The 57,671-nt window shown below is 58.5% G+C and carries 50 protein-coding genes (1 of these 50 running past the window's edge); 15 read left to right on the top strand and 35 right to left on the bottom strand.

All coding sequences use genetic code 11. The features are described 5' to 3' along the window. A protein-coding gene (tsaD, locus tag ACN0Q0_RS08290) for a tRNA (adenosine(37)-N6)-threonylcarbamoyltransferase complex transferase subunit TsaD (protein ID WP_417242922.1) crosses the window boundary here: on the top strand, nt 1-567 show its 3' portion. 426 nt of this gene lie to the left of the window's left edge; 567 of the gene's 993 nt are visible here — the last part of the coding sequence; its start codon lies off the left edge, out of view; its stop codon occupies nt 565-567. A 5-nt stretch (nt 568-572) separates the two neighbouring features. Here tsaD and ACN0Q0_RS08285 read toward each other — a convergent pair whose 3' ends face one another. Next, nucleotides 573-1,598 (bottom strand): hypothetical protein, encoded by a 1,026-nt coding sequence (locus ACN0Q0_RS08285; protein ID WP_417242921.1) that lies wholly within the window; start codon nt 1,596-1,598, stop codon nt 573-575. Between the two features lie 248 nt (nt 1,599-1,846). Here ACN0Q0_RS08285 and ACN0Q0_RS08280 point away from each other — a divergent pair, with 248 nt between their 5' ends. Further along, the gene (locus tag ACN0Q0_RS08280; RefSeq protein ID WP_417242920.1) at nt 1,847-4,036 is read left to right on the top strand and encodes an NADP-dependent isocitrate dehydrogenase; all 2,190 of its coding nucleotides are present in this window, start codon (nt 1,847-1,849) and stop codon (nt 4,034-4,036) included. Between the two features lie 96 nt (nt 4,037-4,132). On the opposite strand, the gene ACN0Q0_RS08275 is transcribed toward ACN0Q0_RS08280, so the two are convergent. From ACN0Q0_RS08275 to modA, 4 genes are read right to left on the bottom strand one after another with little or no spacing between them, the layout of a single operon-like run. Continuing rightward, nucleotides 4,133-4,888: an SDR family NAD(P)-dependent oxidoreductase gene (locus ACN0Q0_RS08275; protein ID WP_417242919.1), complete on the bottom strand. Its 756-nt coding sequence runs from the start codon at nt 4,886-4,888 to the stop codon at nt 4,133-4,135. Nucleotides 4,889-4,897: 9 nt separating this feature from the next. After that, the gene (modC, locus tag ACN0Q0_RS08270) at nt 4,898-5,980 is read right to left on the bottom strand and encodes a molybdenum ABC transporter ATP-binding protein (protein WP_417242918.1); all 1,083 of its coding nucleotides are present in this window, start codon (nt 5,978-5,980) and stop codon (nt 4,898-4,900) included. Beyond that, nucleotides 5,977-6,669 carry a molybdate ABC transporter permease subunit gene (gene modB, locus ACN0Q0_RS08265; RefSeq protein WP_417242917.1) on the bottom strand — a complete coding sequence of 231 codons (693 nt, stop codon included), beginning with the start codon at nt 6,667-6,669 and terminating at the stop codon, nt 5,977-5,979. The genes modC and modB overlap by 4 nt, the downstream gene beginning before the upstream one ends. Further along, nucleotides 6,666-7,445, bottom strand: coding sequence for a molybdate ABC transporter substrate-binding protein (gene modA, locus ACN0Q0_RS08260; protein ID WP_417242916.1), 780 nt, complete (start codon nt 7,443-7,445; stop codon nt 6,666-6,668). The genes modB and modA overlap by 4 nt, the downstream gene beginning before the upstream one ends. 246 nt (nt 7,446-7,691) lie before the next feature. On the opposite strand from modA, the gene ACN0Q0_RS08255 reads away from it, so the two are divergent. Then, nucleotides 7,692-8,405 (top strand): sugar transferase, encoded by a 714-nt coding sequence (locus tag ACN0Q0_RS08255; RefSeq protein WP_417242915.1) that lies wholly within the window; start codon nt 7,692-7,694, stop codon nt 8,403-8,405. Nucleotides 8,406-8,489: 84 nt separating this feature from the next. On the opposite strand, the gene ACN0Q0_RS08250 is transcribed toward ACN0Q0_RS08255, so the two are convergent. Next, the gene (locus ACN0Q0_RS08250) at nt 8,490-9,317 is read right to left on the bottom strand and encodes a phosphogluconate dehydrogenase C-terminal domain-containing protein (protein ID WP_417242914.1); all 828 of its coding nucleotides are present in this window, start codon (nt 9,315-9,317) and stop codon (nt 8,490-8,492) included. A 208-nt stretch (nt 9,318-9,525) separates the two neighbouring features. Between ACN0Q0_RS08250 and ACN0Q0_RS08245 the strand changes: the two genes are divergently transcribed. From ACN0Q0_RS08245 to ACN0Q0_RS08235, 3 genes are all read left to right on the top strand, one after another. Next, nucleotides 9,526-10,887, top strand: a complete 1,362-nt coding sequence (locus tag ACN0Q0_RS08245; protein ID WP_417242913.1) for a four-carbon acid sugar kinase family protein — start codon at nt 9,526-9,528, stop codon at nt 10,885-10,887. Nucleotides 10,888-10,918: 31 nt separating this feature from the next. Continuing rightward, a complete protein-coding gene (gene oiaX / locus ACN0Q0_RS08240) occupies nt 10,919-12,169 on the top strand; it encodes a 3-oxo-isoapionate-4-phosphate decarboxylase OiaX (protein WP_417242912.1) in 1,251 nt (416 codons plus the stop codon). A 119-nt stretch (nt 12,170-12,288) separates the two neighbouring features. After that, on the top strand, nt 12,289-13,686 hold the full coding sequence (locus ACN0Q0_RS08235) for a GGDEF domain-containing protein (RefSeq protein ID WP_417242911.1): 1,398 nt from the start codon (nt 12,289-12,291) through the stop codon (nt 13,684-13,686). Nucleotides 13,687-13,738: 52 nt separating this feature from the next. On the opposite strand, the gene ACN0Q0_RS08230 is transcribed toward ACN0Q0_RS08235, so the two are convergent. The 3 genes from ACN0Q0_RS08230 to rocF all read right to left on the bottom strand — a co-directional run bounded on the left by ACN0Q0_RS08230 (nt 13,739) and on the right by rocF (nt 16,645). After that, nucleotides 13,739-14,347, bottom strand: a complete 609-nt coding sequence (locus ACN0Q0_RS08230) for an SH3 domain-containing protein (protein WP_417242910.1) — start codon at nt 14,345-14,347, stop codon at nt 13,739-13,741. 293 nt (nt 14,348-14,640) lie between these two features. After that, nucleotides 14,641-15,690, bottom strand: coding sequence for an ornithine cyclodeaminase (locus ACN0Q0_RS08225; protein ID WP_417242909.1), 1,050 nt, complete (start codon nt 15,688-15,690; stop codon nt 14,641-14,643). Nucleotides 15,691-15,718: 28 nt separating this feature from the next. Next, on the bottom strand, nt 15,719-16,645 hold the full coding sequence (gene rocF / locus ACN0Q0_RS08220) for an arginase (RefSeq protein WP_417242908.1): 927 nt from the start codon (nt 16,643-16,645) through the stop codon (nt 15,719-15,721). 117 nt (nt 16,646-16,762) lie between these two features. Between rocF and ACN0Q0_RS08215 the strand changes: the two genes are divergently transcribed. Beyond that, nucleotides 16,763-17,218, top strand: coding sequence for an Lrp/AsnC family transcriptional regulator (locus ACN0Q0_RS08215; protein WP_417242907.1), 456 nt, complete (start codon nt 16,763-16,765; stop codon nt 17,216-17,218). Between the two features lie 25 nt (nt 17,219-17,243). Here ACN0Q0_RS08215 and ACN0Q0_RS08210 read toward each other — a convergent pair whose 3' ends face one another. Then, nucleotides 17,244-18,290 (bottom strand): LacI family DNA-binding transcriptional regulator, encoded by a 1,047-nt coding sequence (locus ACN0Q0_RS08210; RefSeq protein ID WP_417242906.1) that lies wholly within the window; start codon nt 18,288-18,290, stop codon nt 17,244-17,246. Nucleotides 18,291-18,495: 205 nt separating this feature from the next. Between ACN0Q0_RS08210 and araD the strand changes: the two genes are divergently transcribed. Next, nucleotides 18,496-20,238, top strand: a complete 1,743-nt coding sequence (gene araD, locus ACN0Q0_RS08205) for an L-arabinonate dehydratase (protein ID WP_417242905.1) — start codon at nt 18,496-18,498, stop codon at nt 20,236-20,238. A 13-nt stretch (nt 20,239-20,251) separates the two neighbouring features. Next, nucleotides 20,252-21,151 (top strand): dihydrodipicolinate synthase family protein, encoded by a 900-nt coding sequence (locus ACN0Q0_RS08200; RefSeq protein ID WP_417242904.1) that lies wholly within the window; start codon nt 20,252-20,254, stop codon nt 21,149-21,151. A 46-nt stretch (nt 21,152-21,197) separates the two neighbouring features. Here the strand turns inward: ACN0Q0_RS08200 and ACN0Q0_RS08195 are convergent, their stop codons facing one another. Next, entirely contained in the window at nt 21,198-24,251 is a 3,054-nt protein-coding gene (locus ACN0Q0_RS08195; protein ID WP_417242903.1) for an efflux RND transporter permease subunit, read from the bottom strand. Further along, nucleotides 24,248-25,483, bottom strand: coding sequence for an efflux RND transporter periplasmic adaptor subunit (locus ACN0Q0_RS08190; RefSeq protein WP_417242902.1), 1,236 nt, complete (start codon nt 25,481-25,483; stop codon nt 24,248-24,250). Before ACN0Q0_RS08190 ends, ACN0Q0_RS08195 begins: the two co-directional genes overlap by 4 nt. A gap of 146 nt (nt 25,484-25,629) precedes the next feature. On the opposite strand from ACN0Q0_RS08190, the gene ACN0Q0_RS08185 reads away from it, so the two are divergent. Then, nucleotides 25,630-26,103 (top strand): GbsR/MarR family transcriptional regulator, encoded by a 474-nt coding sequence (locus tag ACN0Q0_RS08185; protein ID WP_417242901.1) that lies wholly within the window; start codon nt 25,630-25,632, stop codon nt 26,101-26,103. A 69-nt stretch (nt 26,104-26,172) separates the two neighbouring features. Here ACN0Q0_RS08185 and ACN0Q0_RS08180 read toward each other — a convergent pair whose 3' ends face one another. From ACN0Q0_RS08180 to glpD, 9 genes are all read right to left on the bottom strand, one after another. Then, nucleotides 26,173-26,349 carry a hypothetical protein gene (locus ACN0Q0_RS08180; RefSeq protein WP_417242900.1) on the bottom strand — a complete coding sequence of 59 codons (177 nt, stop codon included), beginning with the start codon at nt 26,347-26,349 and terminating at the stop codon, nt 26,173-26,175. Nucleotides 26,350-26,439: 90 nt separating this feature from the next. Further along, the gene (glpK, locus tag ACN0Q0_RS08175) at nt 26,440-27,927 is read right to left on the bottom strand and encodes a glycerol kinase GlpK (RefSeq protein WP_417242899.1); all 1,488 of its coding nucleotides are present in this window, start codon (nt 27,925-27,927) and stop codon (nt 26,440-26,442) included. A 174-nt stretch (nt 27,928-28,101) separates the two neighbouring features. Beyond that, a complete protein-coding gene (locus ACN0Q0_RS08170; RefSeq protein WP_417242898.1) occupies nt 28,102-29,823 on the bottom strand; it encodes an ABC transporter substrate-binding protein in 1,722 nt (573 codons plus the stop codon). A gap of 67 nt (nt 29,824-29,890) precedes the next feature. Continuing rightward, on the bottom strand, nt 29,891-30,163 hold the full coding sequence (locus ACN0Q0_RS08165) for a DUF2160 domain-containing protein (RefSeq protein ID WP_417242897.1): 273 nt from the start codon (nt 30,161-30,163) through the stop codon (nt 29,891-29,893). A 23-nt stretch (nt 30,164-30,186) separates the two neighbouring features. Then, nucleotides 30,187-31,026, bottom strand: a complete 840-nt coding sequence (locus ACN0Q0_RS08160) for a carbohydrate ABC transporter permease (RefSeq protein ID WP_417242896.1) — start codon at nt 31,024-31,026, stop codon at nt 30,187-30,189. Next, nucleotides 31,026-31,898: a carbohydrate ABC transporter permease gene (locus tag ACN0Q0_RS08155; protein ID WP_417242895.1), complete on the bottom strand. Its 873-nt coding sequence runs from the start codon at nt 31,896-31,898 to the stop codon at nt 31,026-31,028. Before ACN0Q0_RS08155 ends, ACN0Q0_RS08160 begins: the two co-directional genes overlap by 1 nt. Before the next feature lie 53 nt (nt 31,899-31,951). Further along, nucleotides 31,952-33,031 carry an ABC transporter ATP-binding protein gene (locus ACN0Q0_RS08150; protein WP_417242894.1) on the bottom strand — a complete coding sequence of 360 codons (1,080 nt, stop codon included), beginning with the start codon at nt 33,029-33,031 and terminating at the stop codon, nt 31,952-31,954. Between the two features lie 11 nt (nt 33,032-33,042). Further along, on the bottom strand, nt 33,043-34,131 hold the full coding sequence (locus ACN0Q0_RS08145) for an ABC transporter ATP-binding protein (protein WP_417242893.1): 1,089 nt from the start codon (nt 34,129-34,131) through the stop codon (nt 33,043-33,045). Between the two features lie 21 nt (nt 34,132-34,152). Continuing rightward, nucleotides 34,153-35,787 (bottom strand): glycerol-3-phosphate dehydrogenase, encoded by a 1,635-nt coding sequence (glpD, locus tag ACN0Q0_RS08140; RefSeq protein ID WP_417243271.1) that lies wholly within the window; start codon nt 35,785-35,787, stop codon nt 34,153-34,155. 255 nt (nt 35,788-36,042) lie between these two features. Between glpD and ACN0Q0_RS08135 the strand changes: the two genes are divergently transcribed. Genes ACN0Q0_RS08135 through ACN0Q0_RS08125 form a run of 3 tightly spaced genes read left to right on the top strand, consistent with a single transcriptional unit; the run spans nt 36,043 to nt 38,512 of the window. Then, entirely contained in the window at nt 36,043-36,822 is a 780-nt protein-coding gene (locus ACN0Q0_RS08135) for a DeoR/GlpR family DNA-binding transcription regulator (RefSeq protein ID WP_417242892.1), read from the top strand. Between the two features lie 8 nt (nt 36,823-36,830). Then, complete coding sequence (locus ACN0Q0_RS08130; RefSeq protein ID WP_417242891.1) at nt 36,831-37,706, top strand: carbohydrate ABC transporter permease; 876 nt, start codon at nt 36,831-36,833, stop codon at nt 37,704-37,706. Further along, on the top strand, nt 37,703-38,512 hold the full coding sequence (locus ACN0Q0_RS08125) for a carbohydrate ABC transporter permease (protein WP_417242890.1): 810 nt from the start codon (nt 37,703-37,705) through the stop codon (nt 38,510-38,512). The genes ACN0Q0_RS08130 and ACN0Q0_RS08125 overlap by 4 nt, the downstream gene beginning before the upstream one ends. A 113-nt stretch (nt 38,513-38,625) precedes the next feature. Here the strand turns inward: ACN0Q0_RS08125 and ACN0Q0_RS08120 are convergent, their stop codons facing one another. Next, nucleotides 38,626-39,516, bottom strand: a complete 891-nt coding sequence (locus ACN0Q0_RS08120; protein WP_417242889.1) for an AraC family transcriptional regulator — start codon at nt 39,514-39,516, stop codon at nt 38,626-38,628. A 158-nt stretch (nt 39,517-39,674) separates the two neighbouring features. Here ACN0Q0_RS08120 and ACN0Q0_RS08115 point away from each other — a divergent pair, with 158 nt between their 5' ends. Then, nucleotides 39,675-40,634 carry an SDR family oxidoreductase gene (locus tag ACN0Q0_RS08115; RefSeq protein ID WP_417242888.1) on the top strand — a complete coding sequence of 320 codons (960 nt, stop codon included), beginning with the start codon at nt 39,675-39,677 and terminating at the stop codon, nt 40,632-40,634. Nucleotides 40,635-40,703: 69 nt separating this feature from the next. Here ACN0Q0_RS08115 and ACN0Q0_RS08110 read toward each other — a convergent pair whose 3' ends face one another. The 13 genes from ACN0Q0_RS08110 to ACN0Q0_RS08050 form a co-directional block, all read right to left on the bottom strand. Further along, nucleotides 40,704-43,805, bottom strand: a complete 3,102-nt coding sequence (locus ACN0Q0_RS08110) for an efflux RND transporter permease subunit (protein ID WP_417242887.1) — start codon at nt 43,803-43,805, stop codon at nt 40,704-40,706. Beyond that, nucleotides 43,802-44,944, bottom strand: coding sequence for an efflux RND transporter periplasmic adaptor subunit (locus ACN0Q0_RS08105; protein WP_417242886.1), 1,143 nt, complete (start codon nt 44,942-44,944; stop codon nt 43,802-43,804). Before ACN0Q0_RS08105 ends, ACN0Q0_RS08110 begins: the two co-directional genes overlap by 4 nt. Nucleotides 44,945-45,537: 593 nt before the next feature. Next, on the bottom strand, nt 45,538-46,278 hold the full coding sequence (gene nanR / locus ACN0Q0_RS08100) for a transcriptional regulator NanR (RefSeq protein WP_417242885.1): 741 nt from the start codon (nt 46,276-46,278) through the stop codon (nt 45,538-45,540). A gap of 24 nt (nt 46,279-46,302) precedes the next feature. After that, the gene (locus tag ACN0Q0_RS08095) at nt 46,303-48,042 is read right to left on the bottom strand and encodes a hypothetical protein (protein WP_417242884.1); all 1,740 of its coding nucleotides are present in this window, start codon (nt 48,040-48,042) and stop codon (nt 46,303-46,305) included. Then, entirely contained in the window at nt 48,039-49,058 is a 1,020-nt protein-coding gene (locus ACN0Q0_RS08090) for a Gfo/Idh/MocA family protein (protein ID WP_417242883.1), read from the bottom strand. The genes ACN0Q0_RS08095 and ACN0Q0_RS08090 overlap by 4 nt, the downstream gene beginning before the upstream one ends. A 15-nt stretch (nt 49,059-49,073) precedes the next feature. Then, nucleotides 49,074-50,135 carry an ABC transporter permease gene (locus ACN0Q0_RS08085; protein WP_417242882.1) on the bottom strand — a complete coding sequence of 354 codons (1,062 nt, stop codon included), beginning with the start codon at nt 50,133-50,135 and terminating at the stop codon, nt 49,074-49,076. Next, nucleotides 50,132-51,649 (bottom strand): sugar ABC transporter ATP-binding protein, encoded by a 1,518-nt coding sequence (locus tag ACN0Q0_RS08080; RefSeq protein WP_417242881.1) that lies wholly within the window; start codon nt 51,647-51,649, stop codon nt 50,132-50,134. Before ACN0Q0_RS08080 ends, ACN0Q0_RS08085 begins: the two co-directional genes overlap by 4 nt. Before the next feature lie 32 nt (nt 51,650-51,681). Then, entirely contained in the window at nt 51,682-52,329 is a 648-nt protein-coding gene (locus ACN0Q0_RS08075; protein ID WP_417242880.1) for a DUF2291 family protein, read from the bottom strand. A gap of 61 nt (nt 52,330-52,390) precedes the next feature. Further along, entirely contained in the window at nt 52,391-53,338 is a 948-nt protein-coding gene (locus ACN0Q0_RS08070; RefSeq protein WP_417242879.1) for a D-ribose ABC transporter substrate-binding protein, read from the bottom strand. A gap of 377 nt (nt 53,339-53,715) precedes the next feature. Next, nucleotides 53,716-54,675, bottom strand: coding sequence for a pirin family protein (locus ACN0Q0_RS08065; protein ID WP_417242878.1), 960 nt, complete (start codon nt 54,673-54,675; stop codon nt 53,716-53,718). A 59-nt stretch (nt 54,676-54,734) separates the two neighbouring features. After that, on the bottom strand, nt 54,735-55,475 hold the full coding sequence (locus ACN0Q0_RS08060; protein ID WP_417242877.1) for a pirin family protein: 741 nt from the start codon (nt 55,473-55,475) through the stop codon (nt 54,735-54,737). Between the two features lie 41 nt (nt 55,476-55,516). Next, entirely contained in the window at nt 55,517-56,083 is a 567-nt protein-coding gene (locus tag ACN0Q0_RS08055) for an NADPH-dependent FMN reductase (protein ID WP_417242876.1), read from the bottom strand. 50 nt (nt 56,084-56,133) lie between these two features. Then, entirely contained in the window at nt 56,134-56,610 is a 477-nt protein-coding gene (locus tag ACN0Q0_RS08050; protein WP_417242875.1) for a DoxX family protein, read from the bottom strand. A gap of 65 nt (nt 56,611-56,675) precedes the next feature. Between ACN0Q0_RS08050 and ACN0Q0_RS08045 the strand changes: the two genes are divergently transcribed. After that, complete coding sequence (locus tag ACN0Q0_RS08045) at nt 56,676-57,581, top strand: LysR family transcriptional regulator (RefSeq protein ID WP_417242874.1); 906 nt, start codon at nt 56,676-56,678, stop codon at nt 57,579-57,581. Nucleotides 57,582-57,671 lie beyond the last annotated feature (90 nt).

Genomic DNA, 57,671 nt, shown 5'->3' with positions numbered 1-57,671 from the left:
TTGATCGCCTATCTCGAAAACGAATGGTCCTACCGCCTGCTTGGCACCACCCGCGACGACAGTGTGGGCGAATGCTATGACAAGGTGGCCCGCACGCTTGGCCTCGGGATGCCCGGCGGGCCCGCGATTGACCGCGCCGCCGCCCGTGGCACCCCCGTGTTGCGCCTGCCCCGCCCGATGAAAAACGAGGCCTACGCGTTTTCATTCTCGGGTTTGAAATCATCAGTTGCCCGCCACGTCGAGACCCGCCCCGACGTGAGTGTCGAAGATATGTCGGCCTCATTCGTGGCCGCATGCATGGATGTTTTGGCCACCAAAGCGGAACGCGCCCTCATTGAATGCGCTCCGAAATCATTGGTCATTGTGGGCGGGGTCGCGGCCTCGGCGCAATTGCGCGACACCATGGGGGCGCTTGCGGGCCGCTACGGTGTGACATTGAGCCTACCGCCGGTGAAATGGGCCACGGACAATGCCGCAATGATCGCGATGGCGGCGTGGGACTATGTGGCGCGCGGCGTGCAACCCGACCTCATGCCCAAGCCGAACCTGAGCCTCGAGACGCCGTAACCCGCCTAGCCGTCGCGCTTGCCGATTTGCTTTTCAAGCGTATTCAGGCGATGGCGCAGGCGTTGGATTTCCTCACCCTGTTCGCGCGAAATCATGGTGAGATAGGTCAGCGCATCCTCAACGCGGTTGTCATAGTGCGCCGGCTTGCTCACGGGGCGGTCGTGGAACAGGCTGTCGCGGCCCAATGCCTTCGCCAGTTTGGCGTTGGTTTTCGCCTGCGTCGCCAAAACCGCCTGACGGAGGTCGAGCGGCATGGTGGCGCAATCGGGGGGCGACATTTCGGGGAGATTGTAGACCCGCATCACACGGCGCATGTCAAAATCGCGCACCTTCCCGTCATGCCCACGGTTGTAAAGCGCCACAAAACTGGCCTGTGAGGGGCCGAGCGAACCGTGGACCAACTTGTACTCATCGAACCTGTCGGGATGGCGCAACCCCCAATACTTACAGAAATATTGCACAATTCCATCAACGTCACGAATATCGTCGTAGGAATGCACGGTCGTAGGGGCCGCATTCGACCACAGATCATAGATCGCCGCATAATCGAGGTGATGCGCACTTTCATCCGCAAACTCCTGGGGCGTTTTGGTCGAGAACCCCGTGTGCAATTTATGTTTCAGACCCCATTGGCGGTAGGCGCTTTCAATCCATTCATCCTGACGGCGAAACACCAACACAATCTCGACCTCGTCAAACACCGCGCTCTCTTTGGCATAGGCGCCGATCACGGCACTGGTGTCGGGGGCATTGCGGGCCTGGGCCAGAACCTCGTTCGACAAAATGAAATGCGTGGCCTCGCTTGTCGCGGCAAAGGTTTCAAGCTCGGCAAGACCCATCGCCAAAGCGGCGGGGGTGTTGAGCTCTCCCGGCCCGACCAACCCGTCAAAGCCATCGATATGCTCCAGAAAACGGCCCAGATAATGGATGCCCGACCGTTTCAAAAAACCCGTCTCTTTCAACAGGAATTTCTGAAGCGCCGAGGTCCCCGTTTTTCCCATGCCCACATGGATGGTCAGTTTTTTACCCATAACGTCTATGCCTTTGAAGTCGCTAGGATCAGGTCTAGATCAACCACGCGCGTGACACAACTGTGACGCGACCTGCGGCCCCGTGCCCACCGGACAATTTCCCGTGCGGGCGCTGCGGCGAGATCGCGCAGGCCCGCATTGTATACATCGGGATACATTGACTTTGCGCACGTCCCGCGCTAGGCGATTATCCAAACGTATGTTGCCCTCTGGCGCAGACGCATCAACCCGCACATGTGGAGACCCAAATGGCCCAAGAGACCCCCGACATCATCTACACCATTGTTGACGAAGCCCCCGAACTGGCGCGTGGTTCGCTTTTGCCGATCATCACCGCCTTTTCGACCGCCGCAGGCGTCAACGTCGAAACCCGCGATATCTCTTTGGCCGCGCGTATCCTGTCGCTCTTTCCCGACGAATTGACCGCCGATCAAAAGGTATCCGACGATCTGGCCGCTCTTGGCGAGTTGGTGAAAACACCCGACGCCAACGTCATCAAATTGCCGAACGTGTCGGCCTCCGTGCCACAGCTTGAGGATGCCATTGCGGAATTGCAAAGCCAAGGCTACGCGATCCCCGACTACCCTGCCGATCCACAGACCGACGCCGAAAAAGCCGTGCGTGCGAAATACGACACCGTCAAAGGGTCCGCCGTGAACCCCGTGCTGCGCGAAGGCAACTCGGATCGCCGCTCCGCCAAAGCCGTCAAGGAATATGCCAAAGCCAACCCGCACCGCATGGGCGCATGGACCGCTGACAGCAAAACAACCGTGGCCTCCATGTCGGGCAATGATTTCTTTGCCAACGAAAAATCTGCAACCATCACCGGCGCACAGGTCGGCGGCGCAAAAATCGTCTTTACCGCCACTGATGGCACACAGACGGTGCTCAAAGACGGGCTGTCCTATGGCGAAGGCGAAATCGTCGACGCGACCTATCTCTCGGCCAAAGCCCTGCGCGCGTTTGTGAAAGCCGAAGTGGCAAGCATGGAGCCGGGTGTATTGTTCTCGGTCCACCTCAAAGCCACGATGATGAAGGTCTCCGACCCGATCCTGTTCGGCCACTTCGTCTCTGTCTACATCGAGGACTTCCTCGCCAAACACGGCGACAAACTCGATTTCAACCCGAACTCCGGCCTTGGCGCTCTCGAAGCCCTGATCGCCGGAAACGCCGAAATGGAAGCCGATTTGAAAGCCGCACTGGCCGCCAAACCGCCGCTATACATGGTCGATAGCGACAAAGGGATCACCAACCTGCACGTCTCCTCGGATGTGATCATCGACGCGTCCATGCCCGCCGTGATCAAGGCGGGTGGCATCGGTTGGGGACCGGACGGCAAGGCCGCCGACACCAAATGCTGCATCCCCGACAATTGCTACGCGGGCGTCTACGACGAAACCGTCGCGTATTTCAAAGAGACCGGAACACTGGACGTGACATCCTGTGGCGCGGTGTCCAACGTTGGCCTGATGGCGCAAAAAGCCGAAGAGTACGGCTCGCACCCCACCACATTCCAAGCGGCCGCAGATGGCAAGATCGAGATCGTTCTCGACAATGGCGCGGTGCTGCATTCGCACACCGTTGAGGCGGGCGACATCTGGCGCGCCTGCACCGCCAAAAAGGCACCGATCCTCGACTGGATCAAAACGGGCATCGAGCGTTTCGACGCTGTTGGCACGGGCGCATTCTGGCTCGACGCCAACCGTGCGCATGACGCCGAGTTGATCAAATACGTTGTTCCCGCACTGAAAGCGGCAGGCAAAGACATCCCGATCATGGCCCCACGCGAAGCAACCCGTTACACATGGGTTGAAATGCGCGCCGGCAAGGATGTTGTGACCATCACGGGCAACGTGCTGCGCGATTACCTCACCGATCTGTTCCCGATCCTCGAACTAGGCACCTCCGCCAAAATGCTGTCCATCGTCAAACTGATGAACGGTGGCGGCTTGTTCGAGACAGGGGCCGGTGGCTCCGCGCCCAAGCACGTCCAACAGGTCGAAGAGGAAAACCACCTGCGTTGGGACAGCCTTGGCGAGTTCTGTGCGCTTGGCGAAAGCTACAACTTCCTCGCCACAACCAAAGGCCGCCCCAAGGCCGCCGTGTTGGGGGCCGCCGTCGAAGTGGCCACACAGAACCTCTTGCTCGAGGGCAAATCGCCCGAGCGCAAAGTCGGCCAGAACGATAACCGCTCCTCGCACTACTGGTTTGCACGCTACTGGGCCGAGGCCCTCGCGGCACAGACCGCAGACGCCGAACTGGCCGCGCATTTTGCCCCCATCGCGACCGCGTTGGCCGCGAAAGAAGATGTGATCCTGTCCGAGCTGAAAGCCGATGAAGGCAAGCCTGCGGATCTGGGTGGCTATTACCACGCCGATCCGGCCAAAGTGGCCTCGGTCATGCGTCCTTCGGCAACGTTGAACGCCATTATCGGCTAAGGCACAGGGTCCGCCCAAACGAGGGCCAAGCCATAACAGACATGAGAAAGGGGCGCCCGAGGGTGCCCCTTTTTTTCGCTTTGAACTGTGAGGCCGTCAGCCGTAGTCGGGCCACGGCGCACAGGCGAACACCCCACCATCGACATAAAGCGTCTGACCCGTCACAAACCCCGCCGCCTCCGAGGCCAAAAACACCACCGGACCCGCGATATCCGCGGCCTGCCCCACACGGCGCAGCGGCGTGAGTGCGGCCCATTTATCGGCGTAGCCCTCGGCCTCCTCCGCCGTGCGCTCATTGGCGATGGCCCCCGGCGCCACGCAATTGACGCGGATGCCAAGCGGGCCAAGCTCGGAGGCGGCGGTTTTGGTGAACTGTTCGATCCCGCCCTTCGAGGCGGCGTAATCCACAAGGTTCGGGAAGGCCACTTTGTTACAACCCGACCCGATATTGATGATCGCCCCACCTTTGCCTGCGGCCTTCATCGCGCGGGCGGCCTCTTGGGTGTTGAGGAACGCACCGCGCAGGTTGGTGCGGATCACGCGGTCGAAATCCTCAACCTTGAGATCGAGGAGCGAGGCCCATGTTTGAATGCCGGCATTATTGACGAGCACATCAGGGGCGCCCCCGAAATGATCGGCGACAGCGGCGTGGAACGCTGGCACCTGCACCGCATCACCCGCATCGCATTTCACCGCAAAAGCAGCCCCGTCATAGAGCGCTTCGACCGCCTGTGCGGGCGCTTGCGAGCTATGGTAGGAAAAGCCCACGCGATAGCCCGCCGCAACCAGTGCGCCGACAAGATGCGCGCCGATGCCTGTGCTTCCACCCGTTAAAATCGCGATTTTTGTCATGTGTTCGTCCTATTTTCCTGCGTCTTCCGGCGCGATGGAGACGGTTTTGACAATGGCATGGCACGCCACCCCCGCAGCCAGTCCCAAGGCATCCGCCGAGCGCCGCGTCACCCGCGCAAGGATCGTACCCGCGGGGGTTTTCAGCGCGACAATCGCCCCCGGCCCATCACCGCGTTTGACGTCGATGATGTCACCCGACATGATGTTGAGGGCGGACAATCCGGTGGGCAGGTCGCGCGACAGGATGACGTCCTGCGCCGCGATCCGCACCCGCATCACCGCACCAATGCTGCGCGGCACATGGGGCAAAAACAGCGCCATCCCGCCCGCATCCAGTTCGCTTAATCCGTCGGCATGGCGGGCAACGACCCGCGCCTCGATCACCGCCCCCGCACCGCGCACCCCCGTGGGCAGCACGCTTGGGTCCGACAACACGTCCAAGGCATCGCCCTGCCGCGCGACCCTGCCGCCCTCAAGGGCAACAACCGTGGTCGCCAGTCGCGCCACTTCGGTCGGCGCGTGGCTGACATACAGGATCGGCACGTCGACCTCATCGCGCAGCCGTTCGAAATACGGGATGATCTCCGCCTTGCGGGCCTCATCAAGGGCGGCCAGAGGCTCGTCCGCCAACAACAACCGCGGCCCCGAGAGCAAAGCGCGTCCAATCGCCACCCGTTGACGTTCGCCGCCCGACAGACCCGCGGGGCGGCGCTCCAACAGATCACCGATCCCCAACAGATCGACCACCCGCGCGACCTCTTTGGCGCTGCTGCTTTTCCGCCCGAACCTGCGTCCGTAATCAAGGTTGCCGCGCACGGTGAAATGCGGAAACAGGCGCGCATCCTGAAAGATATAGCCAACGCGGCGTTTGTGTGCGGGGACACTCACCCCCGCTTTCGTATCAAGCAGCACATCGCCATCCAGAACAATCCGCCCCGCGTCAGGCATTTGCAGCCCCGCGACCGCATCAACAATGGTGGATTTCCCCGCGCCAGAGCGGCCGAACAGAACCGTAATCCCCTTGGGCGCTGTGAAATCCACATCGAGGGCAAAGCCGTCAAAGGCATGTTTAAGGCAGACAGAAAGGCTCATTGTCCGCCCACCCGTTTCGCGGCGCGTTTGGCCAGAACCTCGGAAAGGATTAGCGCACTCATGGCGATCACGACCGACACCACAACAAGGCGCAGCGCCGCCCCCTCACCGTTCGGCACCTGCAAAAACGCATAGATCGCCGAGGGCAGCGTTTGGGTCTGGCCCGGGATGTTGGAGACAAAGGTGATCGTCGCACCGAATTCGCCCATCGCCTTGGCAAAAGCCAAAATCGCGCCCGTGATGATCCCCGGAACAGCGAGCGGCAAGGTGATCGTCACAAACACCCAAAGGCGCGAGGCCCCCAAAGTGGCGGCGGCCTGTTCCAGTTTCGGGTCGGCGGCATCCATCGACAGACGGATGGCCCGCACCATCAACGGGAACGCCATCACCGCCGCCGCAAGGGCCGCCCCCGTCCATTGGAATGCAAAGGTGATGCCGAACTGCGCCAAGAACCCGCCAATCGGTCCGCGCGCGCCAAAGGTCAAAAGGAGCAGATAGCCCGTCACCACAGGCGGCAGGATCAACGGCAAATGGATCAGGCCATTGACGACCTGTTTGCCCGCAAACGTCCACCGCGACAGCGCATAGGCGGCGAAAACGCCGAACGGCAGGCTGAGTGCCGTAGCCCAGAACGCGACCTTGAGCGACAGGGCAACGGCTTGCCATTCGTCTGGACCAAGCCAGCTCACGGGGTCGCCTCCAACATCGTGAACCCGTGGGCTGCGAAGATTTCGTGCGTCGTGGCCGCCATGAGAAACGCCCGCAAGGCCTGCGTCGACGCCCCCCCCTGTCCGGTGATTTCGGCCATCGGGTAGATGATCGGCGGGTGGCTGTCCTCGGGGAATGTCGCCACCACATGCACAGGGGCAGCGGCGCGGGCATCGGTGGCGTAGACCACGCCAAACGGCGCTTCGCCTGTCGCGACAAGCGCAAGAGCGGCACGGACATTGTCACTTTGCGCCACCTGCCCGCTCACGCTGTCCCATAGGCCCAAGGCCTGTAGCGCGGTCTTGCCATAGATCCCCGCCGGAACCGCATCGACCAATGCCATCGCGAGATACCCCTCACCCAATCGTGCGGGCAAATCGGCAGGGTCGGTGAGGTCCACGGGCGTGTTGTCCTCGAACGCCACCAAAACCAGATCATTGCCAAGCAGATCGGCCCGCGATCCGGCAACCAACAGGCCCGCGTTTTGCAGCACGTCCATCCAGTCGACATTGGCCGACACGAACAGATCGGCGGGTGCACCATATTGGATTTGCCGCGCCAGAACCGAAGATCCAGCATAGGAAATCGCCACATCAAGGCCCGTTTGCGCCTCGAACACCTGTGCCACCTCATCAAGCGCGGTTTTGAGACTGGAGGCCGCGAACACGGTCACATCCGCCGCCATGGCCGTCATCGCCGCTCCGGCCCACAGGCCGGTCGCACAGATGAACGTCAAGAATGGCGGGCGAAGTGGCATGGTCGGCTTTGATCCTCGGGGGCATTGCTTTGCACGCATAATGGGCAGCCACACCAAAAGCGCAAGGCACCACGGCGTCGCAAATTACCGCAGATCTCCACAGGGGCGCTTGTCACTGCGCCCGGCATGGGACCGCCGCCCTTGCCTCAACGCCACATGTCCCACTTTTGCCGCGTTTTGGTCCAATTATTGGTTAACAAATCTTGAATAACGGCCCGAGACACACAGGGAGCGGGCAGAAGCCCGATGGCAGATATGTTTGTAGACGCCGATACATACACCAAAACCTTGGCCGCCACGGACGCGGCGCGCACAGATGCGGACACCCTGTCTCATACCCGCCTGCGCCTGTACACAAGGGGGGTAAAGCGCCTGTTCGATCTCGGCTTTGCCATCCTGATTGCGCCGATTGCGGTGCCGCTAATCGCATTGCTTTGGGCATTGGTGCGGATGGAGGGCAAACCCGCACTCTACGCCCACCGCCGCGTGGGCAAAAACGGTGTGCTGTTCAACTGCTACAAGCTGCGCACGATGAAGGTCGATGCAGACGCCATTCTGGCACGCCTGTGCGCCGAAGATCCCGCCATTGCCGCCGAGTGGCACACCTATCAAAAGCTCGAAAACGATCCCCGCATTACACGTATGGGGCGGTTTTTGCGCGCAACAAGCCTCGACGAATTGCCACAGCTGTGGAATGTGGTCACGGGCGACATGAGTTTTGTCGGGCCGCGTCCCTATACGGCGGACCAAGAGGCCATGTACGAAAATGCGGGCGGCCACGCTTACCGCTCCATGCGCCCTGGTATCACGGGGATTTGGCAGGTCGAGGGACGTTCGGCCACCACATTTATCGACCGTGCGCGGTTCGACAATGATTACGGATCACGTCAGTCTCTGGGTCTGGACCTGTCGTTGATTGCCCGCACCGTCGGGGTCGTCTTTGCCAAAACCGGACGCTGATCAGGCAAAACACCCCGCGCGGTCCAAAACAAAACCCCGCCTGCCGATGCACGCGGGGTTTATACCTGTGCGCGAGAACGCCCCTCAGGTGATCCGTTTGATCGAGGCCATGATCTCGTCGCGCTCGAACACGGACTTCCAATCGTCACGCATCAGCGCGGGGATGCCGAACTCGATGGCCTTATTACAGGCGTCCGAAAACTGGCCCTCTTGCACACCGAAAATAACCGCGCCCAGAATGTTCATGTGACCGAGCAGGAAATCACGGGCGCATTCCTCGGAAACGCCGGTTTTCACCACCTCGTCCATCGCCTGTTTCATGACCACCAAAAGCGAGGCACAGACCGTTTCGGACAGGCCCGGCTCAAGATAGGCCATTTGTTCGACCGTCACGCGGTAGGTTTGGCGCACAGGGGCATAAATGGCTTTGGCAATGGCATCCCCAAGGGCGTAATGCGCCTCCGGTCCTTGCATCAGCGCATTCACCACGCCTTGCGGATGGGCGATACCGCCGAAACGGTCGAGACGCGCGGCTTCGGTTTCCTCGTTGTGATAGATCATCGGATGACACGGGTGGGACACGAAATATGTGATGTCCTCACGCTCGGGCAAGTGACCCGCATAGGGGGCCGCCGCGTCGAGAATCACAACCATGGTGCCAGACTCAAGCTTGTCGATGATCCCGCTCGCCACTTTGCCAATCGCCGTATCAGGCACGGCCATGACCACAACATCCGCACCCGAAAGCGCCACGTCCATCTCGACACAATCGACGCCAACCGCGTCTTTGAGGCGCGCACGGCCTGCCTCGCTCACCTCGACATGGCGCACGGTAAAGTTGCTTTGCGCCAGATTCAGGGACAGGCGGACGCCCATTTTCCCACCGGCACCCAAAAGGGCTACAGTCGTCATCGTTTATTTCTCCTTGTTCGCCATCTCGGGCTTGATTAACTGGTGTGATGAGATAATATCTCATGGAGATTGTCAATGCACAGCCAAAGCCGCCAACATAATCTTTTGAAGGCCCGCGCCAAAGACGCCTATGTCACCCGTGCGACCCCAATGCCGTACCATCGCCATGCGGCACGACCGCCGTCAACATAATCCACAGGAGACCCGCATGACCGCACCCGCCGCCCCGTTGATCACTTGGTTCGGGGATGATTTTACCGGTTCTGCTGCCGTGATGGAGGTGCTCGCCTTTGCAGGGCTCGAGACGGTTTTATTTTCGGATATACCAAGTCCGGCTCTTTTGGCACGGTTCAAGTCGGCCCGCGCCATCGGCATTGCCTCGACCGCCCGCACGCACAGCCCCGCGTGGATGCAGGATGCCCTCCCCGCCCCCTTGCAATTTCTACACAGACTTGGCGCACCGCTTTTACACTACAAAGTCTGTTCCACTTTTGACAGCTCCCCCACCTGCGGCAACATCGGAAAGGCAATCGAGATCGGCCTTGATATCACGGGCGCCCGCGCGGCCCCCGTTCTGACCGCCGCCCCTCAAATGCGCCGTTATCAATCCTTTGGCCACTTGTTCGCAGGCACATTTGACGGTGTTCACCGCCTTGATCGCCACCCCGTTATGGCGCACCACCCTGTGACGCCAATGGACGAGTCCGACCTCATGGCACATCTGTCGCGCCAAACGTCCCTTGCCTCCGCGCTGATTGATCTGGAGGCGCTGTGGGCGGATCCGCAGCCCGCCCTGGACGCCGCCCTCGAACAGGGCGCCCGCCTTTTGTCCATCGACAGCATGGATCCCGCAAGCGAGCAGGCCGCAGGCAAACTGATCTGGGACAACCGCGCCGCGTTACGCTTTGTCGCAGGATCCCAAGGGGTGGAATACGCCCTCGTGCGCCATTGGCAAAACACCGGATTAATCCCCGCATCCCCCGCGCCCACATCAGCGGGACAGGTCGCACAAATCGCCGCCGTCTCCGGATCGGTCTCGCCTTCGACCGCGCAACAGATCGACTGGGCGCAGGCGCACGGTTTTGCCATCATCCGCTTTGACGCCGCCCGCGCTTTGGCCTCGCCCGAGGCAATGGCCCGCGAAATCGCGATGGCCACGGACCACGCTGTCACCGCCGCAAACGCAGGTCTCTCGCCGCTCGTTTGTTCCGCCACGGGGCCAAACGATCCCGCCGTTGCAGCATTTCGCACAGCACTTGCCGCGTCCCCAATCACGATGGAGACCGCCAACGCGATGACCGGTCAGGCGCTCGGCGGGGTCCTTGACGCGGTTCTCACCCGCACGGACATCCGCCGCGCCGTGATTTCGGGCGGGGACACCTCCGGCCACGGAATGCGGGTCCTCAAACTGGACGCACTTCAGGCCCGCGCCCCCACCATCCCGGGTGCCGCGCTGTGTACCGGCTATGGCGACAGTCCGCATGACGGGTTGGAGATTGCCCTCAAGGGCGGTCAAATGGGGTCCGAAGATTTCTTTGGCTGGATCCGTGACGGAGGCGGACCACGCTAAACACGCACACGTTCAATGAAAGGCCCGCCCCATGTCGGCATCCAAAATCAATGTGACCTACCGGTTGGAAACCCGTGGCGACATCGGCGCTCTTGCGGCCAAAATCGCGTCGGACCAATCCACAGGCACCTTTACCGAATTGCCGAACGAGACCGCCGATGTGCGCGCGCTCTGTGCGGCTCGGGTGGTCTCTATCACCCCCCTGCCCGACACCGGCACACCCTCCCTCCCAGAGCCGGATGGCCACGGCCCGTACAAACGCGCCGATGTGGTGATCTCTTTCCCGCTCGACGCCGTTGGCACCGATATCGCCGCGCTAATGACCATCACCGTTGGTGGCGTCTATGCGGTCAAAGGGCTGTCGGGCGTGCGGGTCATGGACATCGACCTGCCCGCCGAATGGGCCTGTCACCCCGGCCCGCAGTTTGGCATGCGCGGCTCGCGCACCCTGATGGGCGTTCCGGCCGGACCGATGATTGCCTCGATCATCAAGCCCTCGCTTGGCCTCCGGCCCGATGCCACAGCCGGGGTGGTGGCGCAGTTATGTGCCGCAGGTGTGGATTTCATCAAGGACGACGAGAAGCTGATGAGCCCCGCCTATTCCCCACTGGAGGAGCGCGTCAAAGCGATCATGCCGGTGATCCGCGCCCACGAGGACAAGACGGGCAAACGGGTCATGTACGCCTTTGGCATTTCCGCCGCCGATCCCGACACGATGATGCGCAACCACGACATCGTGCGCAACCATGGCGGCACGGCGGCGGTGATCAACATCAACTCCATCGGCTATGGCGGCATGAGTTTTCTGCGCAAACGCTCGGCGCTGTGCCTGCACGCACACCGCAACGGGTGGGACATCCTGACCCGCCATCCCGGATTGGGTATGGAGTTTCGCGCCTATCAGAAAATCTGGCGGCTACTGGGGGTCGACCAGTTCCAGATCAACGGCATTCGCGCCAAATATTGGGAGCCGGACGACAGCTTTGTCCAGTCGTTCAAGGATGTAACCACGCCGGTCTTTGCGCCCGAGGATTGCCCCCTTCCCGTTGTGTGTTCGGGGCAATGGGGCGGTCAGGCCGTGGAGACATATCGGCGCACGGGGCGCAGCGTCGATTTAATGTATCTGGCGGGCGGCGGTGTACACGGCCACCCGATGGGCATGGCCGCGGGCGTACGGGCGATCCGTCAGGCCTGGGATGCGGCACAGGCCGACACCCCGCTCGAAACCTACGCCAAAGACCACCCCGAGCTCGCCGCGTCTTTAAGCAAATGGGGGGCATAAGGCGTCATTTATTGCGCTTTTCAGGGCATATTAACAAATACCATCTCACGTAAACCAAGTATTAACCAACATCCCAATACGCTCCGATCAGACATCGCTCCCCGTTTGGGAAAGTAGAAATGCCAAAACGCACACTCAGACTGATCCACAGGATCAAGCGCGCACAGCCCAAACTCGCAATCGCGGGTATGGGCTTTGCCGTGGTCGGGGCCGCGTTTAACATTGCAGGGATCAAGGCGGGGCTGATGGTCTTTCGTCCGGACTCCTTTACCCATCCAATCACATTCGCCTGCCTGATCGCCATCGGCATGAAGCTTTTATTCCTTCAACGCCGCAACGGCCCACCCGCATGGGTGCTTTGGTATGCGTGGGCCTCTCTCATAACCTGTATGCTCATCATTTTCATCCGGCTCAGCGGGGTGGCCACCCGTGATCTTGACTTTGCCTCCTTCGGGGCCGGCACCGAAATCGGTATGGTGGGGTTGGACACGGCAATCATCTGTTTTTTGTTGCTCGTTGCGCTGTTGCTGCGGTTCAAATTCATGCGGTTGATGTTTGTGGCAAGCGCCATGTCCATCGAGCTTCTCGCGCTCACCACATTCGCCAAACTATATGACCTGCCCATGTTTGGTCTGGACATGTCGCTGTTCACGTTCTTGAGCCTGTTATGCTTGCAACTGTCGGTGGTTGCCGCTGCCTCGAACAAACAACCGTTTGCGGTGATGCTTTTGCCGACCCCGACAGGGCGCACCACACGCAGTATTCTCGCCGGAATGCTCATCATTTCCGCCACCTGTGGGGTCGGTGTCACTGTCGTGATGCGCACCTTTCGTGCCGAGTTCAGCCAACTCGCCGGTGTCGCCATTATTATCGCGCTCACCACAACCGTTGTCCTCTCCGCCATGCAGGTGATTTTACTCGCTCAAACCACCCACAAAGAGGCCGTTCAACGCCGGATCGCCAAACGTCGTCTCGAACGGATGGCCAAAACAGATATGTTGACCGGTGTTCTCAACCGTCACGCCGGTTGGGACGCCCTGCACCGCCACTTCGGCACATTCAAAACGCAAAAGAGACCGACAACGATCGCGATGATCGACATCGACCACTTCAAGGGCGTGAATGACACCCACGGCCACGACATCGGGGATCTGGTTCTCAAACGGTTTGCCACCACCCTGCGCAAGTCCGTTGGCGATGCAGGTCTCGTCTGTCGTTGGGGCGGCGAAGAGTTCATTGTGATCTTGCCCGATACCCCGATGGAGACCGCAAAGGCAAAGATCGAGAAAATCAGGCAATCCCTCTCCCACGCCGAGGGGATCGCCATCGACAACACAACCGTTTTGATCGTCACCGCATCCACCGGAGTGTCTGAATTTGACACCGGCGATTCCGCTCCCGGTGCGGCGCTGAACCGTGCGGATAGCGCACTTTATGCGGCGAAAAGCGCAGGGCGCGACATGTTGTGCTGGATGGATGCCACAGGGGCGGCCTATTCGTCACGGAACGCCGCCTGACGGCCTACGCGGCGAGCGGCATCAGCCCGCCTGCCCGCGCCACGCACACAGATCAATCGACGTTACAACAGCCATATAGCGGGCCGGTCCACCCCTGCGACGGATTGGTCAGGACAAGCGACATCGCATAGGAAATGTCGGACATGCCATCCGAACACGCCTGTGCGTCGAGTGTCCCCACATAGGGCGGTGCCGTGAACGCGAACGGATATCCGCCTCCTGTCGACGGGGTCGCCTGTGTCAGCGCTGTGATCGGGGCGGGACCATCCACAAGCGAGGTAAATTCAGCCATCCGGTCCTGTGCAATGGTCAGGGTCCAAAACGGCTCGGTCCCACGACAGGTTATCCCGAGCGGGAACCCACTGACGGTTGCCACGCGACCGGCCTCGACCGTGCGGGTCAGGTAGCGCGATGCCACCCACGCCGTTTCGCCGCGATACCGGATGTGCGACCATGTTCCCGCAACATTTTCGCCACGCACGTCGACAACGTCCCCCTCGTGCAAATCTCCTATGTCCGCACTCGATGCACTTGGCCCCTTGCGCACGTTGAGGTGGTCGCCATCGGGCACCCCCGTAACCTGCATCATTTCGGCACAGGAAAATCCGGCCCAGAGACAGAGCGATACGGCAAGAACCGTGGCGGATACAGGATGCGACATTGCGGGCTCCAATCGAGAAAACAAAACAGGACGCGCGACCTTATGGCCGCAAATAGACGGCCCCGAAAATTGGCGGGCCGGGCAACAACAGCAGTTTGGCAGAAAATGGACTGAACGACCATTCGGGTATCTGAATGCAGTGTTGATCCGGATTTCATTCAATTGATCAAGGCATGGGAAGCCTGACTTGCGCCACGCCACACAGGACGCAAAATATCAGGATGTCGGCAGCCAAGTGGAATTGGTTGGCCTGTACGGGCAGCTATAAGCGCCCGCAGATACGGGGATGCGCCTTAGGCCATGCGGTCCTTTTCACGTTGAACCATCCCGAACAGGTCACGCGGATCATCGGGATCGGCAATCATGTCCAACTGGGTAAACCGCGTCGATCCGACCAAGGCGCCGCGCAGCCACCGCAGGGCCGAAAAGTCCTCAATCGCAAAGCCCACACCATCAAACAGCGTGATCGCGCGATCGTTTTCGCGTCCCTCGACTGCGCCGGTGATGACCTGCCACAGCTCTTTGACCGGATAGTCGTCATCGAGCTGTTGAATGTCGCCCTCAATGCGCGTTTGCTCGGGATATTCCACGAAAATATCGGAGCGCAACAGGATGTCGCGGTGGATTTCCGTCTTGCCCGGACAGTCGCCCCCGATACCGTTGATGTGTAGCCCCGCCCCCACCATGTTGTCGGTCAGGATCGTCGCGTATTGCTTGTCGGCGGTGCAGGTCGTCACCACATCCGCGCCCTGAATGGCCTCCTCGGGCGAGGAACACGACACAACCGTGAGGCCGGAGCCCGCGAGGTTGGCGGCACATTTCCGGGTGGCCGCCGCGTCGATATCGTACAGCCGCACCGTGTCGATGCCGCAAATCCGTTTCAAACCAAGCGCCTGGAACTCCGACTGCGCCCCGTTGCCGATCAAGGCCAATGTGCGCGACCCTTTGCGGGCAAGGTATTTCGTCGCCACAGCCGAGGTCGCCGCCGTGCGCAACGCCGTCAGGATCGTCATTTCCGACAGCAACACCGGATAGCCCGTATCGACAGAGGCCAACAGGCCAAAGGCGGTGACGGTTTGCAGGCCGTCTTTCATATTCTTGGGGTGACCATTGACGTATTTGAACCCGTAGTCGATCCCGTCCGAGGTTGGCATCAATTCGATCACACCCTCATGGCTATGCGAGGCCACGCGCGGCGTTTTGTCAAACTGGGGCCAACGGCGAAAGTCGTCTTCGATATGGTCCGCAATCTGCGCGATACAGGTTTCGACCCCGATATCGAGAACAAGACGCATCATGTTCTCGACGCTCACAAAGGGAACGGTGTTCAGATCTTTTTGCATGGTCTGCCTCGACATTAATGTAGAAAGGTTATTGGGCGCTGCGCGTCATACGGTCCAGAACACGCCGCCCGAACAGACTTGCCGTCAGGTTGACCAACAACTTTGCCGTGCGGCCACGTTCGTCCAGAAACGGGTTCAATTCGACAAGGTCGAGCGAATGCACCAACCCCGCCTCTTCGACCATTTCCATGATCAGATGGGCCTCGCGGAATGTCGCCCCGCCCGGAACGGTGGTGCCGACGGCGGGGGCAATCGCGGGGTCGAGAAAATCCACATCAAGACTGATGTGAAGCCACCCGTTGGCGGCCTCGACCTTGGCCAGAAATTCACGCAACGGGGCGACGATGCCGAATTCGTCAATCGCACGCATATCGTTCAGTTCAATACCTGCCGCCTGAATGGCCTTGGCCTCATGTCCATCGACAGAACGCAACCCCATCATACAGATGTTTTCGGGCGCGACCGGATGGCTCACCTCGGGAAAATACGGGGTAAAGCCCGATTGCCCTGTGTAATAGGCCACGGGCGTGCCGTGCAGATTGCCGCTTTCGGTGGTGTGGAGCGAGTGGAAATCGGGGTGGGCGTCGAGCCACAGAACAAACATCGGCCGACCTTGTTCCGCGGCGGCCCGCGCCACGCCCGTCACCGTTCCCGCCGCCAGACAATGATCCCCGCCAAGGAAAATCGGGGTGCCATCACACGCCGCGCGGTACGCCGCATCCCGTAGCGCGGATGTCCACGCCACCACTTCATCCATGTGATGAATGGCCGGATTTTCATGCGCGGGGCGGGGTTGCACGTCGGGTTTGACGTCACCGCGATCCTCGACGCGACAGCCCAGAGCGGTCAATTCTTCGGCCAGCCCTGCGGTACGCAGCGCCTCTGGTCCCATGCGGCATCCGCGTTGGCTTGCGCCCTCCTGAACGGGGGCTCCGATAAGTATACAATGTGTCACGTGCGGCATCCAATTTTGTAAGATGTTCATTTTCTTTGCTAAGTTTGGCACATATAAGTGCAATAAGTGACCACTTTGGCAAATCTTTTGCGCAAAAAGAAAGAAATGCGTTCCACTATGGATGATATCGACAAGAAACTCATCGCCCTCTTGCGGCGCAACAGCCGTGACCCCATCGCGAATCTTGCGGCGGCCCTCGGTGTCTCTCGCGCCACCGTGCGCACCCGTCTGGATAAACTGGTCAGTGCGGGCGTGATCACCGGCTTTACGCTGCGCCTGCGCGAGGATGATCTCGCACAGCCCGTGCGCGGAATTACCCTCATTAAAATCGCAGGGCATAGAACCGCACGGATCATTGCCCAACTGCACAAGATCACCGCCATTCAGGGCATCCATTCGACCAATGGAAAATGGGATTTGATCGCGGAACTGGCCAGTGAGAACCTCGCCGGTTTTGATGCCGCATTAAGTGCAATGCGCGAAATTGACGGCATTTCGGAATCCGAAACCAATCTCCTCCTGGCAACACACCATCACGGCGCCGCCGCGCGATCGGCCGACACTTTGCGGTGACACTGGGCGGTGACGACAGTCGGCGTCAGGCAGAACCACGGGGGATGACCTCGAACCCGATGTCCATAACCCGCTCATCCGTGAGATGTCCGTCAAATCGCGCCAACAAAGCCTTTGCCGCGACACGGCCAAGCGTACTGCGATCCACACGCAGGGTGGTCAGTGCGGGCGCGGTATCTGCGGCGAACGCCTGATCGCCAAACCCGATGACGGCAAAGTCCCCGGGCGCGGACAGGCCGCGAACAGCAAGCTCGGTCAAAATACCATGGGCCAAAACATCCGAGCTACAAAAAATCACTGTGCCTTTGGAAAACCCCGCCTCCACAATGTGACCAAGCGCAGCACGCCCATCGCCAAGGCTGGCCTGTGCGGCACATCCGATCCGCGCCACATCGGACCCCGTCAGAGATGCGAACCGCGCCGCAAACGCCGATTGGCGGCGCAGAGCGCGTTCCTCATCCGCGGACACCGTGACAGCGGACGTATACCCGCGCTCAACCGCGAACTGTGCGGCGGCCTGTCCTGCGGCGATGTGGGAAAACCCGACGCACAGATCAATCGGTGTTTCGGTGGTGTCCCAAATCTCGACCACGGGGATGTCCGCAGCCCTCAACATCTGTCGCGCCTTGTCGGTGTGGTGGATGCCCGTCAGGACCACCGCATCAGGGCGGCGTGACAGGTGTGCGCGGATCATGCTCTCCTCGTCTTGCGGATCAAACCCCGTCTCGGACAACAACACCTGATACCCCGAGGGGCGCAACACATCGCTAAAGGCCTGCAGCGCGGCGGCATAAACAATATTGGTAATCGACGGCACCAATGCCGAGACGAGCATGCTTTTTTGCGATGCCAAGGCCCCCGCGATGGCATTCGGCACAAAGCCTGTTGCCTCAATCGCCGCATGGATTTTTGCCAGAGTTGCGGCAGAGACTTTGGTGCGGTCCGACAGCGCACGCGACACCGTCACCTGCGACACCCCCGCCAATCGCCCGACCTCCTCCATCGTCACGCCACGCGGCGCGATGCGCCGTGAGGTATCGTCGGACCGGAGATCTGGATTGCGTTTTGTCATAGGGCCAATGTTCACAAATAGGCACCCTGCCACAAGCGCCAACTCCGGCACCCCCGCGCCTTTTTCGTGCGCCGCATCGAAACACCCTCATAGACGCACCTCACGCCGGCGCAGTCCAAACCCCTTCGAAACCATTGACCAACGCAAATGAATGCGCATACATAAGGCCAAACAGCCGCAAAACCATGTCTTTGAAAGGCACGCCATGTCCGAAACACGCCGCATCACCGCCGATCAACTGCGCTCTGCACGGTGGTTCGAACCCGACGACCTGCGCAGTTTCGGGCATCGCTCGCGCATGATGCAGTTGGGTTATTCGGACGCGGAATATCGCGGGCGACCGATCATTGGCATCCTCAACACATGGTCGGAACTCAACGCCTGTCACAGCCACTTTCCCGAGCGGGTCAAGGATGTGAAGCGTGGTGTGCTTCAGGCGGGCGGCTTTCCCGTTGAGCTGCCTGCGCTCTCGGTCGACGAGACCTTCAACAAACCGACCTCGATGCTGTACCGCAATATGCTCGCGATGGAGACGGAGGAACAGATCCGCGCCCACCCGCTTGACGGCGTGGTCCTCATGGGCGGCTGCGACAAAACCACACCGGGGTTGGTCATGGGGGCGATCACCGCGGGCATTCCGATGATCTACCTGCCTGCGGGACCGATGCTGCGCGGGCATTATGCGGGTAAAATCCTGGGATCAGGGTCGGACGCATGGAAATACTGGGACGAGCGGCGCGCGGGTCATATCAGCGACGAAGAGTGGCGCGGCGTCCAAGGCGGCATTGCGCGATCCGCCGGCACCTGTATGACCATGGGGACGGCCTCGACCATGACCGCGATCACCGATGCGATGGGTCTCACCCTACCCGGGGCATCCTCGATCCCCGCCACGGACAGCGGCCACCAACGCATGGGCGCCGATTGCGGACGCCGCATTGTCGATATGGTCTGGGAAGACCTAACCCCCGCCAAAATCGTCACCCCCGCCGCCGTGGAAAACGCCGCAAAGGTCGCGATGGCCACAGGGTGTTCGACCAATGCGGTGATCCACCTGATCGCGATGGCACGACGCGCGGGCGTGGATCTCACCCTTGATGATCTCGACGCCCTTGGCCGCATCACGCCGCTCATCGCCAATGTGCGCCCCTCGGGCAAAGACTACCTGATGGAGGATTTCTTTTACGCGGGGGGCTTGCGGGCCTTGATGAAACAAATGGAGGCGATGCTCGACACCACCTGTCTTACCGTTTCGGGAAAAACCTTGGGCGAGGGTATCGCGGATGCAAAGGTCTACAACGCCGATGTCATCCGCCCGCTCTCGAACCCCGTCTACGCCGAAGGCTCGCTGGCGCTGCTACGCGGCAATCTGTGTCCTGATGGCGCGGTGATCAAACCCGCTGCTTGTGATTCCAAATACTACACCCACCAAGGCCCCGCGCTCGTGTTCGACAGCTACCCCGAGATGAAAGCGGCGATTGACGACGAGGATCTGGATGTGACGCCCGACACGGTTCTGGTCTTGCGCAACGCGGGGCCGCAGGGCGGTCCGGGCATGCCGGAGTGGGGCATGTTGCCCATCCCCAAAGCACTGATCAAACAGGGCCACCGTGATATGCTGCGCATTTCCGACGCGCGGATGTCGGGGACATCCTATGGCGCCTGTGTGCTGCATGTGGCGCCTGAAAGCTTTGTCGGGGGGCCACTGGCGTTGCTGCAAACGGGTGACATTGTGAAACTCGACCTGCCCAACCGCCGCCTCGATATGCTTGTGGACGATGCGGAAATTGCCCGCCGTCGCGCCGCATGGACCGCGCCCGCCCCCCGCTACGAACGCGGCTACGGCTACATGTTTTCGCGCCATGTAACACAGGCCGACAAGGGCTGTGATTTCGACTACCTCGAACATGGTTTCGGGGCGCCCACGGGCGAACCCGATATTTTTTAAGGAGGCCGCCACAATGGTTTTGACTCTCGACCAAGCGCTCACGGGCATCTCCGGCATACTTGTCACGCCCTACGATGACGCGGGCGACATTGATCCCTACCGCCTCGCGCCGATCATTGACCGCGCACTGTCGGCGGGGATGCATATGCCTGTCGTCAACGGCAACACGGGCGAGTTTTACGCGCTGACCACGCAGGAAGCTTGCGCCATGGCACAGGAGGTGGTGGATATGGTTGATGGCCGCGCGCCCGTTCTGGCCGGTGTCGGACGCGGCATTCGCGACGCGGTGCAATTGGCCAAAGCCTCCGCCGCGGCGGGCGCCACCGCCCTCATGGTCCATCAGCCCCCCGACCCCTTTGTCGCGCCGCGCGGCGTGGTCGATTACCTCAACGCCATCGCAGATGCGTCAGGCGGGTTGCCGATGATGATCTACCTGCGCAACGATACCATTGGCACAGGCGCAATTGCGGATCTATGCGCCGTGCAGGGCGTCAAAGGCGTGAAATGGGCCACGCCGAACCCGATGAAACTGGCCGCAGCCAAAGCCGCCTGTGATCCGTCGATTGTCTGGGTCGGCGGGTTGGCCGAGGTCTGGGCGCCGTCCTTTTATGCCGTTGGCGCCCGCGGGTTCACCTCTGGCCTCATCAACATCTGGCCCGAGCGGTCGATGGCGATCCACGCGGCGCTCGAACGCGGTGATTACGCGCAAGCCAATGTTCTGATTGCTGCGATGGAGCCGTTTGAAAACATCCGCGCCCAGGAGATGAACGGCACCAATGTCACCGGCGTCAAGGCGGCATTGCAAGCGCTCGGGGTGGATTGCGGCCCCACACGCCCGCCTTCGGCATGGCCCCTCACACCTGCGCAAATGGCCACTATGACACAGTTTCTCAAATCCAACGCGCTCAGCTGACAAGCTCTACCGGCACGGTTGCACCTCTTGTGCCCGTGCCGGTACGTTACGGCTTGGAGCGCGCGGCGCCATGCTCCGCCCCCAAGACACGCTGCAACAGGCCGCGCAGCCGCTCTTTGAGAGTATCGAGCGCACTGAACAGTGACGGGACAAACAACAGCGACAGCATGGTCGACAACAACAGCCCGCCGATAACGGCAATGGCCATCGGCGCGCGAAACTCGCCGCCCGTACTATGCGCCAAGGCCGAGGGGATCATGCCCGCCACCATTGCAATCGTCGTCATAATAATGGGACGGGCACGTTTGTGACCCGCATCGATCATGGCCGTGGAGCGGTCCGCGCCGCCCTTGATCGCCTCAAGGGCAAATTCGACCAACATGATCGCGTTCTTGGTCACGATCCCCATCAACATCAAAAAGCCGATCACAACCGAAAGACCGATACCCGCGCCATACAGGTAGAGCGCAAAGATCGCACCACCGATGGCCAGCGGCAGCGACAACAGGATCGTGACCGGCGTCACAAAGCTGCCGAACAACAACACAAGCACAACGTAGACCAACATAATTCCTGCGGCCATGGCGACCCCGAAACTTGCGAAAATCTCGTTCATGGTTTCCGCGTCCCCTGCCGCTTGCACGGAGGTGCCTTGTGGCATGTCTTGGGCCAGTGGCAGATCGTAAATCGCCTGTGTCGCGGGGCCAAGCACCGCGCCGTGCGCCAGATCCGCCTCGATGGTGACGCGGTACCGGCGGTCATAGCGTTCAAGCGTGGTTGGCCCACTGCTCAGGCGCACATCCGCCACGGCCCCCAGCGCCACAAGCTCCCCCGTGGAGGACTGGATTTTCAACCCCGCCAGACGGGACAGGTCGTTGCGGGCCGCCTCGTTGATGCGCACACGGATCGGGATCTGTTTCTCGCCCGCGCTGAACTGTGCCAGATTGGCATCCGCATCGCCCTGCGTGGTCACGCGGATGGCATTGGCCAAGGTCGCGGCATTCACGCCAAGCTCGGCGGCGCGTTCGGGGATCGGCGTTATTTGAATTTCGGGCCGCATGAGGGCCGCCTCGGATGACACATCGCGCAGCGCCGGCAAGGTTTTCATCTGCGCCATGAACGCGGTCGCGGCCTGTGTTGCTGCCTCTTCGGTATCGCCCAGAACATTGACGGACAAGGCCCGCGCACCGTTTTCATCCAACACGAACAGGCGCACATCGGGAATGTCCGACAGGATTTCGGACAATTGTGCCGTGATCTCGTCGGCGGTGCGCTCGCGCTCGGATTTGTCACCGAAACCGATCTGGACATTGAGAGATGTGGCGGACCGCCCGTCCACAAAGACGCTTTCAACTTCGGGCACCTGACCCGCCAATTCGGTCACAGTCGATCCTGTGGCCCGCGATTGTGCGAGGGTGGACCCGGGCGGAAGTTGCACGGTGATCACCGCGCGACCTGTATCGGACGCCGGCACGAATTCGGTCGGCAAAAGCGTGGCCGAAAAGATCGAGGCCGCGAACAACAAGACACCCGCGCTCAACGTGATGGCGCGGTTGCGCAACGTCCACCGCAGAACCCGCATATAGCTGCGCATAATCAGGCCGTCTTCGGCCTCGTGCGGGACCGGATTGCTTTTGAGGACATAGGCGGCCAACATCGGCGTGATGAGGCGGGCCACCAGAAGCGAAAAGAGCACGGCCACGGCCACCGTGATCCCGAACTGTTTAAAGAATTGCCCTGCGATACCGCCCATAAAACTCACCGGCGCGAACACCGCAACAATGGTCAGGCTGATGGCGATCACCGTCATACCGATTTCATCGGCGGCTTCCTCGGCGGCCTCATAGGCGGGCCGCCCCATATGGATGTGGCGCACGATGTTTTCGATCTCGACAATCGCGTCATCCACCAGAATACCCACCACCAACGTGATGCCCAACAGGCTCACGGTGTTGAGCGAAAAGCCGAGCATATCCATCACGATAAACGTCGGGATGGCCGAGAGCGGCAGCGCGACAAAGGCCACGGCCGTTGCCCGCCAGTCCTTGAGGAACAAGAACACCACAATGATTGCCAGAATAGCGCCCTCGTAGAGCGTCGACATCGCGGCCTCATAGTTGGCCTTTGTGTAGAGTGTCGCATCATCCACCAAGGAGAATGTCTTGTCGGGATATTGCGCTTTGAGCGCCTCGATCTCTGCCTTTGCATTGTCGCCCGCAACGAGGTCACTGGCCCCTGTTGCGCGAAAAACGCCAAAGGCCACAACGGGCATTCCGTCGAACAGGGCAAAGCTGGTCGCCTCTTCGCTGCCATCGCGGACACTGCCCAGTTGCTCAAGGCGCACGATGCCTCCTGCGGGCAAACGGATCGGGGTCGCCGAGAGTGCGGCCAGGCTACTGGCGGAGCCGAGCGCACGGATGGAATAGTCCTGTCCCCCCAAGGTGCCGCGACCACCGCCCTGATCCTGATTGGTGCGCGCCAATTGCGCACTGACATCCGCGGCGGTCAGGCCGAACGCCATCAGGCGGTCGGGATCGAGGTCCACGGCAATCTCGCGCTGCGCCCCGCCCAAGCGTGTAACACGGCCCACACCGCCCGCCGTTTGCAGATCGCGTGCGACGACATCATCGACAAAGGTCGACAGTTGCTCGGCGGAACTGGTCGGGTCGGACACGGCATAGGTCAAAATCGGTGCGCCGCTAAAGTCGAGCCGCTTGACCACAGGCTCGGTGATCCCGTCGGGCATGGAGGCCCGCGCGGAGGTGATGGCGTCCTTTACATCATTGAGGGCGCGGTCGGTGTCGGTGCCGACCGCAAATTCGATGGTCAGGCTCGCGGCGCTATCACTGGCGGTGGCAGAGACATGACGCATCCCCGCGATATCGCTCACCTGTGTTTCAATCGGTTGGATGACCTGTGATGTAATCTCGGACGGGGCCGCGCCGGACAGGCCCACGGTCACATTGACCACGGGAATATCAACGTTGGGCATCTGCGTCACGGGCATCCGCGAAAAGCTGAACAACCCCGCAAGGGTCAGCGCGAGAAAGAGTGCGATCGCCGGAACAGGGTGGCGGATCGACAGGGTGGAAACGTTCATTGCTGCGCCTCCACGGCGACGGTGGCGGTGGCGGCGGCGTCCGCCGGAACAGATGCCTCAACCGGACGGATTGCGTCGCCTTCGGCAAAGAACGCGCCCGCACGGGCCACAACAACATCCCCCTCGGCCAAACCGCTCAGGACTTCGCGCCAGCCCTGCCACAGCAGACCCAAATTCACCGCGCGGCGTTCCAGAATGCCGTCTTTGACCAAGAACACATACTCGGCCACGCCATCGGTGATAATCGCGGTGCTTGGCACCGACAGGTTGGAGCGTTCCGCCACGGTCACCCATCCGCCCACAAAGACACCCGGGCGCAGGCCCTCTTGTTCTGTGACGGAAATACGCACGGTTCCCAAACGGCTGCGCGCATCGACGACAGGGGCCAACAGGCGCACGCGCCCTGTAAGGTCGGGCAATCCGGTGACGTTTAACACCGCGGGTTGGTCCACCGCCAACAGCGCCAGATCGGTTTCCGTCACATCGACCTCAACCTCCACTTCGCCGTCGCGGATCAGACGGAACATCGGCTCACCCGAGGCCGCCGCGATAGCGCCGATTTGACCGTTTCGCGCCGAAATAATACCGCGTGTCGGGGCCTTGACCTGTGCCGCCTCAAGGTTTTGTTCGGCAATTTCCAAGGCCACCTGAGCCTGTTGGCCCTGTGCGGTGGCGATGGCCACGCCGTCCCGGGCCGATTGCAACGCAGCTTGCGCCGTGCGCTCGGCGGCCTCGGCATCATCCAGTGCGGCCTTGGTCGCAGCACCACTCGTGCGCAAACTTCGGGTGCGACCGAGTGCTTGGGCCGCCTGCGTCAATGCCGTCTCTGCGGAGGACACCTGACTTGACGCCTGACGAATGGCCGCGTCGGACCGCAGCAGTTCGGCGCGGGCTTGCGAGACCTTTTGGGTCAGCTCGCGTGCATCCAGAACCGCAAGAACATCCCCCGCCTCGACATGATCACCGATATCCGCATTCAATCCCGTAACGGCATAGCCACTGGCATCGGGGTAGACCAAGACCTCCTGACGGGCGACGAGACTGCCCGAGATCGGCACACGCTGTACCATATCGCGAACGGCAACGCGGTCCGTTGTCACCGCCGCAAGCGCCTCATTCTCCATATCGCTTTGCGCATAAGCCACAGGGATGCTTACCGAAAGCAATGACAGGGCAACGACAAGCCCCCCCAGTCGGGCAGCACGAAGGGGACACAGGCGGCTCATCAACATTTTGAACTCCATAGCGAGGTGAAACAGTATCGTTCACTCCAGAGTAAACATACATAAGGCGCAGCGGCACACCTGTCAATAATCGTTCAGCCTTGAGTGAACGGCGCGAATATTATACCGTGAAGGGGAAAACAGAATGGACCGCCATGACAGACCGGATTGCCACAGCCAAAAACGCCTTTGTTGATCTCATAGGCCACGCAAACGAAGCCGAGGGCGCAACCCGCATCTCGGGGCGCATTATGGGGATTTTAATCTTTGAGGGCCGCGCCATGTCGTTTGGCGAATTGGCAACCGCATTGGGCGTCAGCCGCGGCAGCATCAGCACCAACACCCGCAGCCTGGTCGCTCGCGGGATTATCACGCGGCGCAATATTGACGGGGAACGACAGGATTATTTCGAAGTGTCCGACACGCATTCGGTCACAATGCTACGCGACATCAGTGCGCGACTGGCAGCCACGGCCACCAAGATTTCACAAATTGCACAGACTTTGCCACGGGATGCGGCCCCGCAACAGACGCGCCTACAACGCTTCGCCGATTTTCATATGACGGTTTCAGATGCGATTTTGACCGCATCCACGGACGTTGCCGCCCAAAAAGGCGAGGATCCCTAATCCGGCGCCCCGATAGGCCTGTGTCCGGACACGCGGCCACGGGGGCGCATTCGCCGGCCAAATCCGCGATCAAGTCTTGTCGCGTGCGGCTTTCTCTTCCTTGGTCAGCTTGTTGTTCCAGACATTCTTGCTCAGGCCAAGCTCGCTCGGGAACGGCTTTGTCTTACCAACGCTGACCTTGCCCCCCTTGTTCAGATATTCCTGAATGAGGGCGTCATCGGTGTTTTTCTTGGGAACTTGTTTCATGCGGCCATCCGTACCTGTTCCCGGGTGGGTTTGTCACGCCCCTTTTGGGTTTGTGGCGAACTGCGTGACATTTCCCCGATCTCCGGCCGCCTAAACGCTCATTGTCGCCTGAACGGCCTTTTGCCACGCCCCGTATTTCACGGTGCGTTCATCGTCGCTTAACACAGGCAGAAACTGTTTTTCCAACGCCCAACTTTTGGCAAAGGTTGCCTGGTCGGGATAAATGCCCGCGTGCATCCCCGCAAGCCACGCCACACCAAGCGCCGTGGTCTCCTGGATTTTCGGGCGGTCCACGGGGGCGGCGATAATATCGGAGAGGAATTGCATCGCCCAGTCACTGGCCGACATGCCGCCATCCACACGCAGGGTCGGTTGCACACCCTCGGCCTTCCAGTCGGCGGACATGGCCTCCAAAAGATCACGGGTCTGGAAACCGACGCTTTCAAGAGCTGCCTTGGCCAGTTCGGCGGGACCGGATCCACGGGTCAGGCCGAACATCGCACCACGACATTCCGCGTTCCAATAGGGCGCACCAAGCCCGACAAAGGCAGGCACCATGATGACGTTCTGATGTGGGTCGGCTTGCTCGGCGAGGCTTTGGGTCTCGGAGGCCGATTTGATGATTTGCAGCTCGTCCCGCAACCATTGCACCACCGCACCGGCGATAAAAATGGATCCCTCAAGCGCGTAGGTCGGTTTGCCGTCAAGCTGATAGGCGATGGTGGTCAGAAGGTTGTTTTTCGAGGTGACGGGAGTGTCACCTGTATTGAGAAGCGCAAAACACCCCGTGCCATAGGTGGATTTCAACATTCCCGGTTCGAAACAGGCCTGACCGACGGTGGCGGCCTGTTGATCGCCCGCGACACCGCAGATCGGGATTTCCTTGCCAAACAGGTCGGCGCGGCTCATGCCGAAATCGGCGGCGCAATCCTTGACCTCGGGCAGCATCTCCATCGGGATATCCAACAGATCGCAAATCGTGCGGCTCCACCGCCCTTTGCGAATGTCATACATCATGGTCCGCGCGGCATTGGTGGCGTCCGTGGCATGAACCGCCCCGTTGGTGAGTTTCCAGATCAGGAAACTGTCAACGGTGCCGAACAACAGCTCGCCGTTTCTGGCCCGCGCCCGTGCGCCCTCAACATGATCGAGAACCCATTTGAGTTTCGTTCCCGAAAAATAGGGATCAAGCAACAGTCCCGTGCGGTCGTTGATCATCTGCGCATGACCCGCCTCGCGCAGCCGATGGCAATAGTCGGCGGTACGGCGATCCTGCCACACGATGGCGTTATAAATGGGTTGCCCCGTGGCCTTGTCCCACACAACCACAGTTTCGCGTTGGTTGGTGATGCCAATTGCGGCGATGTCGGAGGAGGAAATGCCCGCGCGCTCAATGGCCTCGCGACAGGTTCCGGCGGTTGTGACCCAGAGGTCATTGGGGTCGTGTTCGACCCACCCCGATTGCGGATAATGCTGTGCGAACTCTTCTTGCGCTTGGGCGACAGGTTCCATCGCGGCGTTGAACAAAATCGCGCGGGACGATGTTGTTCCCTGATCAATCGCAAGAACATAAGTCATGGGCGGCCTCGTATCATTGGGGGCGTGGGGCGGATGATGGGGCAAGCCATTATACTGGCCACCGCACAGGTGTCCGCGTGTCGTTTGGCGCAGCCTAGGGGATGCGCACACAGATTTTCAAGTGAAAGATCGAAAGGCGTTCGGGGCCGGTTGCGCGGCCCCGAACTCATAGGCTTACTGCCAGGATTTGATCAGCTCGTCATAAGCGATCGTTTGTGGCTCTTCGTCTTCGTTGGCCAGTTTGGCTTTTGGCGAACCAGGTTGATCGAGCCAGTAGGACGGATCGCTTTCCTCGTTCATCTTTGGACCAAACTCACCCTGAACGCCGGCGCGCTCAAGACGGATCAGGACTTTTTCCTGATCTTCGCACAGCGCATCGAGTGCTTCCTGAGGTGTTTTTGCACCGGACATTGCGTCGCCGATGTTCTGCCACCACAGCTGTGCCAGTTTTGGATAGTCAGGAACGTTGGTGCCGGTTGGCGACCACTGAACCCGTGCAGGCGAGCGGTAGAACTCGACCAGACCACCCAATTTAGGCGCACGCTCTGTGAAGCTTTCGTGCTGGATCGTCGATTCACGAATGAAGGTCAAACCAACGTGGCTTTTCTTCACATCGACGGTCTTGGATGTCACGAACTGTGCGTAAAGCCATGCGGCCTGCGCACGATCCACGGGGGTGGATTCCATCAGGGTCCAGGAACCGGCATCTTGGTAGCCGATTTTTGTCCCTTCGGTCCAATATGCACCGTGTGGCGAGGGGGCCATGCGCCATTTTGGCGTGCCGTCTTCGTTCATCACAGGCAGATCAGGCTCTACGGACGCCGCGGTAAAGGCGGTGTACCAGAACATCTGTTGCGCGACGTTGCCCTGAGCAGGAATCGGGCCTGCTTCGGAGAAGGTCATACCGGCAGCGGCAGGCGGGGAGTATTTTTCCAGCCATTCGATTGCCTTGGTCACAGCGTAAACCGCTGCGGGGCCGTTGGTGGCACCGCCACGTGCGACACACGAACCAACAGGTTGGGAGTTTTCGTTCACGCGAATACCCCATTCGTCGACGGGCAGACCGTTTGGTTCACCCACGTCTCCGGCACCGGCCATGGACAGCCACGCATCGGTGTAGCGCCATCCCAAGGACGGGTCTTTTTTGCCGTAGTCCATGTTGCCGAACACTTCGCCCTCAACACCCAAACGCGACAGGTCGCGGCCGGTAAAGAATTCCGCGATGTCCTCATAGGCAGTCCAGTTCACAGGCACGCCAAGGTCATACCCGTACTTCGCCTTGAAGTCCGCTTTGTTCTGTTCGTCGTTGAACCAATCGTACCGGAACCAGTACAAGTTCGCGAACTGTTGGTCGGGAAGTTGGTAGATTTTCCCGTCAGGACCGGTCGTGAACGACAGGCCGATGAAGTCTTCCAGATCGATATTTGGGTTGGTTACCGCAGCACCCTCGCCCGACATCCAGTCGGTCAGGTTGCGCGCTTGCTGATAGCGCCAGTGGGTGCCGATCAGGTCGGAGTCGTTGATATAGGCGTCATAGATGTTTTCGCCCGACTGCATTTGTGTTTGCAGTTTCTCGACAACATCGCCCTCACCGATCAGGTCGTGGGTGACCTTGATCCCTGTGATGGCCTCGAATGCGGGGGCCAGCACGTTTGCTTCGTATTCGTGGGTGCCGATGGTTTCGGACACAACATTGATGGCCATCCCTTCGAATGGTTTGGCGGCATCGATAAAGAATTGCATCTCGGCCTCTTGGCCCGCGCGGTCAAGCACGGACAGATCACCGATTTCGGCGTCCAGGAATGCCTTTGCGGCATTCATGTCTGCGAACGCAGGTGCGGCAAACATACAAGCTGCCAGACCAAGCGCGGTCGTTCCTTTTAGTCGCAAGTTCATGGTGTTCCTCCCTTAATAAGAACATTTCAGGCTGTCGGGCTCTTGCGTGGCCCGATGCCACCTCCCTTTAAACCCAGCGGAAAACCGCGATGGCGTAAAGGAAAGATACGATCAACGCGCCCCATTGGGGGGCGTCGAGTAGTCCGAGCCAGGCCAGATTGATAAAGGCCGAGCCCAACAGCGTGATGAACAACCGGTCACCACGTGTTGTTTCGATCCGAAGGATGCCGTTGCGTGGCGCTTCGGGGTATTTGATCGCGAGGATCGTAAAGACGACCAATGTCATCGCGATGATCATAAAGAAGGCTGCTGTGGGCCAGGTCCAAGCCATCCAATCCATGATTTAATCTCCTGCTTTTTGTCTTACACGCGACCGAGGGCAAAACCCTTGGCGATGTAGTTGCGGACAAAGTAGATCACCAACGCGCCCGGCACGATTGTGAGCACACCTGCGGCGGCGAGCACGCCCCAATCGATCCCTGCGGCTCCGACGGTACGGGTCATCGTGGCGGCGATCGGCTTGGCATCAACACTGGTCAGTGTGCGGCTGAGCAACAGCTCGACCCAACTGAACATGAACAAGAAGAACGCCGTCACACCGATCCCCGAGGCCACAAGCGGCGTGAAGATCCGGATAAAGAACCGCGAGAACGAATAGCCATCGATATAGGCCGTCTCGTCGATCTCCTTGGGAACACCGCGCATGAACCCCTCAAGGATCCAGACCGCCAGTGGCACGTTGAACAAGCAGTGCGCCAAGGCCACGGCAATGTGGGTATCGAACAGGCCGACCGAGCTATAGAGTTGAAAGAACGGCAGCGCGAACACGGCGGGCGGAGCCATACGGTTGGTCAGCAACCAAAAGAACAGGTGCTTGTCCCCCAGAAAGGTGTAGCGGCTGAACGCGTAGGCCGCAGGCAGCGCCACCGCCAGAGAAATCACCATGTTCATCACGACATAGGCCATCGAGTTGAGATAGCCCGTATACCACGACGCATCGGTCAGGATGGTCTTGTAGTTGGCAAAAGTCAGATCGGCGGGCCACAGCGTGAAACTGTTGAGGATCTCGGTATTGGTTTTGAGGCTCATGTTGAGCAGCCAGTAGATCGGCAGCAACAAGAACAACAGATAGAGGCCCATCACGATGGCACTGCCGTTGAATTTCGACAGGCCAAAGCCGCCTTTGTTTACGATATCAGACATCAGTGGCCATCCCTTTTATCGAGGTTCGTCATCACGGTGTAGAACACGTATGAGATCAACAGGATCACGAGGTAATACATGATCGAGAAGGCCGCAGCGGGTCCAAGATCAAATTGTCCAAGTGCCATTTTCACCAGATCAATCGAGAGCAATGTGGTCGAGTTGCCTGGTCCGCCGCCCGTTACCACAAACGGCTCGGTATAGATCATAAAGCTGTCCATAAAGCGCAGCAGGATTGCGATCATCAACACGCCCATCATCTTGGGCAGCTCGATAAAGCGGAACACTTTCCACCGGCTCGCCTGATCGATCTTGGCCGCCTGATAGTAGGCATCAGGGATGGATTGCAGACCGGCGTAGGCCAACAGGGCAACCAGTGAGGTCCAGTGCCAGACATCCATCACAACAATGGTGATCCACGCGGCATAGAAATCCTGAGTATAGTTGTAATCGATCCCCAGCGCGTCGAGCGTGTAGCCGAGCAGACCGATATCGACGCGGCCGAAAATCTGCCAAATCGTGCCAACAACGTTCCACGGGATCAGCAGCGGCAATGACATCAAAATAAGACAGAGCGACGCCCAAAACCCGCTTTTGGGCATATTGAGGGCCACGAAAACACCAAGCGGGATTTCAATCGCGAGAATGATGGTCGAGAACGCAATTTGACGGCCAAGCGCATCCCACATCCGTTCGGACGACAGCATTTCCTTGAACCAGTCGAGGCCCGCCCAGAAGAACTGGTTGTTCCCGAAGGTATCCTGAACGGAATAGTTCACAACGGTCATCAACGGAATGACGGCGGAAAAGGCCACGAGCAACAACACGGGCAGAATGAGGAACCAAGCCTTTTGATTTACGGTCTTATTCATGGCGAAGTCCTTGCGTCAAAGGGGAATGCGGGCGGGTTGGGATCATGTTCATGTCAATTCTCCTGCGGCGGCACGCGCCAACTGTCGGAGTAGACATTGATCCCCGCCGGATCGAAGACGATGCGGTTCATATCGGGCGAAATCGATGCGCCCTCTGGTGCAATCACGTTGATCTCGGAGCCGTGGAAATCGACGCGCACGATCTTGTGGCGCCCCACATCCTCGACCCGTTTAATTGTCACGGGCAGCCCCTCAGGCCCCGCGGACAGCGATGTAAATTCGGGGCGCACCCCGACCTCGACCTTGCCCGATGGCGTGCCGTAACCTTTGCCGAGTGTGATCTGGTGACCCTCGATCACAGCAGTGTCACCACTCACATGCGCATCCACCACGTTCATGCCGGGCGAGCCGATAAAGTAGCCCACAAAGGTGTGCTGCGGGGTCTCGAACAACTCTTGTGGCGTCCCCATTTGCACAACGCGCCCATCGTACATCACCACAACCTTGTCGGCGAATGTAAGCGCCTCGGTCTGGTCGTGGGTCACGTAAATCATCGTGTGACCGAACTCGTGGTGCAGCGATTTCAACTGCGTGCGCAATTCCCATTTCATATGCGGGTCGATCACGGTCAGCGGCTCGTCAAACAACAAGGCATTGACGTCTTCGCGCACCATGCCGCGCCCCAGTGAAATCTTTTGCTTGGCATCCGCCGTCAGCCCGCGCGCCTTGCGGTCGAGCATGGCCTCCATGCCGATCATCGCCGCGATCTGTTGCACGCGGTCGCGCACATAATGGACATCGGCCCCGCGGTTGCGCAGCGGGAAGGCAAGGTTATCGCGCACGGTCATCGTGTCATAGACCACCGGAAACTGGAACACTTGCGCAATGTTGCGCTGTGTCGTCGGCGCATTCGTCACATCACGGTCGTTGAACAGGATGCGTCCCTGACTTGGGTGCAACAGCCCCGAAATGATATTGAGCAAGGTGGATTTGCCACAGCCCGACGAGCCGAGCAACGCATAGGCCTCGCCGTCCACCCAATCGTGGTTCAGCTCTTTGAGCGCGAAATCGTCTTCGCCCTTTGGGTTGGGCAGATAGGAGTGCGCCAGATTGTCGAGGGTAATTTTTGCCATGATACTGTCCCTCACGCCGCCGTTGCATAGGCAGCAGAGGCAATAGCGGCGCCGTCTTCTGCAAAGATGTAGACGTGTTTCGGATCGAGATAGACGGTCAAAGACGCGCCTATGTCCAACTGTCGTACGCCGTGGATCAGACCGACCCATTTTTCGCCATGGTGATCAAGATGCACAAAGGTCTCGGAGCCTGTGATCTCGGTCACTTGCAGCTTGCCCGTGAACTCCAATGCGCCGGGGGCATGGTGTTCAAGTTCGAGGTGGTTCGGGCGGAACCCCGCGATATAGGCCCCATCGGCAAGGTCCGCGAACACGCCGTTCGCCGGTGCGGCCTGACCATCCCCGAACAAAAGACTCCCGCCAGACTTGCGGATATTGAGAAAATTCATCGGTGGGTCGGAGAACACCCGTGCGGTCGTGGCATCGGTCGGTTGACGATAAACCGTGGGCGTTGGCCCGAACTGCGTGATCTTGCCCTCCCACATCGCCGCCGTATTGCCGCCAAGCAAAAGCGCCTCTTCGGGTTCGGTGGTCGCATAGACAAAGATCGAACCGGCCTCCTCGAAAATACGGGGAATTTCAGCCCGCAACTCTTCGCGCAGTTTGTAATCAAGGTTGGCGAGCGGCTCATCGAGCAACACCAGACCCGCGTCCTTGACCAAGGCCCGCGCAAGTGCACAGCGTTGCTGTTGCCCACCGGACAGCTCGAGCGGCTTGCGCTCAAGCATCCCGGACAACTTCATAAGGTCGGCGGCCTTTTTCACCGCCGCGTCAACTTCGGCGGGCGTTTTTCCGAGCAGGCGCATCGGGCTTGCGATATTGTCATAGACCGTCATCGAGGGGTAGTTGATGAACTGTTGGTACACCATCGCAACACCGCGATCCTGAACCCGCATTCCCGTTACGTCCTGACCGTTCCAGATCACTTTGCCGGTGTTTGGCACGTCAAGCCCCGCCATCAGACGCATCAGCGAGGTTTTTCCCGCCGACGTTGGGCCAAGCAGCACATTCATGGTGCCCGCCTGTAGCTCCAAATCGGTCTGGTAGATGTGTGTCTGGCCGTTAACGACCTTGGACACACCGTCCAAAATAAGTGACATGTCTCTCTCCCTCTTCGCAACCTAGGCTACGCCGTGTTGCTCCGGTATTTTCAATGCGCCGGACATCCAATCGTCCAGGGCGGCAATCTGGTCTTGCGTCAGGCGAAGACCCAGTTTCGAGCGTCGCCACACGATATCCTCGGCCGTGCGCGCAAATTCCTTGTCGATGAGCCACTCGGCCTCGCGCTGTGTCAACGTGGCTCCGAAATCGCGCCCCAAATCAGTGGCCGCACGCGCATCTCCCAGAATCTCGAACACATCCGTTCCATAGGCCTTCACCAAACGCTGCGCCCACCTCTCCGTCAAGAACGCATATTTTTGCGCCACGCGAGACGTCAGATCCGCGACACCATCCACGGGGAAATCCCCCCCCGGAAGGGCAACACCCGCCGTCCACGGCGTGCGTGTCCCGTCAAAGAACGGTGTGATTTTCTCAAGCGCGGATTCGGCAAGTTTGCGGTAGGTGGTGATTTTGCCACCGAATACGTTGAGAATCGGCGCGCCTGTCGACTGATCTACCTTAAGCACGTAATCGCGCGTTGCCGCCGTCGCCGACGTTGCACCGTCATTATAAAGCGGGCGCACCCCCGAATAGCTCCACACGACGTCGTCTTTGGTGACGGGGGCCTTGAGATAGCTTGAGGCAAACTGCAACAGGTACTCGGTCTCCTCGTCGGTGCAGACGGGTTTCTCGTCGACATTCGCATGATCCATATCGGTGGTGCCGATCAGGGTGAAATCGCCCTCATAGGGGATCGTGAAAATGATCCGCCCGTCTTCGCCCTGAAAGAAATAGCATTTATCGTGGTCATAGAGCTTGCGCGTCACAATGTGGCTGCCACGGACAAGGCGCACGCCATCGGCGGCGTTGATATGCACGGCGCTGCGGATAATGTCCTCAACCCACGGGCCACCCGCGTTTACCAACATCCTGGCGCGAATAACGCGGGTCTCGCCGCTGTCGCGATCCTGCACGGTGACACCCCATATCCCGTCGCGTTGCTCGGCCGACAGAACTTTGGTGCGCACGTTGATTTTAGCACCACGCGCCTGAGCGTCGCGGGCATTGAGAACGACCAGACGGCTGTCTTCAATCCAGCAATCTGAGTATTCGTACGCCTTGGAGAAACGGTCCACCAATGGTGCGCCCTCGGGCGTACCCGACAGGGAAACCGCGGTCGTGCCCTTAAGGATTTTGCGCCCGCCAAGGTTGTCATACATGAACAGACCGAGACGGATCAGCCATGCAGGGCGGCGCCCTTTCATCCACGGCATGACAAAGCTCAACAATTTGGAGGTCGGCGTGTCGCCCTCGAACCGCATGTCTTTGTGGTATGGCAAGACAAACCGCATCGGCCAGGAGATATGCGGCATCGCCCGCAGCAGGGTTTCACGCTCGATCAACGCTTCGCGGACCAAACGCACTTCCCAGTATTCCAGATAGCGCAGACCGCCATGAAACAGCTTTGTCGAGGCGGAGGATGTCGCGGAGGCGAGGTCGTTCATCTCGGCCAATTCGACGCTCAGGCCACGCCCGACCGCATCGCGCGCAATCCCGCATCCGTTGATGCCGCCGCCGATGACAAAGAGGTCAATAACGTCCTGATGTTCTGGCTGGTCCAATGAAGCCTCCCCGCATTCATGTCCCGTTGCCATCCGATGCGGCAACGATGTCAACACAACACGAATGCACCTTCGAAATCAATAAGGAAAGTTCGTTTATGTTCGCTTTTGATTAACAGGATGATTTCACACGCTATTTATCCTCTTTAGTTTCATTTTGGCGCAGCTTTTTTCCCGTCGCATCGATTCGAACACTTGACGCCCCGCCTGTTGTGTAGGTTCTTTAGGTAAAGAAATGGCCAATGCGGCGGGGCTCCGGCACAGGGTTGGCGCAGGGAAAAGACAGACATGGTTTCGAATTTCAGACAGCAAGAGATACTGGAACGCGCCCGCAAAGAGGGCAAAGTGACGGTCGATGACCTGGCAGAGCATTACGACGTTACGGTCCAGACCATTCGGCGCGATCTTTCGGATCTTGCCGAGACAGGGCGACTGGAGCGCGTTCACGGCGGCGCGGTGCTGCCCTCCGGCGTCATCAATATTGTCTATGAGGAACGCAGACGGCTCAACGAGGCCGGCAAAAAATCCATCGCAGAGGCCTGTGCGGCGCAAATCCCGAATGGCGCATCGGTCTTTATGAACATCGGCACAAGCACCGAAGCGGTGGCGCGCGCACTTTTGGATCACGAAAACCTGTTGGTTGTGACCAATAATATCAATATCGCCAATATCCTTGCGGCCAATAAAAGCTGTGAAATCATTGTCGCGGGTGGTGTTTTGCGGCGCACGGACGGCGGCATCGTTGGCGGCCTGACCGTTGAAATGGTCAAACAGTTCAAATTTGATTATTCGGTTTTAGGGTGCTCCGCGATTGACCCCGATGGCGACCTGTTGGATTTTGACGGTCAGGAAATCATGGTCAGCAGCACCGCAATCAAACGGTCGCGCGATGTCATGGTTGTCGCCTGTCATCTCAAATTCCAACGCAAAGCGCCCCTGACCATTTGCTCCCTGTCCGACGTTGATACACTGTTTACCGACACCCCGATTGCGCGTGACCTCATGGCCAAATGCAACACATGGGACACACGCGTGGTTGAAACCAATGCCTCGAACGGCAAAGTGTGAGGCCCGCGGTGAAGCCGTACGATAACACCGGATGGCTGTTTGTCTTGCCCGCCATTATGGTGTTGGGGGTGGTTGGCCTGATCCCGCTGATGACCGTGGTCAATTACTCGTTTTTCGAGATTTTCATACTGGAGTCCCGCTTCTGGATCGGCGCGGAATGGTATGTCGAGATCATCACGTCATCGCGGTTCTGGGGCAGTTTTGCACGCAGCGCCCTGTTTTCGATGCTCATTCTCACGATACAAATCCCGCTCGGCATCGCGATTGCCCTGTGTATGCCACAGCGCAAATTCTGGGTCGGGATCGCCTTGGCCTTTATCGCGCTGCCCCTTCTGGTGCCGTGGAATATGATCCCTGCCCTGTGGCTCAGCCTGCTCGATCCCGCACGTAGCCTGATCGGTGATCTTTTGCCCGCACTGGGGTGGCCCGCCGACTGGAAGTCCTCGGAGGGGCACACATGGGCGGTGATTGTCGTGATGGACGTGTGGCACTGGACCAGCCTCATTGTGATCTTGTGCTACTCCGCGCTGACCACCATACCCGCATCCCATTATCAGGCCGCCGCGATTGATGCCGCGGGGCCATGGCAGGTGTTCCGCCACATCCAGTTGCCCAAATTGCGCCACGTCTTGTTAATGGCGGTTTTGCTGCGGTTCATGGACTCGTTCATGATCTACACCGAGGCCTTTCCGATCAATGCGGGCGGGCCTGATCTGGCCACGCTGTTTTTAGCCGTCGATCTCGGCGAAGAGATCAAGGCATTCAACTACGGCCCCTCGGCGGCGCGGTCCGTCCTGTATTTCCTCATCATCGTGACGGTCGCGTGGATGTTTACCAAAGCACAAAACAAACTGGACGCGCATCCGGACAGGCCCGCACCATGACAGTGTCTCCCCACGCGATCAGAACCTTTAAATCCGCCGTGCTATTGGGTTTTGTCGCGTTTGCCTGTTTGCCGCTCGTGCAAATGACCATGATCAGCTTCATCGCGACCCTGCCCACAGACCAGACAGAGGTCGGGGCCTTTACGCTCCACAACTACGCCACCATCATGACCGACCCGAACCTGCGATCGGCCTTCGTCAATTCCATTGCCTATGTGGCGATCAACATAGCGATCACCCTCCCCGTGGCCCTGCCCGCCGCCTATGCGTTTTCGCGGATGTCATTTGTCGGCGACAAGCATCTGTTCCTTGCCTTCATCGCGTTCCGGATCACACCGCCGGTTGTGCTGACCTTGCCGGTGTTCCAACTGTTCTCCGCGCTTGGCATCGTCAATTCGGTGTTCGGAATTGCATTGGCGCATTGCCTGTTCAACCTGCCGATATCAATCTGGATTTTGCAAAGCTTCATCTCGGCGGTTCCCCGGGAGATGGACGAAACCGCATTTCTAGACGGCTATTCGAGATCGGGGTTTATCCGCCGTATTCTCATCCCGCAAATCGCCCCCGGAATTGCCGTCACAGCGTTCTTTTGCTTCATGTTTTCATGGGTCGAGGTGGTTTTTGCCCGCATCCTGACCACCACCAATGGCAAACCCATCAGCATGGCGATCAACGCGCTGTTCGGGTTTCGCACCGATATCGGATTGGTGATGGCGGTCACGGTGGCCTCGATGATCCCCGGAGCGGTGCTTGTCTTTGTTATGCGCAACCACCTGTCGCGCGGATTCAAAATCGGCAGGATCTAAGATAAAACGCAAGCTCGCGGCCTTTTTTCCGGGACGCATGAGGCCCGGCCCGAAGCTCCCCTCACAGCCCGTTTTCCGGACATTCGCCACAAGCCTGAACATGCCAATGCGCCTTAGTTGAGCAGTTCGGGCATCTGCATCGCTTGGCTCCATTGCCGGGGAGACTGGCCGTACATCCGCTTGAACTCGCGGCTGAATTGAGACGCGCTTTGATAGCCCACATCCCAGGCCGCCTCGGACACTGTCTTTCCTTCTGCGATCTTCATGGCGGCATTGTTCAAGCGCATCGATTTGACGAACTGGATCGGGGACATGGTCGTAGCGTCCTTAAACCGCCGGTGAAAGACCGCGCGGCTCATACCCACATGGTTGGCCATATCGTCGATTGTAACCTGCTCGTTCAGGTGGTTCGAGAGATAGTCAATGGTACGCGCAATTTCGTTGCCGGCCCCGAAGGCCCGTCTTGCCGCCGTCCCTGCCTCCCCCATGAGCACCGCGTAACACAGCTCGCGCAGCCGCCCCGATCCTAACACCTCCAGAGCAACCGGATTATCAAGCAGCTCGAGAAGCCGCAGCAAAGACTGTGTGAACCCCGTATCCCAAGACGCCAAAGTCAAAGCCGATGGCACCCCACCCCGAGATGGCCTGTTGCCACCGGCGGCCGTTTCGATCTCCATAGCCAGCGCGCGCATCATTCGCGGTTCCAAAGTGATCACTATGCCGAGCAGAGGATCCTCTTCGCAAGCCTGTGGCGTACCTGCCTCAACCGGTAGGGTCATTGGACATAGCAAATATTTGTCACAGCCATAGACGTGATGCTCACCGTCCAACACCGCTTCTTTGGTGCCGCTGAGGATGGCGACAACCGTGGGCTCATAGACGGCAGGGATACAGGGCATGGCCTCAGTCACCCGAAAAAGCCGGACGCCTTTCAACGCGGTATCGACAAGGCCTGCCTCGGGCAGGTGGCGCTCGATAAGGTGTTTGATCTGTTCTTTGCTCATACGCCCCAATGTGCATGAGGCTTTCATCTTTGCAATGGGATTGAGACGATTGGGCAACTGAACGAGAGGATATCGCCTGTTTTACTGCCATTACAGGTTATATTTGTGCTTTCAGATAACGACACCAAACCGCCAACATGTTCTGGCAGGAGACAAAAATGGCAGATACGACATTTGGCCCCGCGGGCTGGACACCCGAGCGTCTGGGCGACCAGACAGGTAAAACATATATCATTACCGGCGCCAACGCCGGCGCCGGTTTTCAGGCCGCCCGCACGCTACTCGAAAAGAATGCGAAGGTGGTTATGTTGAACCGTTCGGCCGAGAAATCCCGAACGGCGATCACGGACCTGAAACAGGAATTCGGCGCCAATGCCGACGTCAGCGCCATCCATATGGACCTGTCCGTTCTGGACAGCGTGCGAGAGGGCGCCGCACAGATCCTGCAAACCGTGCCCCGCATCGACGCGCTGATCAACAACGCGGCCATCGCGCAGGTGCCAACGCGCAAGCTGACCGCCGACGGCTTCGAAAGCCAGCTCGGCACAAACCACTACGGACATTTTTTGCTCAATGGCCTGCTCTTTGACCGGATCGCCGAAAGCAAAGGCCGGATCGTGGTTGTCGCCAGCCTCGGCTACAACCTCGGCCTCAAGACAATCAGGTTCGACGATATGAACTGGAATGAGGGCTACGGCGCAAATGCCGCATATTCACAAAGCAAGCTCGCACAGATGATGTTCGCTTACGAATTACAGGACCGCCTGAGCGCTGCGGGGCGCGACGACGTCGAGGTCTTTGTCTGTCACCCGGGGTCATCAGCCACATCGCTGATCACCTCGAGCGCAAGCCGGACGATGCGGTTTATCTGGTGGCTGATGACCAAGACGCCGATGGTCCAGACAGCAGAACAAGGCGCGTACCCCGAGGTGATGTGCGCGGCCGAAGCGGCATTGACCGAGCAACGCGCCCTCTACGGCCCGACGGGCAGAATGGAAGCGGTCGGTCCGGTCGGCAAGGGAACCCTGAACGCTCACGCCCATGACAAAGCCGTCATGACACGACTTTGGGATGTGTCGGAAAAAGCGACCGGCATCGAGTGGAAGCTGCGCCCCTAGAGCCACCGGCATCAGCACCGGCAAAGCAAATGCACGCAGGGCCGGTGCGAAAGACGCGGCTGTTCGGGGTCACTGCGTGGCTGACAGCATGTCTATCTCTTGCTGCAAACGGCGCGATGACGACCCGGGCTGTGCGCCCCAGACGGTGATCCAACGATAGAACACCGGCGTCAGGAACAGGGTAAAGACCGTGGCGAAGCCAAGTCCGCCGACGATGACCCAACCGACCGCGACACGCGCCTCGGCCCCCGCGCCCGAAGACAGGACAAGAGGCAAGCCGCCAAAGACGGTCGAGACCATTGTCATCATCACGGGGCGAATACGCAGGCGCAGGGCGTCACGAATGGCACTGTCGATGTCTTGGCCTGCTTCGCGCAACTGGTTGGCAAATTCGACGATCAGGATCCCGTTCTTTGCCATCACCCCGATCAACAAAACCAGACCGATCTGGCTGTAATAGTTCAGCGAACCACCTGTGATCGAAATGGCCAACAGCGCGGCGGCAAGGCCGAAAGGCACGGTCAGCATGATAACAACAGCGCTTGCAACACTTTCGAATTGCGCGGCCAGAACGAGGAATACGACAATCGCAGCGACACCGAACACCATATACATACCCGACTGGCTATCGCCGAGCGATGCGGCCTCACCGGTATAAACGATCCCCATACCATCGGGCAGGGTTTCGGCGGCCAGTTCATCAACGCGGGCCATCGCGGTGCCCAGATCAACACCATCCGGAAGGTTGGCCTGAATCGACACGGCCAATGTGCCGCCCTGACGTTCGATAGAGGATTGGCTGACCACGGGGGTCAATGTCGCCGTGGAGGAAAGAGGGACATATTCACCGCTAGGCAGGCGGAGCTGGATGTCCTCGAGGTCATTCGGGTCGTTGATTGGCCGCCCTCCGGGGACCACACGCACGTCGATTTCCGTATCGTCGACAAAGACGCTGACCGCGACGGTACCTTGTGTCAGGGCACTGATTGTTTTGGTGATCTCGGCTTCGCTCAAGCCAAAGACGTTAGCCATTTCCTGATCTACGGTAATTTCAAACTGCGCCTGTACGCTGTCGCCTGACACCTGCGGATTAGAGAAGGCATCGTCCTGTGCCATGACGGCCACAAGCGCGCCGGCGGCCTCTGTCATCTCGTCAACGTTGGTGCCGCTGACCGCAAAGGTCAGCCCGTTCCCGCCGCCACGAATGTTGAGGCTATTGGGCGAGATTGCAAAGACCTGCACGCCGGGCACGGTCGAAAGCATACCATTGATCGGCTCCATCAGCTCTTGTTGAGACCAATCCCGGTCCACCCAATCTGGCAGGCGCGCTACAACGAAGGCAGAGGTCCCCCCACCCAGACCGATGATGCTTTGAACCGAAGTGATCTGCCCGCTTTCCTGAAACGGTGCCAGGATCTCTTCGATCCGGGTGATTTGTGTGTCCAGATATTCGGCGGTCGTGTCGGAGGCCCCGCGGGCCTGAACCAGAAAGAACCCGCGATCTTCTGTGGGTGTGATCGTTGAGGTGAGCGTGCTCGCCGCACCGGCGGCAATAAGAGCAAAGCCAAAGGCAATGGCCAGCACCAAGAGGGGCGCGCGGATGGCGTGATCGATCACCCAATCAAATCCGCGTGACAGGCGGCCGGGTATCTGTGGGGTTTGCTGCGATGTCTTGGTGTTTTGGCCGGGATCCAGAAGGGCCGCCAGAACGGGGGCCAGTGTCAAAGCCGCGATGGAGGACAATGTGACGGCAAAGGCCAACACAAAGCCGAATTCGCTAAACACGCCGCCGGCCTGACCGGGCAGGAACGAAATGGGGATAAACACGGCGGCAAGTGTCGCTGTGGTCGAGATAACGGCAAAGAACACCTCGTTCGTGCCAACGGCGGCGGCGGCGAATGCGCCCATGCCGTCTTTGCGTTTGCGCACAATATTTTCGACCACAACGATGGAGTCGTCCACCACCATCCCTGTCGCCAGAACCAGAGCCAAGAGGCTAATCGTGTTGATCGAAAACCCCGTCAGCCAGATCGCAGCAAGCGTACCGACCAAAGCGACTGGAATGGTGATTGCGGGAATAAGGGTTGCGCGAAAGGACCTCAGGAATGCGAAAATCACAAGGATCACAATCCCTGTCGCCAGGCCGATAGATTTTATGACTTCGCTCAGGGCGCCTTCGATAAAAATGCCATCGTCCGTAGAGATTATAAGCTCGACACCGTCAGGCAGCTCTTCGCGAAGTTCTTCGACGGCAACGGTCACAGCACGTGAGATCTCGAGAGTGTTTCCTTCGGATTGGCGGGTGATATCCAGACCGATGGCCGTGTGCCCGTTCACGCGCGTCGAGACGTCGGTGTCCTCGGGCAACAGTTGAACAAGTGCCACATCTGCAATTCGCGTGTTCGCGCCGATCAGGATGTTTCCAATGCTCTCAACGGTGACGTCGGCGTTTCCGACCTGCAGGGCGATCGTTTGGGCGTTGGTCGCAAGTTCGCCAAGAGGCGTGTCGTCACGCAGATCGGCAAGGGCTGCGGTTACGTCGAAAACCGTCAGGCCGCGGCTGAGCAAGAGGCGATCATCAAGGCTGACGCGGAACTCGTTTGAACGGTCACCGCGGGTTGTGACCTCGGCAATGCCATCAATGAGGGACAGCCGGCTATAGATCGGACCTTCGGCGAGGGCGGTCAGCTCATCCAGCGACACATCCCCCAAAACCGCCAGGCGAATGATCGCACTTGCGTTGCTGTCGGACTTGGAAACAGACGGATCATTCTCGAGATCGCCCGGCAGTTGCACTGTTGCGGACACAATCTCACGTGCTTCATTGGCGGCCACATCGATGTCTGTGCCGTCTGACAGATCGATTGTGATGCTGCTTGTACCGGTGGAAGAACTGGATTCGATGTAGGACAGCCCTTCGAGGGCGCTCAGCGCGTCCTCCAGAACCTGTGTGATTTCCTGATCGACCGTTGCGGGTGTCGCGCCGTCGTATTGGGTGCGGATCGAGAGCACCGGCTGATCGACATCGGGCATCTCGCGCACATCGACAGAGGTGAGCGCGGCGAGACCGGCAATCAGGATCAAGAGATTAACAACAAACCCGAAAATGGGTCGCGCAACGAACAGATCGGCCAAGCCAGAGGCCGCGCGTTGAATCGTGGGCATGCTCATGTCGGATCCCGATCAGGCTGTTGAGCTGCCGTGTTCGCACCGGAAATTTCCGTTCCCGCACGCAGTTTGTGCGCCCCTTCGGTGATGATCATCGTGCCGACGGGCAGGTCGACATCCAACCAGACATATTCATCGCGGCGATGCAGGATCGTAACGGAGATGCTTTGCGCCTTGCCGTCGTCTTCGAACCAGATGCTCGCTCCGTCACGTGACCATGTGATGGCCGTTGTCGGGACCACGAGTAAAGGATCGCTCACGTTATTGATCCGTGCGGTAAAGGTCATTCCGGGCCAGAGCACGTCATCAGGGTTCTCGACCTGCGCTTTAACGGTCACGCTTCGGGTGACATCGTCGATCCGGCTGTCAAAAGACGCGATCTTGCCGAGGAAGTTGCGTCCTGTCAGGGAAGGTGTCTCCAAAATGACTTCACGCCCAAGCGCGAGGATGCCGACAGACCGCTCGGGCAGTTCGAATTCCACCAACAAGGCACTGGCGTTATCGATCGTCGCGATCGGCGTATTGGCGGTAAGAAAATCCCCGACATTCACGTCACTCAAGCCGACCTTTCCGGAAATCGGGGCTCGGATGGTGAGGTCCTCCAAAGCGAGTTCAGCCTGCGCGACATTGGCTTCGGCAAGGCGTTGGGTCAGCCGCGCCTCGGATATTGTCACATCGGTAACCGTCGAATTCCCTGACTGCTGAAGGCGTTCGTAGCGGGTGACCGTCGCGCGGGCTTGCTCCAATTCACTTTGAGCGGTTTCAAGGGATAGCGTGGCGGCGCGGGCGTCAAGCTGAACCAACACATCCCCTTGCGCGACCCGCGCGTTCGGGGCCAGGTTGACCTCGACAATCCGGCCGGACACATCCGAAGTCACAGTCGCGCTGTTTATCGCTTCTGAATTGCCGATCGCACGGAAGGTATCCTCGAACGGTTGCCTGTCTAACGGCGTCGAAACGACGCTTGTCGCGCCGCTACCCGGACCGCCAGGCCCACCTGGTCCGCCCGAACCACCCGCACCCTGTGCAAATGGCACCTGACCATCCGCGCCTGCTAGCGGTCCGCCCGGCACACCAAACGACCACACATATGCGCCTGCAAGGATGGCGAGTGACGCGGTGACATAGAGTAGCTTTTTCATGTTTGGCCTTTCGTCGAGCCTTTGGCGCGGTGATAGTTCACACCCAGAGCCGGACGTGCAGTAGGTGATACGCAGCACGAGGCCTACTCCGTCGATATTTCTTTGGCGGATGGGCAAATGCCTATTCGCCGGTTGCTGAGAGCAGCCGAGAGGCGCCTCCCCCCCCCAAGCACGGCTCAGTGCCGCACCAAGAGTGATGCCGTTCTCATACTTCCAAAGGAAAATCGCGCCACCGATGGCGCGGGTTGCGCTATGGGCAAGCACGCTGCAGTTTGGCGATCGAACACACGGTCGCAAAACGTCTGCCAGCCCTGCCCCGCATCTGCCGTTTCTCTTGGCGGTAGATGCGCTTCACTTTCTTGTGGTTCACCGCAAACCTCACACGCGCAGTCATCTCGGATGGGGAGACCTATGGTCACGGTATGCGGGTTTCAGGCTTGAAAGCCCGAAAGGCCATCGCCTCCACGGGGCCTGCGGCATCGCTGTGCATCGGCTCTGGTGGTGAAAATCATGACCGGCTTGAGATCGCGTTAAAGGGCGGTCGGATGGCCCCCTCGATTTCTTTGACTGGATCAAAGACGGCGGCGGACCCGTTAGGTTTTCGCCTCAAATTCACCAGAGGACCGCTCAATATGTCGGGCCATGGTCGCGACGGCGGCCTCAACATCGTGCTTTTCGATCAGGTTGATCATTTCTTCATGCTCGGCCAGCGTGACGTCTTCTTTGCCGGACCAATGCAATAGGCTGACGTGGTATTCAAAGAGCCACCCCAACATCGCTTGGGACACAGAAACGATAATCGGGTTGTCTGTCATTTCGGCCAATCGAAGATGAAACCGCATGTCGGCTTCAATAAAGGCCATAGCGTCACCCGTATTCGATTTTTGCTCTTCGTGAATAGCGCGAAGGTCGGCAACATCTCCGGCCGTCGCTTTTTGTGCCGCGACGCGCACCATCCCCAACTCGAACATCTGGCGTGCGTGCTTGAGATGCTCAAGGTTCGCCGGTGCAGCACTCAACACAAGGCGCGCGATTTCATCTGACTGGTTCAGCACCGTACCCGCATCAATCGAATTTACGCGCGAGCGTTCACCGTGGTTGATGCTAATGAGGCCGCTATTGTGCAGCGACTGGAGCGCTTCGCGCACAGCGGGACGACCAACGCCAAACCGTTCCATCAAAGCCCGCTCGGATGGCATATAATCACCCGGGCCAAGCTCATGGGTGAGGATCATCTCACGCAGTTTATCAAGTACTTGATCTGACAGCTTGCGCCGAACGATTTTGTCCGAGTCCGCTTTTTTGTTAGCCGTCGGGATCATGCCCTGCTCCATTTTTTATTTAAAGTGACTGCATGGTTATAAAGGCTGTCCGCGTTCATCATCAAGGTGCGATTGACGCCATTCAAATGGACCCAGTTCGTTGGTGGTTGCAGGCGTCAGGTTTGCGTCAAACTTTGTGGACCCGATGACGAGGGTGGCCGTGCCGTTCGCCACGCTTGCCGATTGAACGGGTTGACCCGCACATCTGGCCAAGGCCGCAATGACCTCGACAATCGGCCCGGTGAGACCGCGTGGGCCATAGACAGCACAAGGCGTCCAGACGGACACTCCAGACATCGCAATCGACGCGGCAACGCCGAGCGTATAGGCCGCGCCGAAACGAGCCCGATGGCGTGGGTCATCATGTGCCATACACACGCGATCAGTCTGTGGGTTAGGAATGGTGCGATTGCCGTAAGGGTTCTGGCGCATTGCAATGGTCGAGGGGCCAAGGCGATATTCACAGGCCCCCAGAATGGCTTTGGCAGACCGAAGAATATGCGGGATCGCCTCAAGCGTCTCCATAACAGACACATCATCCGCAGCGTGAACGATTGGGCACAGCCCATGGGATACGAAACTCAAACGTTCCAAAGGCGGGCGCTTGCGGTTCAGCTCGGGGAAAAAGCTCACCATACCACCACCGCGCACAATGTGCGGGAAGACCTCTGCCGCAACCGAATGAATTTCATCCAGTGGTGGACAGTCTGGCCACTCCGACCCGGGAGGTGTTGATTGGCGATCGACCGATGGACAAACCAAAACGCTATCCGGTTTGAACCATGCCGCTTTCATTGCGGTATCCATCGCCGTTAACTCATCGCGAACAGAGGGCGCGAACAGACAGATCAGTTCCGCATCGTAGATGATGTCAGGCACCAGCGCCTGCAATGTGCCGAACGCCTGGATCTGCGCCTCGACCTCTCCCAACGCCACATCGATATGACAAAGAAGCCGTTGCGGGCGCACAGCGTCCAGATCCGCTTGGTTGTTGACCAGTCGCACCGCGTCCGCTGCAGTGAGAACCAAAGCGGTATCAGGAAAAGTTACCTCCATATCTTCGTCGCGAGTAACCTTTTCATCAGCAGAGCATGGCCCCCATCGTAACCTAACGGATTGCCGAACGGTTTCGCGCTCTTGGATCTCATATGGCCAAGGCAAGGCGAGAGGACGGTTATAGGTCTTGAACGATGCATCGCCCCACTGGCGTTGATCTTCCATCTCGAAGGTATCGCCGTTCAAGTCGCAGGTAACGCGAAACCCTTGGGCCTCGTGCGTTAGGGATGTGATGTCCACGAACGGTTGCCACGGTTCGATCAGGTCGGGGAACGTCGTTGTTTCGGTGGATCCATCCGAGTGACCAACGACCGCGGGACACCGCGATACATGCGCAGGGTGAAGAATTGTAAAGCCTGTCCTGTTCGTCTCAAAGGCGGCGTTGACTTGCCCCGTTGCGCGCACCGAGAGTTCGCTCTCAGTCGCGGTCACGTTGACCGTAGCGACCATCTCTGCGCCGGCACTGTCATAGGTCATCTGCAAGGTTAACCCAAATTCAGCCACATCCGGCGACCGTGACATTTCAACGATCTTAGGCGACAGGGTGCCCCAGTCACGGTCCCGCACGAGAAACGCAATACCGCGAAGCAGTTCTACGTCGCCGAATTTTATATGGCGGATTGCTGCGCCTTGAAGGCTGAACGACAGTTGCCCGACCTCGATCCGTTCAGCCGGAGCGTCGGGAATATCAGTGCCATATAGTTCGACTGCATCCGTCATAGTCCGGACAACTCAACGGTCCGCCGTTCCTTTGCCGACAGATAGGCTGCCTCGACTAAGCCAAAGGTTTGCAGATTGTCTTTGCCGCTCGTTTCAGGCTCCACACCATTTTTAATGCAATCGACAAAATGGCTTTGAATGATCTGCACGCTTTCCTGGATATTGTGCCAAGGACGTGACGCCCATTCGAGCACGGGCGGCGAAACATCTTGATAGGTCACATCATCGCCGATCTGGATCGACAATTTATACCCTGCCTCCAACCGAATTGTTCCCTTATCGCCATCAATTTCCAACAGGCTTTCGGGAAATGTCTCTGGCGATCGTTTGGTCGCGTACGAACAATCAACTACAGATGTCACGCCACTGTCGTGTTCCAACATCATCGTGGCGACATCTTCGCCGTTGATATCGCGATTGATGCGTCGGGTGGTGGCCGTGATGCGCGATGCGTCGCCAAACAATGCCCGCGCAATATCGAGGATATGAATACCAAGATCCTCGATGATAAATCGTTCGCCCTCTGCCAGATAGGGCTGGCCAGAAAACACATCATAACCCGACCGGAAACTGACGCGCCCGAAAAAAGGCTCTCCAATCACGCCACTTCGAACGGCAGCAATCACAGCGCGAACGGCGGACTGCCAGCGGAAGTTTTCATGCACCATCAAGGTTTTCCCTGTGACGCTCACAGCGTCGACCATTGCGCGCGCATCTTGGATATTCAACGCAAACGGCTTTTGACAAATGACGTGAACGTTGTGTGCGGCAGCCAGTTCAACAAGCGGACGATGCGAATTGACCGTTGTCGCGATATCCACGACATCAAACCCGCCGTCGGCGAACATCTCTTCGGCATCGGCATATGTCCGGACGCTATCGAACATCGCCGACGCGACCTTGAGCCGATCCGCGTCACGATCACATAGGGCGACAACCTCGACACCCTCGATCCCTTTCCAACCATGCAGTTGGTTCGTCGCAAAGAAACCGCAGCCAATGAGTGCAACGCGCATCTCTCGCCCCTCCCTTTACTGGCCCACTGCAGCTTGCGCTTGCAGCGCGACTCGTGCTTGAACTCGTTGTTGAGCCTGATCGATCACAACAGCCGCGATGATAACAAGACCTTTGATCACGGTCTGCCAGAATGATGAAACACCCATCATCACCAAACCATCCGACAAAACACCGATCACGAATGCACCAACGATAGTCCCGCCGATTTTACCACGGCCACCCGCCATGGACGTGCCGCCCAAGACGGCCGCTGCAATCGCATTCAGTTCGAAAGTGTCGCCTGTGGCGGGGTGGGATGCAACCAATTGCGAAGAAATGATAATCCCGACCAGAGCGCCACAAAGCCCGGAGAACATATAGACGAAGTACTTGACGCGGTTCACCTTAACCCCTGACAACCCCGCCGCGCGTTCATTTCCGCCGACGGCATAGATGAAACGGCCCAAAGGCGTGCGGCCTGCGATGTAGGCCGCGACGAGACCAACGGCGATCAGCATCCAAATCGACACTGGAATACCAAGGATGTCACCTGCACCAATCCAGCGATACGTATCTGACCCGTATTCCGCATTGCCGTTCAAATTGGGGAATGTACGCCCGTCCGAAGACAGCATCGCTGTGCCTCGCGCGACATAGAGCGTACCGAGCGTGGCGATAAACGGAGCGACGTTCAGTTTCGTGATAAGGAACGCGTTGATCGCACCGATAAAAATGCCCACGGCAATCACGATCAGACAGATTTCGAGGGTGTTGAATTGGATCGACCAACCCAGACCGACATCAATGCCGTTTAGAACCAGATACCCCGCGACCATTCCACAAAGCCCGACGATTGACCCCACAGACAGGTCAATCCCCCCCGACACAATCACAAAGGTCATGCCAATCGCCAAGAAGGCGTTCAATGCCACGTGCTTTGACATGATGACGAGGTTCGCCGCCGACAAAAAGTTCGGCGCAAAGGCGGAAAAGAAGACTGTCACCAGGATCAGTGCGATGAAGGTTCGCGCCTTTAGCAGCACAAGAAGTGCGTTGGCGTTGCCCGAAGGGACGGTCGAAGTGCTAATGGCCGTCATGATGCGGTTTCCTTCTGTTCATGAGTGACAGCGTGACCTACGGCTGATGCTGTGATCAGCCCCGTTTCGGTCGCTGTTTCTTTTGTGAATTCGCCGGTAATCCGGCCGTTTGACATCACGATGATCCGGTCCGAGAGGCCTAAAACCTCCTCAAGGTCGGAGGTGACAAAAATGATACCCAACCCTTCGGAGGCAAGTTGGCGCATGACCCGGAACACTTCGGCTTTTGCACCGATGTCGATCCCTCGCGAAGGTTCATCCATCAAAAGAACCTTGGGTTTGGTCATCAATGCCTTACCGATGACGACCTTTTGCTGATTGCCGCCAGAAAGGGATGAGACGGGATTCTCGGGCGAGGCGATCTTGATCAACAGTTGTTTGACGTACTCACCAACGGTTTGCTTCTCTTTGGCGAGATCAAGGTGCCCCATATTCGACAAATCACCGAGCGACGAGAGTGTCATGTTTTCCCGGATCGACAGAATTTGAACGAGCCCGTCTTGCTTTCTGTCTTCGGGAATGATCGCGAGGCCCATTTTGATCCGGTCGGACACATGAGGGGATGTGGCCTCTTTACCATCAACGAAAATTCGGCCGCGTGCATGGGGGTAGCGCCCCATAGCTGTCTCGACAAACTCGGTCCGCCCGGCCCCCATGAGACCATAGATACCCAGAATTTCGCCCGCCTTTAACGACAACGACACGCCATTCACAGAAAACCCGCCGGATGAATTCGGGAGGTAAACCTCTTCGGCGCGGAACACGTCATCACCAAATGGATGATCGATGGTTTTGGGGAAATCCTTACTCGCGTCACCGATCATGTTCAGCACGATCCAAGGGATATCGACGCCCTCCATCGAACGCGCCCCCGTAATCACACCATCGCGCAGGACGGTGATGTAGTCCCCAACGCGGATCAGTTCCTCAAGTCTGTGCGAGATATAAACGATGCCTACGCCATCGCGCTTTAGCTCTTCGATCACGCGAAAGAGGATCTCGACTTCGGCCGCAGAGAGGGCCGAGGTCGGTTCATCCAAAATGAGGATGCGCGCATTCTGGGCGAGGCTCTTTGCGATTTCGACAATCTGCTGTTGCCCGACCTTCAGATCGCCAACCAGAGCATCTGGATCGATGTCATGCTCCAACCGTTTCATCAAAGCGCGCGTTGCCTCACGCTGAGCACTGCGGTCGATATCAACGCCGTATCGGGTCAGTTCGCGGTTGATAAAGATATTGTCGGCAACGGTCATATTCGGAAAGAGGTTGAGTTCCTGGAACACAATCCCAATCCCGTGCCGCGCCGCATCCTCGGTCGAGCCAAGGTGAACGACGTCTTCGCCGACAAAAATCGACCCAGAGGAGAGTTGTTCCACCCCTGCGATCACTTTCATCATGGTCGACTTACCTGCCCCGTTCTCACCAACGAGGACGTTGACCGCCCCCATGCGCAAGTCAAAGTCCGCGTTTTTAAGCGCGACGGTTCCGGGGTAAATTTTTGTGCCGCCGCGCATGCGTAGTCCGATAGGGTGCTTCTCTTGCGCCATCATTCCACCTGCAATTCGGTCGGCACCAGTTCAACAGCATCGCCTTTGTTCCGCAGGGTGAAAACTCCCTCGAACGAAACAGACCGACCAACCAAATCGCCCTCTGGCCATGACAGATTGGAGTTCGCAAGATCGTTCAACGCCCGTGCCAGTTTCGCAAATTCGATCTGATCGCGAAAATTGGTGAAAACGATAAACGGCATAGCATCACGGAGCGCCGTACCGCGAATAACAGGACCAAGCTGCAGGGTTAGATCCGACGCACCATCGGCATCCGTATCGACCATCAGTTTAGCTGCACGGCTTTGTGTATTTGCCTCAACGACCACCCCCTCACCTGTGACGGCAAAGTTCCAAGGGTTGGCCTCGCCTTCGGGACGTAACCCATGGGCGTTTCCGACGGCGTCGAGCCCATCTGCAGCCAACTGCTCCTTAAATTCGGAAAACGGGATTGAATATTCAGCAATCGTAGGGGTAACGCGTTCAGCCCAAATGGTATCGGCATAAACGGCCATTCGAGCTTCGTCTGTCATTTCGGCAGCCACGGTGGATGCTGAATCAGGATCAGGGTTTTTGACGACCTTGCATCCGGCCAGAGGCAGCAATGCACAAGACAGGATCGCGAGCGGCGTGATGATATCGCGCATTCTGGGTCCTTAAGATTAAGAAGCGGGCGCCAGATGATCTGGCCGCCCGCAGGGAGAGCACTTAGGCAGAAAGAGCGAAAGTCTCGAGCTTGGCCGCGTTGTCACCGTTGATGAGAACACAATCCATAAGCTGCTTTTCATCCTGACCCGTCGCGCCAGAGGTCAGATACATATCTGCCTGCTCAACAGCGATCTGCGCCTGACGATAAGCAGGCTGAAGAACGGTCGCTTTGATACCGCCAGCGAGGATGGAGTCACGAACATCGTTCGAGCCATCGAAGCCGACCACAATAACGTCAGTGCGGCCGGCCGCTTCAAGAGCGGCCCATGCACCCATTGCCATCGTATCGTTTCCGCAAATGACACCCTTGATATCGGGGTTTGCCTGCAGGATGGTTTCCATTTTCTCGTAGCCTTCAGTCTGCGACCAGTTTGCAGACTGTTGGGCAACCATCACCATATCGGGATATTGGTCAATGATGTCATGGTAGCCGGACGAACGGATCCCCGCGTTGGTGTCCGCTTCACGGCCAACAAGCTCTACATAGTTGCCTGCTTCACCCATCAGACGAACGAACTCTTCTGCGCCCAACTGGGCTCCTTGATAGTTGTTCGATACAATCTGACTCACAGCGATGCCGGATTCTTTGATTTCTCGGTCAATCAGGAACGAAGGAATGCCGGCGTCTTTGGCGCGCTGAACTGCGGCCACAGTCGCGTCTGCGCCAGCATTGTCCAATATGATTGCGTTTGCGCCACGAGCGATCGCCGTGTCAAACAGTTCAGACTGCTTATTCGGGTCATCATCATGAACCATGACCAAGGTTTGATACCCCAACTCAACAGCACGCGCCTCTGCTCCGACGGCTTCGGCTTTGAAAAACGGGTTATCGTGGCTCGGAGTGATAATGGCGATCAGGCCTTTTTCCGATGCAAATGCGGGGCGCGCCAAAGGCAGAACGGCAGCAGCCGCAACACCAGACATAAAATGACGACGGTTAAGTTTCATAAGGTTCCTCCAGTTGACCGGCCGACACGTTTCTTGTGCGTCCTCCTACGGTCTACCGTGAGCCTGAGATATAATTATCGTGTTGTCAACTGGTATGATCACTACCACTCTTTCCGGTGCAGCATCAAAGAGATAATGCATGTCACGCCGTATCACTGAAGTGACTTATCGAATTGAAATAAATGGAGAAACGAAGTCTCTTGCGCCAAAATCGCGGCAGCTCAATCGATGGGATCCTTTATAATTTTACCGAATGAGACTGACGGAGTACGCGCGCTGCGCCGCGATTGTGACGAAAATTGAGGAATTGGAATCGTCCGACACGCCCTCTTTTGCAGACCCTCAAGGCAAAGCCCGGCACCACCCTCCCGCGGAGATCAGCCTTTGGGCCGCGTCCGATCAAGTTCCGGAGTGATCGGAATAAACTCGGCGTCATCGCCTTCGGGCAGTTTGAAGGGGCCATTTTCCCAATCGCCTGCTTTCCAATCTTCTTTAGCCTGTTCGATCCTGTCCTTTGACGACGATACGAAATTCCACCAAATATAGCGTTTTTCATTCATAGTGGCTCCGCCAAGCGCCATGAGACGCGCGCCTTTCGGCCCCGCCTTGAGCGAAATGCGGTCGCCGGGGCGGAACACCATCATGCGGCCGGCCTCAAACACGTCACCCGCAACTTCGACACTGCCTTCGGTCACATATACGCCGCGATCCTCGTGGTTGTCGGGCATGGGGAAAGCGCGGCCTGCTTCAAGTATGACATCAAGGTAAAATGTCTCTGATTGCATTGTGACAGGGCTGACCTCTCCGAACGCATTGCCCAAGATCAAACGCGCTGTGGTGCCGTTGTCGGTGATAACGGGCAAGGCACCTTCTTTGTGGTGCTCAAAGTCCGGTTCCATTTCTTCTTTGTCTGCGGGCAGCGCAATCCACGTTTGAATGCCAAACAGTTTGTTGCGTTTGGCGCGGGTCTCGACACTGGTCCGCTCGGAATGGGTGACACCTTTACCTGCAGTCATCCAGTTGACTTCGCCGGGGTAAATCATCTGATGGGTGCCGATACTGTCCCGATGCTCGAACTCACCGTCATAGAGATAGGTGACAGTTCCCAGTCCGATGTGGGGGTGCGGGCGCACGTCAATGCCGCCTTCGTCAATGAACTCAGCCGGCCCCATCTGATCAAAGAAGATAAACGGCCCGACCATCTGCCGGTCTGGTGACGGCAGTGCACGGCGCACGTCAAAGCCGCCGATATCGCGGGCGCGCGGAATGATCAGCGTTTCAATGCTATTGGCGCCGGATGCGGGGCATTCCGGGTTCTGTGTGGGGTTCCAGCTCATGACGTGTTCCTTTGTTAGGGGCGGCACTGGCGGCCTAAGCGGTCGCCAGTAATAGAGAGTTAAGGCGCGAGGTCGAAAAACAAGAACTCGGCATCTTGGCCTTGATCGAAGGTCAGTGTGCCTGTGCCATCAATCGCCAGACCATCGCCCTTGTTCAAAGCAACATCGTTCACGCGGACAGATCCGTCAGCAACCTGAACCCACGCCTTGCGACCCGCAGATAGCTCCTGCGTGATCGTTTGATCGCCATTAAGCGTAGACGCATACACACTCGCATCAGCCTGTGATTTCATTGACCCGTCTCGCCCGTCTTTCGACAGGAACAGCTTCAGTGTGCCATCCTTATCAGACGGCGTCAGATGAATGGTCTCATAGGTAGGTGTTGTGTTCTCAACCTCAGGCAGAAGCCAGACTTGTAAAAACCGCATCTCGTCTGTTTGCGATGGATTGAATTCAGAATGGGTCACACCCGAGCCGGCGCTCATGTATTGCACGCCGCCCTCGGATACGACCGAACCGTTGCCCATGCTGTCTTTATGCTCAAGCGCGCCCCCCATAACATATGAGAAAATCTCGGCGTTCTTGTGGGGGTGCTGACCAAAGCCCTTTCCGCCCGCGACCAGATCATCATTGATCACGATCAGGTTGCCAAAGCCAAGATGTGCGGGGTCGTAGTATTGACCAAAGCTAAAACTGTGCGCCGACTTGAGCCAACCAAAATCAGCCTTGCCACGTTCATGCGCGGGCCGCTTGGTAAAGGTAAGAGCGTTGTTTGTCGTGATATTTTGGTGACGTGTCATGTGTTCATTCCTTATTGAAAACGCATGCCGGAGGGCCGCGGTTAGGCGCCGCGTTTCAGCGCGCCTGTTGTTTCAATCAGTTGCGTTATGGTTGCGTTCAGCATTCCCGAAGGCATTTCAGCGAGCAGCCCACCGTCGTCATTAAAGGCGTTAAACCCGTCAGATACCGCGACCTGGTTTGGCACAACTGTCACACCGATGTTGCCCAACATCATCCGCAATGGCACGAGGCCACGCAACCCGCCCAAGGCACCGGGGGCTACGGATCCGATGGCTGCAACCTTGCCCTGAAACGCCCAGAGGCCCGGTTCGTTTTCTGTATGAGGACGCGAAATCCAGTCCAGCGCATTCTTCAGCACCGCCGAGATCGAGCTGTTGTATTCAGGCGAGGCGATGAAAAAACCGTCATGCTCAACAAACAACTGCTTCAGACGTTTTGCATTTTCGGGCAAACCCGAATCTGTTTCGATATCGCCATTGTAGATCGGCATATCAAAATCGGCGAGGTCGATCAGAGTGACCTCAGCGCCTGCTTCTCTAGCGGTGCGCGCGGCCAAGGCCGCGAGCCGTTTGTTTGTAGAGGCTTTGCGAGCGCTGCCCGCGAACATAAGGAGCTTTGTCATTGTCTTAGCTTTCTTTTGTGATGTTCGTTATCAATTCAGGCCTTCAAAGCCGTCGGCAAGAAACCATCAACGACTGGCAGCTTGCGCAGGGCAAAGGCTCCACCACCTTGAACGGTGACGGCTACAGCCAGTGCGACGAGCAACACCGGGAATTCCCAACCGCCGTTTGGGGCGCTGAACAACCAACCGTTAGCAGCATGGGCCCAGACAGAACCGGCCAGGATCGGCAGAGACAGGGCCGCCGCAAGGCGCGAATAAAGGCCGGTAACAAGTGCGGCTCCACCAACAAGCTCTCCAAAGATCACCAGATAGGCTGCAACCGCAGGCAGGCCGAGACTGTCAAAGTAACCAACGGTTCCGGGGATCGTGAAGACGAAAACCTTCAAAAGCCCATGAGCTAAAAGGACAACGCCAAGGGAAACGCGAATGATGAATGCGCCGTAGTTCAATTCGTTTTGCTGTGTCATGATCTTTTCTCCAGATGTGTTTTTGTTCTGGAGGTGATATTGCATGCGACCTCTAGATTGATAATACTGTCATTCAGAAGATTACTCATTCCATTTGGTTGATAATAAGCATGGACCATATTTCCCGCGTTGGCGTCTTTGTCGCGGTGGTCAAAGCCACCAGTTTTGCCGGTGCAGCGCAGACTTTGGGGATCACCAGTTCTGCCGTATCCAAGCAGATCCAAAACCTTGAACAGGATTTGCAGGTCAAACTGTTGAACCGCACGACACGCAATGTGTCGCCTACCGAAGAAGGCACACTTTATTACGAACGGGCTTCGCGGGCTTTGGAAGATCTGAAAGAGGCAGAAGAGCGGATCAACGAGTTGAAATCGCGGCCCCGTGGACCACTGAAAGTCAGCCTGCCGCAAAGTCTGGGAATCAAATATTTCGGTGACGCCATTGCCACGTTCGCGGCGGCACACCCCGAAGTCGAACTGGACGTGAGCCTTGATGATCGCCTTGTGGACGTCGCAGGCGAAGGGTTCGATCTGGTGGTACGCATCGGGTCACTAAAGGACACAACCTTGATCGCGCGGCGTTTGGCAGACTGTCCGCTCGTACTCTGCGCAAGTCCCAGTTATCTCAGCAAGCACGGAATACCGCAAAGCTCTGGTGATCTCGCAAATCACAACCTTCTCGCATTCACAGGGAATTTAGGGCCGCATGAATGGCGTTATACCGACAAATTCGGGAGCAAAGGGCAGGTTTCGTTGCAGGGCACTTTCAAGGCGGATTCCGGTGACATTTTATGCCGAGCTGCGTTGGAAGGCATTGGCATTGTTATTTTGCCAATTTTCTACGTGTCCGAATATCTAAAGAGCGGCGCGTTACAGACCATCTTACCCGACCTCGAAACCTTTCCAAAACGCGAGATTTTTGCGGTGTATCCACCAAACCGGTTCCAGTCCACACGACTACGTCTTTTCGTGGATCATCTGCTCGCAACAGCCAAGCGGCTTCCTTGGGTGGCCTAAGAGACGTACCATGAACAGTTGCTCTGTTTATCGAGCCACTTTTTCAGGCAGTCCCACACCCCCCTAGCAAAATTCCTGTCAGTTTTGTCA

It is taken from the genome of Celeribacter sp. (genome assembly GCF_048259695.1).
In the GTDB taxonomy this organism is placed as follows: Bacteria; Pseudomonadota; Alphaproteobacteria; order Rhodobacterales; family Rhodobacteraceae; genus Celeribacter.
The sequence above is the reverse complement of the archived record's forward strand: the minus strand, read 5'-3'. Positions and strand labels throughout refer to the sequence as shown.

What these genes read in the sequence shown, in the direction of transcription:
- ACN0Q0_RS08285 (WP_417242921.1), bottom strand. Translation starts at nt 1,598, where the DNA reads ATGGGTAAAAAACTGACCATCCATGTGGGCATGGGAAAAACGGGGACC.
- ACN0Q0_RS08280 (WP_417242920.1), top strand. Translation starts at nt 1,847, where the DNA reads ATGGCCCAAGAGACCCCCGACATCATCTACACCATTGTTGACGAAGCC.
- ACN0Q0_RS08275 (WP_417242919.1), bottom strand. Translation starts at nt 4,888, where the DNA reads ATGACAAAAATCGCGATTTTAACGGGTGGAAGCACAGGCATCGGCGCG.
- modC (WP_417242918.1), bottom strand. Translation starts at nt 5,980, where the DNA reads ATGAGCCTTTCTGTCTGCCTTAAACATGCCTTTGACGGCTTTGCCCTC.
- modA (WP_417242916.1), bottom strand. Translation starts at nt 7,445, where the DNA reads ATGCCACTTCGCCCGCCATTCTTGACGTTCATCTGTGCGACCGGCCTG.
- ACN0Q0_RS08255 (WP_417242915.1), top strand. Translation starts at nt 7,692, where the DNA reads ATGGCAGATATGTTTGTAGACGCCGATACATACACCAAAACCTTGGCC.
- ACN0Q0_RS08250 (WP_417242914.1), bottom strand. Translation starts at nt 9,317, where the DNA reads ATGACGACTGTAGCCCTTTTGGGTGCCGGTGGGAAAATGGGCGTCCGC.
- ACN0Q0_RS08245 (WP_417242913.1), top strand. Translation starts at nt 9,526, where the DNA reads ATGACCGCACCCGCCGCCCCGTTGATCACTTGGTTCGGGGATGATTTT.
- oiaX (WP_417242912.1), top strand. Translation starts at nt 10,919, where the DNA reads ATGTCGGCATCCAAAATCAATGTGACCTACCGGTTGGAAACCCGTGGC.
- ACN0Q0_RS08235 (WP_417242911.1), top strand. Translation starts at nt 12,289, where the DNA reads ATGCCAAAACGCACACTCAGACTGATCCACAGGATCAAGCGCGCACAG.
- ACN0Q0_RS08230 (WP_417242910.1), bottom strand. Translation starts at nt 14,347, where the DNA reads ATGTCGCATCCTGTATCCGCCACGGTTCTTGCCGTATCGCTCTGTCTC.
- ACN0Q0_RS08225 (WP_417242909.1), bottom strand. Translation starts at nt 15,690, where the DNA reads ATGCAAAAAGATCTGAACACCGTTCCCTTTGTGAGCGTCGAGAACATG.
- ACN0Q0_RS08215 (WP_417242907.1), top strand. Translation starts at nt 16,763, where the DNA reads ATGGATGATATCGACAAGAAACTCATCGCCCTCTTGCGGCGCAACAGC.
- ACN0Q0_RS08210 (WP_417242906.1), bottom strand. Translation starts at nt 18,290, where the DNA reads ATGACAAAACGCAATCCAGATCTCCGGTCCGACGATACCTCACGGCGC.
- araD (WP_417242905.1), top strand. Translation starts at nt 18,496, where the DNA reads ATGTCCGAAACACGCCGCATCACCGCCGATCAACTGCGCTCTGCACGG.
- ACN0Q0_RS08200 (WP_417242904.1), top strand. Translation starts at nt 20,252, where the DNA reads ATGGTTTTGACTCTCGACCAAGCGCTCACGGGCATCTCCGGCATACTT.
- ACN0Q0_RS08195 (WP_417242903.1), bottom strand. Translation starts at nt 24,251, where the DNA reads ATGAACGTTTCCACCCTGTCGATCCGCCACCCTGTTCCGGCGATCGCA.
- ACN0Q0_RS08190 (WP_417242902.1), bottom strand. Translation starts at nt 25,483, where the DNA reads ATGTTGATGAGCCGCCTGTGTCCCCTTCGTGCTGCCCGACTGGGGGGG.
- ACN0Q0_RS08185 (WP_417242901.1), top strand. Translation starts at nt 25,630, where the DNA reads ATGACAGACCGGATTGCCACAGCCAAAAACGCCTTTGTTGATCTCATA.
- ACN0Q0_RS08180 (WP_417242900.1), bottom strand. Translation starts at nt 26,349, where the DNA reads ATGAAACAAGTTCCCAAGAAAAACACCGATGACGCCCTCATTCAGGAA.
- glpK (WP_417242899.1), bottom strand. Translation starts at nt 27,927, where the DNA reads ATGACTTATGTTCTTGCGATTGATCAGGGAACAACATCGTCCCGCGCG.
- ACN0Q0_RS08170 (WP_417242898.1), bottom strand. Translation starts at nt 29,823, where the DNA reads ATGAACTTGCGACTAAAAGGAACGACCGCGCTTGGTCTGGCAGCTTGT.
- ACN0Q0_RS08165 (WP_417242897.1), bottom strand. Translation starts at nt 30,163, where the DNA reads ATGGATTGGATGGCTTGGACCTGGCCCACAGCAGCCTTCTTTATGATC.
- ACN0Q0_RS08160 (WP_417242896.1), bottom strand. Translation starts at nt 31,026, where the DNA reads ATGTCTGATATCGTAAACAAAGGCGGCTTTGGCCTGTCGAAATTCAAC.
- ACN0Q0_RS08155 (WP_417242895.1), bottom strand. Translation starts at nt 31,898, where the DNA reads ATGAATAAGACCGTAAATCAAAAGGCTTGGTTCCTCATTCTGCCCGTG.
- ACN0Q0_RS08150 (WP_417242894.1), bottom strand. Translation starts at nt 33,031, where the DNA reads ATGGCAAAAATTACCCTCGACAATCTGGCGCACTCCTATCTGCCCAAC.
- ACN0Q0_RS08145 (WP_417242893.1), bottom strand. Translation starts at nt 34,131, where the DNA reads ATGTCACTTATTTTGGACGGTGTGTCCAAGGTCGTTAACGGCCAGACA.
- glpD (WP_417243271.1), bottom strand. Translation starts at nt 35,787, where the DNA reads ATGGCAACGGGACATGAATGCGGGGAGGCTTCATTGGACCAGCCAGAA.
- ACN0Q0_RS08135 (WP_417242892.1), top strand. Translation starts at nt 36,043, where the DNA reads ATGGTTTCGAATTTCAGACAGCAAGAGATACTGGAACGCGCCCGCAAA.
- ACN0Q0_RS08125 (WP_417242890.1), top strand. Translation starts at nt 37,703, where the DNA reads ATGACAGTGTCTCCCCACGCGATCAGAACCTTTAAATCCGCCGTGCTA.
- ACN0Q0_RS08120 (WP_417242889.1), bottom strand. Translation starts at nt 39,516, where the DNA reads ATGAGCAAAGAACAGATCAAACACCTTATCGAGCGCCACCTGCCCGAG.
- ACN0Q0_RS08115 (WP_417242888.1), top strand. Translation starts at nt 39,675, where the DNA reads ATGGCAGATACGACATTTGGCCCCGCGGGCTGGACACCCGAGCGTCTG.
- ACN0Q0_RS08110 (WP_417242887.1), bottom strand. Translation starts at nt 43,805, where the DNA reads ATGAGCATGCCCACGATTCAACGCGCGGCCTCTGGCTTGGCCGATCTG.
- ACN0Q0_RS08105 (WP_417242886.1), bottom strand. Translation starts at nt 44,944, where the DNA reads ATGAAAAAGCTACTCTATGTCACCGCGTCACTCGCCATCCTTGCAGGC.
- nanR (WP_417242885.1), bottom strand. Translation starts at nt 46,278, where the DNA reads ATGGAGCAGGGCATGATCCCGACGGCTAACAAAAAAGCGGACTCGGAC.
- ACN0Q0_RS08095 (WP_417242884.1), bottom strand. Translation starts at nt 48,042, where the DNA reads ATGACGGATGCAGTCGAACTATATGGCACTGATATTCCCGACGCTCCG.
- ACN0Q0_RS08090 (WP_417242883.1), bottom strand. Translation starts at nt 49,058, where the DNA reads ATGCGCGTTGCACTCATTGGCTGCGGTTTCTTTGCGACGAACCAACTG.
- ACN0Q0_RS08085 (WP_417242882.1), bottom strand. Translation starts at nt 50,135, where the DNA reads ATGACGGCCATTAGCACTTCGACCGTCCCTTCGGGCAACGCCAACGCA.
- ACN0Q0_RS08080 (WP_417242881.1), bottom strand. Translation starts at nt 51,649, where the DNA reads ATGCGCGGCGGCACAAAAATTTACCCCGGAACCGTCGCGCTTAAAAAC.
- ACN0Q0_RS08075 (WP_417242880.1), bottom strand. Translation starts at nt 52,329, where the DNA reads ATGCGCGATATCATCACGCCGCTCGCGATCCTGTCTTGTGCATTGCTG.
- ACN0Q0_RS08070 (WP_417242879.1), bottom strand. Translation starts at nt 53,338, where the DNA reads ATGAAACTTAACCGTCGTCATTTTATGTCTGGTGTTGCGGCTGCTGCC.
- ACN0Q0_RS08065 (WP_417242878.1), bottom strand. Translation starts at nt 54,675, where the DNA reads ATGAGCTGGAACCCCACACAGAACCCGGAATGCCCCGCATCCGGCGCC.
- ACN0Q0_RS08060 (WP_417242877.1), bottom strand. Translation starts at nt 55,475, where the DNA reads ATGACACGTCACCAAAATATCACGACAAACAACGCTCTTACCTTTACC.
- ACN0Q0_RS08055 (WP_417242876.1), bottom strand. Translation starts at nt 56,083, where the DNA reads ATGTTCGCGGGCAGCGCTCGCAAAGCCTCTACAAACAAACGGCTCGCG.
- ACN0Q0_RS08050 (WP_417242875.1), bottom strand. Translation starts at nt 56,610, where the DNA reads ATGCAATATCACCTCCAGAACAAAAACACATCTGGAGAAAAGATCATG.
- ACN0Q0_RS08045 (WP_417242874.1), top strand. Translation starts at nt 56,676, where the DNA reads ATGGACCATATTTCCCGCGTTGGCGTCTTTGTCGCGGTGGTCAAAGCC.